General features: G+C 50.7%; 59 protein-coding genes, 1 tRNA gene and 1 pseudogene (2 of these 61 running past the window's edge). 19 read left to right on the top strand and 42 right to left on the bottom strand.

What is annotated here, in order from left to right; translation table 11 throughout:
• Positions 1–44, bottom strand: the 5' portion of a protein-coding gene (locus NQF64_RS06905) for an ATP-binding protein (protein ID WP_266106907.1). Its footprint begins 2743 nt before the window's first position; the window shows 44 of its 2787 coding nt (coding positions 1–44); it begins with the start codon at positions 42–44; the stop codon falls past the left edge of the window.
• Positions 45–114: 70 nt separating this feature from the next.
• On the bottom strand, positions 115–357 hold the full coding sequence (locus tag NQF64_RS06900; RefSeq protein WP_143813643.1) for a hypothetical protein: 243 nt from the start codon (positions 355–357) through the stop codon (positions 115–117).
• Positions 358–591: 234 nt separating this feature from the next.
• Here NQF64_RS06900 and NQF64_RS06895 point away from each other — a divergent pair, with 234 nt between their 5' ends.
• The 5 genes from NQF64_RS06895 (at position 592) to NQF64_RS06875 (ending at position 5114) form a co-directional block, all read left to right on the top strand.
• Positions 592–948, top strand: a complete 357-nt coding sequence (locus tag NQF64_RS06895) for a flagellar hook-basal body complex protein FliE (protein ID WP_266106906.1) — start codon at positions 592–594, stop codon at positions 946–948.
• Positions 949–990: 42 nt separating this feature from the next.
• Positions 991–1266 carry an EscS/YscS/HrcS family type III secretion system export apparatus protein gene (locus NQF64_RS06890; protein ID WP_099026900.1) on the top strand — a complete coding sequence of 92 codons (276 nt, stop codon included), beginning with the start codon at positions 991–993 and terminating at the stop codon, positions 1264–1266.
• On the top strand, positions 1267–2103 hold the full coding sequence (locus tag NQF64_RS06885) for a flagellar biosynthetic protein FliR (RefSeq protein ID WP_257875146.1): 837 nt from the start codon (positions 1267–1269) through the stop codon (positions 2101–2103).
• A 6-nt stretch (positions 2104–2109) separates the two neighbouring features.
• Positions 2110–3219 (top strand): EscU/YscU/HrcU family type III secretion system export apparatus switch protein, encoded by a 1110-nt coding sequence (locus NQF64_RS06880; protein WP_099026901.1) that lies wholly within the window; start codon positions 2110–2112, stop codon positions 3217–3219.
• Positions 3220–3341: 122 nt separating this feature from the next.
• Positions 3342–5114 (top strand): flagellar hook-basal body complex protein, encoded by a 1773-nt coding sequence (locus NQF64_RS06875; protein ID WP_099026902.1) that lies wholly within the window; start codon positions 3342–3344, stop codon positions 5112–5114.
• Positions 5115–5240: 126 nt separating this feature from the next.
• Here NQF64_RS06875 and NQF64_RS06870 read toward each other — a convergent pair whose 3' ends face one another.
• Both NQF64_RS06870 and NQF64_RS06865 read right to left on the bottom strand, forming a co-directional pair.
• Positions 5241–5945, bottom strand: coding sequence for a MucR family transcriptional regulator (locus tag NQF64_RS06870; RefSeq protein ID WP_266106905.1), 705 nt, complete (start codon positions 5943–5945; stop codon positions 5241–5243).
• A gap of 294 nt (positions 5946–6239) precedes the next feature.
• Positions 6240–6491, bottom strand: coding sequence for a hypothetical protein (locus tag NQF64_RS06865; RefSeq protein ID WP_099026904.1), 252 nt, complete (start codon positions 6489–6491; stop codon positions 6240–6242).
• 368 nt (positions 6492–6859) lie between these two features.
• Between NQF64_RS06865 and NQF64_RS06860 the strand changes: the two genes are divergently transcribed.
• Positions 6860–7270 (top strand): hypothetical protein, encoded by a 411-nt coding sequence (locus NQF64_RS06860; RefSeq protein WP_180794223.1) that lies wholly within the window; start codon positions 6860–6862, stop codon positions 7268–7270.
• Between the two features lie 46 nt (positions 7271–7316).
• Here NQF64_RS06860 and NQF64_RS06855 read toward each other — a convergent pair whose 3' ends face one another.
• From NQF64_RS06855 to NQF64_RS06815, 9 genes are all read right to left on the bottom strand, one after another.
• Entirely contained in the window at positions 7317–7691 is a 375-nt protein-coding gene (locus NQF64_RS06855) for a flagellar biosynthesis regulator FlaF (RefSeq protein ID WP_257875147.1), read from the bottom strand.
• A gap of 84 nt (positions 7692–7775) precedes the next feature.
• Positions 7776–8498 (bottom strand): flagellar hook assembly protein FlgD, encoded by a 723-nt coding sequence (locus NQF64_RS06850; RefSeq protein WP_266106904.1) that lies wholly within the window; start codon positions 8496–8498, stop codon positions 7776–7778.
• Positions 8499–8525: 27 nt separating this feature from the next.
• On the bottom strand, positions 8526–10652 hold the full coding sequence (locus tag NQF64_RS06845; protein WP_266106903.1) for a hypothetical protein: 2127 nt from the start codon (positions 10650–10652) through the stop codon (positions 8526–8528).
• Positions 10652–11512 (bottom strand): flagellar motor stator protein MotA, encoded by an 861-nt coding sequence (motA, locus tag NQF64_RS06840; protein WP_099026907.1) that lies wholly within the window; start codon positions 11510–11512, stop codon positions 10652–10654. The genes NQF64_RS06845 and motA overlap by 1 nt, the downstream gene beginning before the upstream one ends.
• 51 nt (positions 11513–11563) lie before the next feature.
• On the bottom strand, positions 11564–12763 hold the full coding sequence (locus NQF64_RS06835; RefSeq protein ID WP_266106902.1) for a flagellar motor protein MotB: 1200 nt from the start codon (positions 12761–12763) through the stop codon (positions 11564–11566).
• A gap of 39 nt (positions 12764–12802) precedes the next feature.
• Entirely contained in the window at positions 12803–13570 is a 768-nt protein-coding gene (locus tag NQF64_RS06830; RefSeq protein WP_266106901.1) for a hypothetical protein, read from the bottom strand.
• A 198-nt stretch (positions 13571–13768) separates the two neighbouring features.
• Positions 13769–14209 (bottom strand): flagellar FliJ family protein, encoded by a 441-nt coding sequence (locus NQF64_RS06825; protein WP_180794224.1) that lies wholly within the window; start codon positions 14207–14209, stop codon positions 13769–13771.
• A gap of 11 nt (positions 14210–14220) precedes the next feature.
• Positions 14221–15717: a flagellar protein export ATPase FliI gene (gene fliI, locus NQF64_RS06820; RefSeq protein WP_266106900.1), complete on the bottom strand. Its 1497-nt coding sequence runs from the start codon at positions 15715–15717 to the stop codon at positions 14221–14223.
• Positions 15717–16550: a DUF1217 domain-containing protein gene (locus tag NQF64_RS06815; protein ID WP_099026911.1), complete on the bottom strand. Its 834-nt coding sequence runs from the start codon at positions 16548–16550 to the stop codon at positions 15717–15719. The genes fliI and NQF64_RS06815 overlap by 1 nt, the downstream gene beginning before the upstream one ends.
• Before the next feature lie 206 nt (positions 16551–16756).
• Here NQF64_RS06815 and NQF64_RS06810 point away from each other — a divergent pair, with 206 nt between their 5' ends.
• Together NQF64_RS06810 and NQF64_RS06805 are read left to right on the top strand one after the other, a co-directional pair.
• Positions 16757–17482 (top strand): glycosyltransferase family 25 protein, encoded by a 726-nt coding sequence (locus tag NQF64_RS06810; protein WP_266106899.1) that lies wholly within the window; start codon positions 16757–16759, stop codon positions 17480–17482.
• A 13-nt stretch (positions 17483–17495) separates the two neighbouring features.
• Complete coding sequence (locus NQF64_RS06805; protein WP_099026913.1) at positions 17496–17990, top strand: hypothetical protein; 495 nt, start codon at positions 17496–17498, stop codon at positions 17988–17990.
• 11 nt (positions 17991–18001) lie between these two features.
• Here NQF64_RS06805 and NQF64_RS06800 read toward each other — a convergent pair whose 3' ends face one another.
• From NQF64_RS06800 to NQF64_RS06790, 3 genes are read right to left on the bottom strand one after another with little or no spacing between them, the layout of a single operon-like run.
• Positions 18002–18481: a hypothetical protein gene (locus NQF64_RS06800; RefSeq protein ID WP_266106898.1), complete on the bottom strand. Its 480-nt coding sequence runs from the start codon at positions 18479–18481 to the stop codon at positions 18002–18004.
• A complete protein-coding gene (locus NQF64_RS06795; RefSeq protein ID WP_099026915.1) occupies positions 18478–18849 on the bottom strand; it encodes a rod-binding protein in 372 nt (123 codons plus the stop codon). The genes NQF64_RS06800 and NQF64_RS06795 overlap by 4 nt, the downstream gene beginning before the upstream one ends.
• Before the next feature lie 18 nt (positions 18850–18867).
• Positions 18868–19968, bottom strand: coding sequence for a flagellar basal body P-ring protein FlgI (locus tag NQF64_RS06790; protein ID WP_099026916.1), 1101 nt, complete (start codon positions 19966–19968; stop codon positions 18868–18870).
• Positions 19969–20286: 318 nt separating this feature from the next.
• On the opposite strand from NQF64_RS06790, the gene NQF64_RS06785 reads away from it, so the two are divergent.
• Entirely contained in the window at positions 20287–21207 is a 921-nt protein-coding gene (locus NQF64_RS06785; RefSeq protein ID WP_266106897.1) for a lysozyme family protein, read from the top strand.
• A gap of 13 nt (positions 21208–21220) precedes the next feature.
• Here NQF64_RS06785 and NQF64_RS06780 read toward each other — a convergent pair whose 3' ends face one another.
• Both NQF64_RS06780 and NQF64_RS06775 read right to left on the bottom strand, forming a co-directional pair.
• Positions 21221–22138, bottom strand: a complete 918-nt coding sequence (locus tag NQF64_RS06780) for a glycosyltransferase family 2 protein (protein WP_266106896.1) — start codon at positions 22136–22138, stop codon at positions 21221–21223.
• Positions 22139–22141: 3 nt separating this feature from the next.
• Positions 22142–23824, bottom strand: coding sequence for a tetratricopeptide repeat protein (locus NQF64_RS06775; protein ID WP_143813648.1), 1683 nt, complete (start codon positions 23822–23824; stop codon positions 22142–22144).
• 152 nt (positions 23825–23976) lie between these two features.
• On the opposite strand from NQF64_RS06775, the gene flhA reads away from it, so the two are divergent.
• The gene (gene flhA, locus NQF64_RS06770; RefSeq protein ID WP_266106895.1) at positions 23977–26199 is read left to right on the top strand and encodes a flagellar biosynthesis protein FlhA; all 2223 of its coding nucleotides are present in this window, start codon (positions 23977–23979) and stop codon (positions 26197–26199) included.
• A gap of 50 nt (positions 26200–26249) precedes the next feature.
• A complete protein-coding gene (locus NQF64_RS06765; RefSeq protein ID WP_099026920.1) occupies positions 26250–27038 on the top strand; it encodes a hypothetical protein in 789 nt (262 codons plus the stop codon).
• A gap of 15 nt (positions 27039–27053) precedes the next feature.
• Here NQF64_RS06765 and fliP read toward each other — a convergent pair whose 3' ends face one another.
• The 12 genes from fliP to flgG all read right to left on the bottom strand — a co-directional run bounded on the left by fliP (position 27054) and on the right by flgG (position 36722).
• Positions 27054–27836 carry a flagellar type III secretion system pore protein FliP gene (gene fliP, locus NQF64_RS06760; RefSeq protein ID WP_266107011.1) on the bottom strand — a complete coding sequence of 261 codons (783 nt, stop codon included), beginning with the start codon at positions 27834–27836 and terminating at the stop codon, positions 27054–27056.
• A gap of 113 nt (positions 27837–27949) precedes the next feature.
• Complete coding sequence (locus NQF64_RS06755) at positions 27950–28348, bottom strand: hypothetical protein (RefSeq protein ID WP_099026921.1); 399 nt, start codon at positions 28346–28348, stop codon at positions 27950–27952.
• 14 nt (positions 28349–28362) lie between these two features.
• Complete coding sequence (gene fliN / locus NQF64_RS06750) at positions 28363–28767, bottom strand: flagellar motor switch protein FliN (RefSeq protein ID WP_266106894.1); 405 nt, start codon at positions 28765–28767, stop codon at positions 28363–28365.
• Between the two features lie 2 nt (positions 28768–28769).
• On the bottom strand, positions 28770–29492 hold the full coding sequence (locus NQF64_RS06745; protein ID WP_099026923.1) for a FliH/SctL family protein: 723 nt from the start codon (positions 29490–29492) through the stop codon (positions 28770–28772).
• Positions 29493–29497: 5 nt separating this feature from the next.
• On the bottom strand, positions 29498–30583 hold the full coding sequence (locus NQF64_RS06740; RefSeq protein WP_180794225.1) for a flagellar motor switch protein FliG: 1086 nt from the start codon (positions 30581–30583) through the stop codon (positions 29498–29500).
• Positions 30584–30594: 11 nt separating this feature from the next.
• Positions 30595–32253, bottom strand: coding sequence for a flagellar basal-body MS-ring/collar protein FliF (gene fliF / locus NQF64_RS06735; RefSeq protein ID WP_257875150.1), 1659 nt, complete (start codon positions 32251–32253; stop codon positions 30595–30597).
• Between the two features lie 177 nt (positions 32254–32430).
• Positions 32431–32814, bottom strand: coding sequence for a hypothetical protein (locus tag NQF64_RS06730; RefSeq protein ID WP_257875151.1), 384 nt, complete (start codon positions 32812–32814; stop codon positions 32431–32433).
• 10 nt (positions 32815–32824) lie between these two features.
• Positions 32825–33436, bottom strand: coding sequence for a MotE family protein (locus NQF64_RS06725; protein WP_266106893.1), 612 nt, complete (start codon positions 33434–33436; stop codon positions 32825–32827).
• Positions 33436–33954: a bactofilin family protein gene (locus NQF64_RS06720; RefSeq protein ID WP_099026925.1), complete on the bottom strand. Its 519-nt coding sequence runs from the start codon at positions 33952–33954 to the stop codon at positions 33436–33438. Before NQF64_RS06720 ends, NQF64_RS06725 begins: the two co-directional genes overlap by 1 nt.
• A 168-nt stretch (positions 33955–34122) precedes the next feature.
• Positions 34123–34875 carry a flagellar basal body L-ring protein FlgH gene (gene flgH / locus NQF64_RS06715; protein ID WP_099026926.1) on the bottom strand — a complete coding sequence of 251 codons (753 nt, stop codon included), beginning with the start codon at positions 34873–34875 and terminating at the stop codon, positions 34123–34125.
• The gene (gene flgA, locus NQF64_RS06710) at positions 34872–35888 is read right to left on the bottom strand and encodes a flagellar basal body P-ring formation chaperone FlgA (protein WP_266106892.1); all 1017 of its coding nucleotides are present in this window, start codon (positions 35886–35888) and stop codon (positions 34872–34874) included. Before flgA ends, flgH begins: the two co-directional genes overlap by 4 nt.
• Before the next feature lie 45 nt (positions 35889–35933).
• Positions 35934–36722 (bottom strand): flagellar basal-body rod protein FlgG, encoded by a 789-nt coding sequence (gene flgG, locus NQF64_RS06705; RefSeq protein WP_099026928.1) that lies wholly within the window; start codon positions 36720–36722, stop codon positions 35934–35936.
• Between the two features lie 282 nt (positions 36723–37004).
• On the opposite strand from flgG, the gene flgF reads away from it, so the two are divergent.
• From flgF to NQF64_RS06690, 3 genes are all read left to right on the top strand, one after another.
• Positions 37005–37754, top strand: a complete 750-nt coding sequence (gene flgF, locus NQF64_RS06700) for a flagellar basal-body rod protein FlgF (protein WP_099026929.1) — start codon at positions 37005–37007, stop codon at positions 37752–37754.
• Between the two features lie 159 nt (positions 37755–37913).
• Positions 37914–39461 carry a flagellar hook-associated protein FlgK gene (gene flgK / locus NQF64_RS06695; protein WP_266106891.1) on the top strand — a complete coding sequence of 516 codons (1548 nt, stop codon included), beginning with the start codon at positions 37914–37916 and terminating at the stop codon, positions 39459–39461.
• Positions 39462–39513: 52 nt separating this feature from the next.
• Complete coding sequence (locus NQF64_RS06690; protein ID WP_099026931.1) at positions 39514–40599, top strand: flagellar biosynthesis protein FlgL; 1086 nt, start codon at positions 39514–39516, stop codon at positions 40597–40599.
• A gap of 84 nt (positions 40600–40683) precedes the next feature.
• On the opposite strand, the pseudogene NQF64_RS08985 reads toward NQF64_RS06690, so the two are convergent.
• The 10 genes and pseudogenes from NQF64_RS08985 to NQF64_RS06640 form a co-directional block, all read right to left on the bottom strand.
• Positions 40684–41114 (bottom strand): annotated as a pseudogene (locus tag NQF64_RS08985) (GlcG/HbpS family heme-binding protein).
• Positions 41115–41127: 13 nt separating this feature from the next.
• The gene (locus NQF64_RS06675) at positions 41128–41991 is read right to left on the bottom strand and encodes an alpha-ketoacid dehydrogenase subunit beta (protein WP_457851391.1); all 864 of its coding nucleotides are present in this window, start codon (positions 41989–41991) and stop codon (positions 41128–41130) included.
• 339 nt (positions 41992–42330) lie between these two features.
• Positions 42331–42519, bottom strand: a complete 189-nt coding sequence (locus NQF64_RS09045; protein ID WP_457851390.1) for a thiamine pyrophosphate-dependent enzyme — start codon at positions 42517–42519, stop codon at positions 42331–42333.
• Positions 42520–42521: 2 nt separating this feature from the next.
• Positions 42522–42800, bottom strand: coding sequence for a thiamine pyrophosphate-dependent enzyme (locus tag NQF64_RS09040; RefSeq protein WP_457851389.1), 279 nt, complete (start codon positions 42798–42800; stop codon positions 42522–42524).
• Between the two features lie 216 nt (positions 42801–43016).
• Positions 43017–43988, bottom strand: coding sequence for a flagellin (locus NQF64_RS06665; protein ID WP_099026934.1), 972 nt, complete (start codon positions 43986–43988; stop codon positions 43017–43019).
• Positions 43989–44250: 262 nt separating this feature from the next.
• Positions 44251–45219 (bottom strand): flagellin, encoded by a 969-nt coding sequence (locus tag NQF64_RS06660; protein WP_266106889.1) that lies wholly within the window; start codon positions 45217–45219, stop codon positions 44251–44253.
• A gap of 114 nt (positions 45220–45333) precedes the next feature.
• Positions 45334–45927: a hypothetical protein gene (locus NQF64_RS06655; RefSeq protein ID WP_099026936.1), complete on the bottom strand. Its 594-nt coding sequence runs from the start codon at positions 45925–45927 to the stop codon at positions 45334–45336.
• Entirely contained in the window at positions 45911–47071 is a 1161-nt protein-coding gene (gene fliM / locus NQF64_RS06650) for a flagellar motor switch protein FliM (protein WP_099026937.1), read from the bottom strand. Before fliM ends, NQF64_RS06655 begins: the two co-directional genes overlap by 17 nt.
• A 16-nt stretch (positions 47072–47087) precedes the next feature.
• Positions 47088–47627 carry a flagellar basal body-associated FliL family protein gene (locus tag NQF64_RS06645; protein WP_099026938.1) on the bottom strand — a complete coding sequence of 180 codons (540 nt, stop codon included), beginning with the start codon at positions 47625–47627 and terminating at the stop codon, positions 47088–47090.
• Between the two features lie 15 nt (positions 47628–47642).
• A complete protein-coding gene (locus NQF64_RS06640; RefSeq protein ID WP_180794226.1) occupies positions 47643–48473 on the bottom strand; it encodes a response regulator transcription factor in 831 nt (276 codons plus the stop codon).
• 229 nt (positions 48474–48702) lie between these two features.
• Here NQF64_RS06640 and NQF64_RS06635 point away from each other — a divergent pair, with 229 nt between their 5' ends.
• From NQF64_RS06635 to NQF64_RS06625, 3 genes are all read left to right on the top strand, one after another.
• Positions 48703–49290 (top strand): NAD(P)H-dependent oxidoreductase, encoded by a 588-nt coding sequence (locus NQF64_RS06635; RefSeq protein WP_266106888.1) that lies wholly within the window; start codon positions 48703–48705, stop codon positions 49288–49290.
• A complete protein-coding gene (locus tag NQF64_RS06630; RefSeq protein ID WP_323670701.1) occupies positions 49287–50258 on the top strand; it encodes an AraC family transcriptional regulator in 972 nt (323 codons plus the stop codon). Before NQF64_RS06635 ends, NQF64_RS06630 begins: the two co-directional genes overlap by 4 nt.
• Positions 50259–50370: 112 nt before the next feature.
• Positions 50371–51438 (top strand): NAD(P)-dependent alcohol dehydrogenase, encoded by a 1068-nt coding sequence (locus NQF64_RS06625; RefSeq protein ID WP_266106887.1) that lies wholly within the window; start codon positions 50371–50373, stop codon positions 51436–51438.
• Between the two features lie 46 nt (positions 51439–51484).
• Here the strand turns inward: NQF64_RS06625 and NQF64_RS06620 are convergent, their stop codons facing one another.
• Positions 51485–54034 carry an excinuclease ABC subunit UvrA gene (locus tag NQF64_RS06620; protein ID WP_407651828.1) on the bottom strand — a complete coding sequence of 850 codons (2550 nt, stop codon included), beginning with the start codon at positions 54032–54034 and terminating at the stop codon, positions 51485–51487.
• Between the two features lie 170 nt (positions 54035–54204).
• Between NQF64_RS06620 and NQF64_RS06615 the strand changes: the two genes are divergently transcribed.
• Positions 54205–56091: a P-loop NTPase fold protein gene (locus NQF64_RS06615; protein WP_266106886.1), complete on the top strand. Its 1887-nt coding sequence runs from the start codon at positions 54205–54207 to the stop codon at positions 56089–56091.
• Between the two features lie 51 nt (positions 56092–56142).
• Here the strand turns inward: NQF64_RS06615 and NQF64_RS06610 are convergent.
• Positions 56143–56228: transfer RNA gene (locus NQF64_RS06610), tRNA-Tyr, on the bottom strand.
• A gap of 75 nt (positions 56229–56303) precedes the next feature.
• On the opposite strand from NQF64_RS06610, the gene rlmB reads away from it, so the two are divergent.
• A protein-coding gene (gene rlmB / locus NQF64_RS06605) for a 23S rRNA (guanosine(2251)-2'-O)-methyltransferase RlmB (RefSeq protein ID WP_266106885.1) crosses the window boundary here: on the top strand, positions 56304–57098 show its 5' portion. Its footprint extends 9 nt past the window's final position; only the first 795 of its 804 coding nucleotides appear in the window; the start codon lies at positions 56304–56306; its stop codon lies beyond the right edge, outside the window.

The following is a 57098-nucleotide window of genomic DNA, read 5'->3' as shown; positions in this document are numbered from 1 at the left end:
ACAGCCTGATGAACAGCGCGCAGAATCGTGCTGCAATCTCTCATAGTTTCAATCCGCTTGCGCATCCCTCTCCCCGCCAAGACCCCAATCGTCCCGCATGGGCCTTACAAGCCATTAACCTAGAAGGCTGGCAAAGCTGGCCGTGGCAGAATTTTTACGCACGCCCTTCGCGCTCGGCACCACTTGGCCTGTAGCATCAATCTGCATCGAGGCTTCTGCCCCATTACTCCGTTGGGAAGAAAGCTGCACACGCCCTGCATTTTGCGGCCGTACCGCCTTACGCGCATCACGGGCTTGTTGGACAGTATGCATCTTCATAGATGACGCAAGCTGGGAGGCTAGTGAGGCTTCCGACATAATTTTATCCTTAAAAACAAACCTATCCATACTGATAGTGCCCTTTTGATAGCGAATAAAACACCAAAAACAAAGCCAATTTGTCATATATCTTTTAACAAGCCATAAATTTGCCTTATTTTGTGAGAAAATCATGGAATTATTTTTGTTCAGCTATTACAAGCACGAAGAAAGCCATCGCACCTTCCACGCTGCGATCGTCCCTGGATTATAGTAAGGAGTGTTACAAAGGCCATGTCCCTTTCCAGCATTGCCAGCACCTCAGCACAAAGCTTTGATGCCGGGCAGGCTTATGGCCGTGCCCAACAGCTTAGCCAAGCCACCCGCCTAGAAAATGCCGCCCCCATAACGGACAACGAAACAACCGATGCCGTCTCTAGTTTTAGCTCTGTTCTCAGCAATGCTATCAAGGGGGCGATAAACACAGGCAAAGTAGCGGAGAGCCAAACAGCCCTCGCCCTCTCTGGCAAAGGCAATATGTCCGATGTTGTGGCCTCTGTTGAGGAAGCAAAACTCACCTTGCAAACCGTCACAACATTACGGGATCGCTTTGTCAGCGCCTATCAAGATGTTATGCGGATGTCCATTTAAGCCTTATTAGGCAATAACAGCCAATTATGAGGGGAGCACCCAATGGGGCACGCGGTTGATGTGCAGGAAATACTGCGTCAAACACTTCTTGTCGCCGTCAAACTTGGTGCCCCCTCTCTATTGGCATCCCTATTAGCGGGGCTTTGTGTCTCACTCTTCCAGGCGATGACACAAATTAGCGAAGCCACACTCTCTTTCGTACCAAAATTTATTGCTGCAACAGCAACGCTAATACTCACAGCCTCTTTTATGCACGCCACCATCCATGCTTATGCAGAGCTGATTTTTGATCAACTCATCAAGGCTGGGGGCATCTAAATGAACAGCCTAGCCGATTTCTTTGGCTCGCCTGATCTCGCCGCTGCCAACGGCTCTATGGCCATCCTAACAGGTATGTTTGTCATTATCCTCTGCCGGGTTAGTGCCGTAGTCATGCTCGCCCCAGGCCTTGGGGAAATGGGAGCGCCAGCCCGTATCCGTGCGGGGCTTTGCTTAGGGATCACTGTCGCTCTTTTACCGGTTCTCCAACAACGTCTTATTGCTGTCTCAGGCGAGGCGTTGCGTATGCCTGCCATGATGCTCAAACTCATTGCAGGGGAGCTTCTTTGTGGGTTTTTCCTCGGTATGATGGCACGGCTCCTTAGCCTCTCCCTCGCCATTGCTGGGCAAATTATCGCCGTCTTTACAGGGATGGCAAGCGTCATCCAAACTGATAGTCAATTAGGGGCCTCCAGCACAGCAGTGAGCCATATGGCCAGCACCTTAGCCCCGATTATTCTTTTTGCAACAGGGCTTTATGCCCTTCCGCTTCTCGCTATTTCTGGCTCTTATACACTCTTCCCAGCAGGGCATATTACCTCCCTCATCATCGGAGATATGACCGCTGATATGACACGCGCTGTCAGCACTAGCTTTCTCATCGCTATGCAGCTTGCTGCCCCTTATATTCTACTCGGCACCTTATGGCCTGCTATGTTGGGGGTGCTTAACCGGCTGATGCCCTCCATACAGGTCTATTCCCTTGCTATCCCTGCCCAAATTCTAGGAGGGATTTTGCTCATGGCCTTACTGATACAAATCCTTACCAGCACATGGGCAGAGAAAATGCAGCTCTATCTCTCCACCCTGCCCGGCCTTGGGCTAAGCAGCCCCTAACATCACATGGCAGAAGAAAACGGCAGCGGCGGGGGTGAAAAGACCCAAGACCCAACAGAAAAACGCCTCCAAAAAGCACGTGAAGATGGTAATATTGCTCAATCTAAAGAGCTACTCATTCTCGTTGCATTAGGAACATTTCTACTTGTTTTTGCTCTGACGATTCCCAATTCGGCACGGCAATTTGTCCGAGAGATGAATGGCATTTTCATTCATTTTGGCCTTGTCGCCAATGATCCCGCTGCCCTGTACGGCTTTACCCTCCATGCACTCACAGCCGGCCTCCATCTCATAGGGCCACTCATGGGCACCGGGGCCTGTGCTATTTTAATCGGCGGTCTTTTACAAACCGGCTTCTTATTCCGCCCCAAAAGCTTACAACCTGATATAAGCCGCTTGTCCCCGCTAAAGGGCATTAAGCGAATCATCAGTGTGAATAATTTAATTGAGCTTATAAAGACCATTGCTAAATTCGCCGTCTTTAGCTTGATCCTTTATCAAGTCGCCTTGCAGACTGTAGACCTCGCGCCCCAAACAGAACGCTGGACCCCTTATCAACTCATTGATGCCATGAAGTCTTGGTTCGTCTACGCTGGCTTTATGGTACTGGCCATCCAATGCGTTATCACCGGGCTTGATGAAGTCTGGACGCGCTACCATCGCTTCGCCAAATTACGCATGAGTTTGCAAGATATTAAAGACGAAATGAAACAAAGCGAAGGTGACCCGCAAATTAAGGCCCGCCTTAGGCAACTACGCCAAAGCCGCTCCCGCCGCCAAATGATGAAAGCTGTGAAAGAGGCCACCGTTATTGTCGTCAACCCAACCCATTATGCCGTGGCGATTCTTTACGACCAAAACAGCAACACCGCCCCCCATATCGTCGCTAAGGGTATGGATGAGCTAGCTTTTCGCATCCGCGATATTGCCCGCAAAGCGCGAATCCCTGTTATCTCGAACCCACCTTTAGCGCGGTCCCTACATAGCTTGCCGCTTGATAGTGAAATCCCAGAAGAATTTTGGAAGCCCGTTGCAACAATTATTGCCTATGTTATGCGGCTTAAAACGCCTGGCTCACGCGCTGTTCACACTACGGACCCTTCTTCCACACCTTAAAAAGGCATCTGTAACGGCTTGTTCATGAAATAAGCATGATATATTTGCCTTCAATAAAAAGACATGTCTAATTTATACCATAGAATAACCTTAATCTCTGCGTCAGGAACAAGGATAAAATTATGTCGGGTGTATTTAATGCACTAACCACGGCTGTCAGCGGCATCAATGCTCAGTCTGATGCCTTCACCAACCTTAGTAATAACATCGCCAACAGCCAGACTGTTGGTTATAAGGCTGATACAACCTCATTTGCGGATTTTGTGGCTGGGAGCATCACAGGCAATTCCGCCTCTCAGGCGCAGTCCAACACGGTGCAAGCCATCACCGTACAGCATGTTGACAATGCTGGTACAGCCACGAACAGCACCAATAGTCTTGCATTAGATGTCTCTGGTAAAGGGATGTTTGTCACCTCTAAACCCACAGGGGCCGGCACAGCCAATGCCGGTGTGACAAATTTCTCTGAGCAGAAATTCTATACCCGCAATGGTGATTTCCAACAGGATAAAAAAGGCTATCTCGTCAACCCTGCCGGGTATTATCTGGATGGCTATATGACCGATTCTACCGGTGCATTGACCAATCAATTAACCCAGCTCAATGTAAGCAATGTTGCTTTTAAACCAACAACGACCACCACTATGACCCTCAATGCTGCTGTCGGTAAACTTCCCACCGACCCAGCAAATTATACCCCACAAAGCTATACTACCGCCCCTACCACAACCTACGATGCAAGCTCTAACCCGCATAAAATAGCCGTACAATGGCAGCAGAGCGACACTAACCCACTGGTTTGGAATGTCTCCGCTTATGATGCGGATGGCACAGGCACAATCGCGCAAAATAATTATCAAGTCACATTTGATCATTCCGGCTCTCTTGCCTCCATCACGGATATGCAAACCGGTAAGGAAGTCGGCTCACCGACTGTGGGCTCAAAAGCAGAAATCCCCGTTACCGCTCATTATGGCAATAATGAAGAGCAGACCATTAATCTGTCTTTAGGGACGATTGGCGGTAATAGCGGGACAACTATGGTCACAGCCAATAACTCGGCTTCTCCCAATCAGGCTAATCCACTTACCCTCTCCGGTACGCAGCTTTCCATGAGCCCAACCACCCTTGGGACAACAACTGATAGCATGCAAAGCTACATGACCTCCCCCATCACCGTAACAACTGGCAGTACGACGGGGCAAAATAGCACAAGCACAACAACGCAAACGCCTGTTGCTGTCCAATGGACACAAACATCCGCCTCTCCACAAACTTGGTCTGTCCAAGCTGTGGACCCTTATGATAGCTCCACCTCCTCCCCTGTTAAGATGGACAAAGCACATTCTGTCATCTTTAACAAAGATGGCAGCATCCAAAGCTTTGATGGCCAAGCTGTCAGCAAGGGCAGCCCCGTTACGGCTAACCTGACGATTAACGGCACAAATTACAGCCTTGATCTCAGCAATGCCTCCCTTACAACAGGGACCACAACAGGAGGCGATACCACAGCCCTCACTAATGATAGCATCACCTCTGGTACCTATACCGGTGCTGCAATTGAGAGTGACGGGTCTGTCATGGCGCAATTTGATAATGGCTACACACAATTGATCGGCAAAGTCGCCCTGACAAACTTTAACAACGTCAACGGACTGCAAGCCGTAGATGGACAAGCCTATCTTGCCACATCACGCTCCGGCACCCCTCAAACGGGTCTTGTGGGTGAAAACGGTACTGGCTCATTAGCTGTTGGCTTTGTGGAAGCCTCCACCACCAACCTGACAGGCGATCTCTCTGCCCTCATTGTGGCCCAAGAAGCTTACAGTGCAAACACGAAAATCGTCACAACAGCCGATACATTGCTCCAGCAAACAATCGCGATGAAGCAATAAGACTTTCTCAAATAGTCTCTTCGTCAATAAAAAGGCGCGGCAGCATAAAGCTCCGCGCCTTTTTTAGTGTTGCTCACTCCCCAAACAACACACATCACACCCAAGGCAAAGACATAAGCGCGGCCATCATGCCTTAATGCGAGAAGGGCCCTTTTTCTTTCGGTCATAATGACCTAACCCCGTGCGCGAAGCCTCTAACTTCTTCATGGTGGAATAACTCTCACATGCCATTGGGTAATCTGGTGCTAACCCCCAATAAACACGATACCCTTCAGGGCTTTGCCGATGTTGTCGCTCAATATGGCGTTTCAACATGCTAAATGCACCACCGCAATGCAGGCAAATAATCTCATCATGGAAAACAGATTCCTGAGGGGAACAATAAGGCTCATCCCGGTTTGCAATCCACTGCCCAGGCTTTTCTTTAACCTCTGGCGACATGCCTTGCACAAAATGACTACCCACCCCAGCAACCTTACTATGCTGCCCCGTGGCTAAAGCGGCAAAACCCGCAAAAGCATCGTCTACTCCCCCTTGCTCAGCAGGAAGGACCGTCGTCATCTTTTGGGCAAGACGTGTAATCTCACCTGATGCGCTATTCATATCGTGAATAACACCAAGATCAACCAACCCGAAAAGGACATTCAATACCGTGCTAGCTCGCTCTGGATATTGCCGCGAGAGATTCAATAATATCTCTGTCATCCCCCGCAACTGCTCTGCTTGTCCGACAATATCATTCAACGTCTGAGAAGGAAGGAACTCCTGCTGAAGGCGCGACAAAAGCCGTCCAATCCCCTTCTCAATAAAACTGCCTTTTGCTTGTGTCATATGTCCCGCCTCCTTCAACCGACTCTGCCTCAACCTACCCTATTTGTCTTATTAAAAGATTGTTACACGTTTGACCACAAGACCTTTTAACAGCTTCCTCTCGGGTGAGAGTGGTAAAACCCTTCTTAAGAGAACGTATAACAATCCTTTCTGAGAAGGACCATACAAAGTGAAAAAGACAAAAAAATGGCTATCTTTGTCTTTTTCATGAAACTAGCCTTTTAAACAAAAAGCCTGCTGAAAACACTCAGCAGGCTTATAAACAGCTACCATCATACTATGAGCGCATGGCTATTACGTAATACAATCAATACTAAAAGCCACCATACCAGCCATTCCTAACCCCATCCCACGGGCACGATGGTACATAAGGCGGTCCTGCCCAGACGAATCGGAGGAAGACTCAATCACCTCGCTTTGGTCATCATCATGATGCAACGACGACCCCGCCGTAACATTGGCTGCTAACCCACGCATATCTGTCAGAAAATCCTCCAACCGATCTTCCACCTCCCCAGAGTAAGACGAAACAACAGCACGCCGCATCTAAAGCAATCCTTCTAAAACTTATCTCTGGCCGGCTGTCTCATTCATATCGCCTCACATAACCTTAATATATGCGCGCCAGTTGCGATATAAACTCTCCAAAGGAATAATCGGTCCGCTCTTGAGGAACCATGGTAAGGAGATATAGCTTTTTACATCTTAAAAAATCATTAAAAAAATATATCACGAATACGTTTTTACATTATAAAAACCTATAATCTTCATAAGATTACCTTATTTATGCCTCATATTTCTTCAAAAATAATCCCCATTTCCTGACAGTTAATTTTTTATGTCTTATTATACCTTAACTATATAGCAGATAGGGCTTATTGCGCTCATTCTATGCATTATTAAGGGGGACGATAATGGCGATATATAAACATATTTTCTTATTATTTTTAATCTGCTTAAGCTACATGACGGGTTTATCATCCCCAGCTGTGGCGCAACGCTTTTACGGCGGAAATGCTTATTTACTCCGCCCGCCATTGCCACCGCCGCCGCCAATGAGAGAATTTACCCATCTACAACCGCCCCCACCACCCCCCGGATCCCTTGCTGGGACATGGCAACGCGACCGTTACCGCCCTGGGGAGCGTCCGGCACCATGGGCTGGCCCGCTTTGGGGGTCTTATCAAGACCCGCGGCCCTCTCCTCAATATGGATGGGATGCACCAGCTTTTACACCGTGGGGAAACTACATCACATCCCAAGCCCCGTATCTTCCCTCTCCCCCAAGCCGGAGCTGTGTGGACCAAAACTGCACTAGCCCATAACCGGCTTTACCTAAAACGGGCTCCTTTAAAAGGAGCCCGTTTTTTATTAGCCTTCTTCCTCAGCAAAAGAACTTAAGCCTTCCAACACATTAGAGGCCGCTTCGATAAGAGGGGCAAGGCTCAATGTGGGGTCCAACATCGCCCGAATACCATATCGCTGCGCTTGGTCAGCCATCCGAGCAAAAAGCAACCTATCCTCTGTCTCCACCATCCCTGCTTCCACAGCATTAGCCCGTTGGATCAATGACCAAAGCCGTTGATTCTTTGCGATAGCCTGGTTGCGTTTAACAACATCGCCCTCATAAGCAACACTCTCTAATACAGCTATCAAACGGCGAAAACATTCTGCATCAGCTTCCCTATCAGAGAGAGACTGACTAACAGCACTACGATAAGCATTCATGGCATTATGTTGATACATAGACTAGCAACTGCCTCCCCTTCATCTAACAAAGGGGCTTCTCCTCATAGGAAAAGCCCCCCATAATCCCATCACTTAATCACATTAGCTCGCTGCTTGAATATCAGTCATCGGGACCTCTGCATCCCCCATCATGACATTCATCCCAGAGCTACCTTTCTTCACTGCTGTGACCGTGCCTTTTACTGTGAAGGGAACGTCAGCCGTATTACCGCGGCTATCAACTGTCTTAACGGCAACGCTATAAGCCCCATCGCTCAAGCTCGTGCCGTTATCATCCTTACCATCCCAACTCCAGGACGTTTGGCCACTATTTGCTTGCATAACAGCATGACGTACCACCTGCCCCGCAGCATTCGCAATGGAAATCCCAACCACTTGGCCAGCACCTGCTTTAAAGGACAAGCTCCCCGAGCCAGATTGCAACGGCAAGGTAGAGCCAGATACACTCACCTGACGACCCACAAGGCCTTTATCCTGCGTAAGCTGCCCTGTCTCATTAAGGGAGATAAGCGTGTTAAGGTTGTTATTCGTCTGGACCTGCTGCTCCACGGCGGAGAATTGAGCCAACTGAGAGGCCATATTCTCGGTATTCATCGGGCTGCTAGGGTCCTGATGTTTAAGCTGTGTTGTCAGCAATGTGAGAAAGTTATTCTCATTCTTGGCCATAGAGGCAAAAGCCCCGGCCGTATTGGTGCTAGAGCTCCCACTCTGCCCCGCTCCGGACAAAGAGGATGCTCCACTACGAGCAGCACTATCCGCTGCTTGTTGCAAGGCTAAAAGATTATTAGACGTTGCGCTAACCATGACGTTTTCCCTCCACTCTAAAACTGATTAGACTGAAATATTCAGCCGGCCCATCCCACCAGATGCGCCCCCTGCCGTCCCGGTAGGGTTATAAAATGTGTCATCTTGCTGTGACGTCTCACCTTGCCCAAGGCGCATAGCCGTCTTGGGCTGCTGTGCCGTTTGATGATGGCTTGCCCCGCCATCACCACCTGCCAAAAAGCCACCCGCCTGTTGGAACGTCGCTTGACCCTGCTGATTTTGCCCCTGATGCTGGCCTTGGTTAGGGCTTTGCTGCTGGGGCATGTTCTGCTCTCCCCCATGCGCACCTTGGCCCGCCTCAGTAGGAAGAATATCAATCTTCATCATCCCGGCATGTAGCCCAGCATCATCAAGCTGACGGGCAAGGATATGATGCGTTTTTTGCAACGCATCTGTCGTGCCATCATCTTGACCTTGCAACGCGAGGGAAGAAAGCCCTTCCACCGAGCGGTTTAGCTGAACATGCACGGGCATATTATCCGATGTCATAACCGTCATATTCAACGTCCCCGCTTGCCCGTTTTGAGAACGAGACGGCAGCACGTTCAATGTGGAGATATCACGGGGCATAAGCGCAACTTTTGCCTCGTCACTTCCCTGCTGCGTTTGGTGCTGTGAGAGATTATTACCTGTGGACGTCTCTGCTCCTGTAGGTTGTGTCGTACTCGCCCCGGTATTGGACGAGACAAGCCCTAAAAAGGACGGACTCTCCACATTCAAACCACTCTGGCCCGTTTCATCCTCCCGAGTGGAAAGAGCTAAGTCCGTTTGCGAGGCATGGCCTGATGCAGCATGATCATTCGCTGCTCCGCCTTGCTCTCCTCCCGATGATAAAGACTGCCCCCCCGTCTGAGAGGCTCCCTTTACAAGGAGGCTAAACAGACTATCAGATGCTCCCTGCGGTTGTGCATCACTCTGTGTACCAACAAATGATGCCGTCTGCGGCTTTATGACAGAAGGTGCCGCAGCCGCAGCTATGGTAGGTTGGAAGCTCATCGCCTTTACAGAGGCATCCATGCCTTGCCCTATAGACTGCACTGTAGCAGAGGAGTGCATTGCATGAGACGATGGCTCACCTTGTAAAGACGTCAATGAAGCTATGAGGGCCTGTCCGCCTTCATGCGGGGCATTAGCAACGGTGCTCGCCGTGATCGCCTGCGCAAAAGCTGTTCCCGTTATTTGCGTTGCATGACTCGTAGGCTGCGCCGTGGCTGAAGCAACGGGCTGCTGCTTTGTGACGGCCATCTCAGCCAAAGCTTGCAAAGCAGGCCCCATGCTCTGCCCCATAGGAGCAGCCATACGAGACGCAAGCGTCTGCTCCTGCCCTATAGGCATAGATGCTAAGCTAGAGAGCGTCTGTGTTACAGCTTGCGTAAGAGAATGAGTTTCACTCCCCCCCATGACAGCTGTAGATGCACTAAAGGTTGGTGTTGCGGACATGGACGAAGCCGTCCCCATCACCTCATCCATTTGCTGGGACGCAGACGATGTCCCCGCCGTTGGTGCCTGCGCTGGCTGTGTTGTTGGCATCAACGATATAAAAGACAACGCCGCCTGAAGTTCAGAGACAATATGTGTTGAGGACGACGCATCATCGTGAGGCTGTTCACGCTCAGTTTTCTGCTCATCCTCCTGAGCATCAACAGTGTTCATTACAGCATGAGGTGCTATCTGCTCAGCACTGGCAGGCAATGTCTCAGCCTCTAATATCTTCTCACCGCTGGCCTCACGGGTCTGCACAACCCCTTGTGCCGCGCCGTCTTTCTGCCCCTGCTTCGCTTGAGCCTGCCCTTGCACCGGGGCAGACGTAGATTGTGCCGTATGCCCCGCACCCCCTTGATCTTGTTGCTGGCTTTGAGCATCTTGCGCGTTGCGCTGCCCGTCCTCTGTGGAATTATGGACCGGCTCTTGTGTTGTATCCTGCGCCTTTTGATCATGTTGATCATGACCGGACAACATCGCAGCAAATTGCTTACGCCCTGCCACAGCCGATGCCCCACGCGGGCTTGCCTTCGTCATGCCTGCCTGTGGCAAAGCCGCTTTCGGCGCAACAGTAGATGAGCCCCCCCGCACTGTCGCAGAGGCCCGCCCTGTATCGGCTAAATCCATAATAGTGAGGGAAGGAAGAGACATTATACCAACTCTGTCAGCATAGTATCGACTTCTGCAAAGCCGGGCATGAGTTCTTCAGGGATGGCCTTCCGGCCAATCTCAATGCAGACTTGTGGCGGCTGGCCTTGTACAAAGGCCACTAACACCGTGCGGATAATATCGTAATAATGATTATCCATTTTCACGACTGATTGCATCCGTGATGCCAGAGGGCTGACCACACCATAAGCCAACAACACACCAAGGAAGGTCCCAACCAAGGCCCCAGCAATCATCTCCCCCAAAACGGCAGGGGGCTTACTAATCGCCGCCATTGTTTTCACCACCCCCAACACCGCTGCCACAATCCCCAAAGCCGGCAAGGCATCAGAAATAGAGGTAAAGGACTCAGCAATATGGAGGTCCTCATGCAGGTTTTTCTTCAACTCCCTGCCCATAATTTCATCAAGTTGATGGCTTTCATCGAGGTTCATACTAATCAGCCGCAAATAATCGCAAATCAAATCACACGTTTTTTCATCTGCTTTAATTGACGGTGCCGTAGCAAAGATGCTGCTTTCCTCTGGGCTTTCAAAGTCATTTTCCAGAGAGGCAATACCTTTCATATTCGCCTGCTTTAACAAACGATAGAGCAAAGCCAGAAGGTCCAGATAATTCTGCCTGCCATAACGTGGTCCTTTAATGACGAGCATCAAATAACCAAAAACAGACTTCATCGCCGCCATACTGTTGCTCATAATGAACACACCAATGGCCGCACCAAGGATCGTCAAAAGCTCAAAAGGCATAGAAGCCAGCAAAGGAGCCAAAGCCCCCCCTGAGGCCGCAAAAGAGCCAAACACGCATAAGAGTGCAAAAATCAGCCCACCTATATATAGCATCTTACCCGTTCTCCCTTAGCTTTGTTTGGTCTGCTCGATAGTGATACAAAGTCATCGCCCTGCTGCTCCCTGTGCTGGAGCCTGCGTCGGAGAAGGCGGCGCATGGCCTGCCTCACCTTCTGCAAAGGACGCTGGCAGCGGATGAAGGCGGTGGATCAACAAGACAATACGTCTATTTTCTGGGGCTTCAGGATGGGCAGGGTTTGCCAAACTACGATCAGCTCTCCCCTCCACACTCCTAATTCGCCTATCTGGATAACCAGACCGTACGAGCAACTCCCGCACGCGGTCTGCCCTCATTTCCGATAAGGTCCAATTCGACAAACCTTGTGTATTGATCTGCTTTAAATGATAGGGCACGCCATCTGTCTCCCCGATGATAGAAACATCCTCTGGCAATGTCCCAAGCCATGCGGCTACCTGCTCTAATAAAGCCTGACCATCCTTATTTGGCGCAACAGCCCCATTATCAAACATGGGTTTATGCGCTGTATCCTGCACCTCAATACGGATTTCATCTGTCCCCATCTTAAAGCCAAGATTAGCTTTAAGCTCATTAAGACCAGAATCACGCGCAAGGTTTGTTTTTAACCCCTCTACCATATGGCGTAGGTGATCATCTTCCTGCATCGCTGGGGAGGCACCATCTGCGGCCGCACTTGCTGCGACCCCTGTGCCAGCGCTCCCTACATCAGCAGCATTACCTTGGCCTATTTGACCAATATTCTCCGCAGCCCCTGTTTTTGGCCCCCCTAGGGGAATAATCTCAGGCCGGCCTGTATTACTGTCATCTTCATCAGGATGTGTATCTTCCCCCGGTGGAAGGATGCTGACACCATTATTGGTCAAAATACCTTCCTGACCCTTACCATCATGCCCTTTACCATCGCCTTGACCATCATGCGCATGCTCTTCTGGATCACTCTCCAGCGCATCAGGCTTTGGCGGTGGCTCTTGATCAGAATTCTGCACCGTCCGCAATGATGAGGGGGCTGCAAGAGGTGATGTCTCTAACAACGCTTGATTAGACGTAGCCAAGCCTGTTCTATCGGCCATCGGGTTAAAGAATAAAGCGATTCCGCGCTTCTGCTCATCTGTCGTGATATTCAACAACCACATTAACAAAAAGAAGGCCATCATCGCCGTCATGAAGTCAGCATAGGCAACCTTCCAAGCGCCGCCATGATGACCACCACCGACAATCTCTTCTTTTTTAATGATAATGGTTGGCGTGTTCTTGCCTTCAGCCATGACACACCCACCATGAAGTTAGCTGAATATCACCACCCATCACACAGGCCTTCTATTATGCGCAATCCCCACACGAACAGACGGCACACCGGAGAAGGAGGCTGCCCCCGTATGTGTTAGCTCAATAGCGGTATCAACCCACACCTCACCGCCAATCTCCCGCCAACGTTTACAGAAGGTATAATCCTCACTGAGATACGTGCCGGTTTCAGCATCAATGCTTCCTTCAAAAAGGGCAAAACGCCGGCCATCCTCACCTGCGGGAGCATCAATGCGTTTATATTCCAACTCTGGATAAGCTTTGAGCATACGACTTACCGCATGACGGCTAATCATCATAAAACCCGTACCAGCATAAGCGGTTTTTAAGAGCGGGCCATGCTCGTAGGTTTCATGCATTGCTGCAGTCTCACCGACATAACGCAGTGAAGCTGTCTGCTGCCGCTCCCCAGCAAGAATGTTATGTTTTGTTTGATCATCCCAAAAACGATCCCGCAGCGGATACAACCCTGCAATAACATCCTTCCCCGCCTCAAAAAGACGTGTTGGCGCATTAGCAGGGAAGCTAATATCCGCATCCACAAACAAAAGATGCGTGCAATCGGAGCGGAAATAGAAGTTCGATAACAGCGTGTTGCGTGCCCGCGTAATCATGGCATCGTCACCAACATGCATAACCGTCATGGGGATGCTCTGCCCGCTTGAGGCATAGCCAATAACAGAGAGCATATAGCCCGTTGTCACCATGCCACCAAAACAGGGTGTTGCGAGCATAATCTTCCCTGAAGGTGTATTCCCCGTCTGCATTATCGTGATCCTTCTGTAACTCGCCATGATTAGTTAGGACATGACATAGCCTTATTATGCCTTGTTTTTTACAATTCTAACCTCGTCTCCTCAAGGTATTTTATTATATATATTCCTTGTATAAGGCTAAAAATAGATTCTTTTAAAATCTCATTATGCGCCCTGTAGAATTTTAGTCATAATAAATTAATATTTTGGTCATATGTCCCAACGCACTATAGCGCGATATTGGGCTTGCTCATCTATCACGGCTTGCTCTTGGCGTTCCGCCTCTTGAAGCTGAGCTTGCTGTTGGCGGTGCAACACTGTTTTGGTCCCTTCTTCCTCACGGACTCGTGCCATGACAACAGCGCGTGCGTGTTCACTCTCACGCTCCGCTTGCTGCAAAGCTTCACCCAGTTTTTCTAACTCATCCTGGGCAAGGGGCAGCCAATGGCGATAGCCATTCCATAAAGCAGGGTCTTGTGCGACATCTTCACGCATGGTCGTCACAAGGGCGCGGTTTTCCTCCATCTGCTTTTTTAAGGCCGCGATTTTGGCCTCATATTGTTTTTCTTCAGCAAGACAAGCTGCAAGCCATGTTCGCGCGGCATCAGTATCGCGCTTCTGCACTTTAGCTAAGGCTGTAAGAGCCTTCACACGCGCTGGTTTTATAACGCTCTCTCCTCATCATAACTCTCCTCCGCTAGTAGAATCCCCGCTAACCCCGCAAAAGATTCCTCTAGGGACACACGCTCTGTCTTTTTCTGCGTTAAAAACCGCTCCAATTGCGGACCAATCTGTACAGCTTGGTCCGTCTCAACGTCATTTCCTGGTTTATAAGCCCCTAAGCGAACAAGATCGCGCACATCCTCCCATTGCGCTAAGATACGCCGTGCCTGCGTTGTTAACGCATTTTCTTGCTCACTATTACAGCCCGGCACCGCACGCGAGAGAGAGCGTAGTATATTCATCGCGGGATAACGCCCCGACTCCGCAATTGCGCGTTCTAAAACAATATGGCCATCCAAAATCCCACGCACTGTATCAGCCACAGGCTCGTTTTGGTCATCACCTTCCACTAAAACGGAGAATATAGCCGTCATCTGCCCAGCGTCTCGTTCACCCTGCGGTGTTCCAGGTCCTGCCCGCTCTAACAGCCGCGGCAAGGTCGCAAACACACTCGGCGGATAACCCCGCGTTGCGGGGACTTCCCCGGCGGAAAGGCCAATCTCTCGCAAGGCTTGGCAAAAACGCGTCACGCTATCCATCAAGAATAAAACGGACTTGCCTTGGTCGCGAAAATACTCCGCTACAGCCATCGCACTATACGCCGCCTCACGCCGCATTAAGGCCGAGCTATCTGAGGTTGCAATGACCAAAACAGACTTTGCTAAACCTTCCGGGCCAAGGTCATCCTCTAAAAACTCGCGTACCTCACGCCCGCGCTCCCCTACGAGGGAGATCACCGCGACATCACACGCAGTCTCCCGCGCTAGCATCCCCATCAGGGTGGATTTCCCTACGCCAGAGCCTGCAAACAAGCCTAGACGTTGCCCCTCCCGGCATGTTGTGAACAGATTCATCGCCTTAATGCCAAGGTCAATCCGCGGCCCTAAACGGGCACGCTCTGCCGCATTAGGAGGAATAGCACGCCGCTTCTGCCGATGGCTGGAAGGTAAAAGCGCACCTTTACCATCAAGGGGCGTGCCCATTGGGTCCACCACACGCCCAATCCAAGACTCATTAACCGCCAAACCCGCCGAAGGAGCCTGCTGGCGTTGCCCCTTGCCGTACAAAGCAAAAAAGACAGGACAGCCAGCGCCAATCCCCTCAATCGCTTCATAGCTCATCGCTAAAGCTTGCTTCTGACGAAAGGCAATAATCTCGGCAAGAATATCGCGCCCATCAAGGGTACGAATCCGGATATGATCTCCCACAGCGGTAAAGGCCGCCAGCCCGGCTACGGTCACACATAGGCCAGACACATCCACAACCCGCCCAGCAAGCTCCCCTAAAGGCACCCCAGCCGCTGCAGGGCGAAGCAAGTCGGGCAGAGTATGAATAATCCCTTCCTGGCTCGCCAGCGGCGTTGCTAACGCTTCACTCTTTGCGCGTACAGCCTGACATCGTGCCGCAATATCCGGCTTAGCCAGAGTAACCGCCATTAAAACAACCCAGAGCTAGATGACCCGCTATCACTCCCCCCAAAGAGGGCTAGGATCCCATCGCCACCATCATCACCACCAAAAAGGTCAATCATGCTGGCAGGCTTATCATCGCTATTATAATTAGGATGCATTTGGATCTGCGCCAAATATTGCTCCGCATAACGCTGCACACTATCAGGCTTGGAGAAGGTACTCATATCAACCTTCTTACCCAAAATACGTTGTTGCTGGTCAAAATCCAACGCACCGAACTGGTCAGGATCATACCCGCTTACAACCTCAACCACCCGCAATAATGTGGAATCGGACATCAAATCATTAAGCGTTTTCACCTGCCCGGATTGCATCCGCCGGGTGAAATACAGTGCATCCCCCACGCCATTTTGCTTAAGCGCATCACTCGTCTCGTAACGGCGTTGCTCATATGAGCTCACCGTCGAGGCGATCAAATCCGAGGTAAACGGTGTTGCTTCTGCCGTTCCTTTCCCCGCTCCTAAGCTAGCGAACGCATCAGCAAAGGCCAGCCAGCTCGCATTCTGCGATGTACGTGCGAGAGAGGAGGAGGATGTAGGGTCTTGCGTTAATAATTTTCGTTCTACTGCTTGCTGCCCACTTAAAGAGCTTAGGTTATACGCCCCCAATACCACTTGGTTGACGGAGTAATTCTTCATCAGCGCATCAGTCGTAGTGATGGAGGATGCCTTTTGTTGGAAGTCCGCCACCATGCGTTTGGCTTCGTTATCGCCCTTAATGTTATTGGCTGCTGCCTGAACTTCATCCTTACGGGCTGTTAGAAACTGAGCCACAGGGGAAATACCGCTAAGTCCCATCTGCCACCTTCCTCCATCAAACACATAATGGGCGAGCCTCTAGAAAGGCTACATACTCTCTTAGAAAGGCCAACATAAAACAGAGATGTTTAACAAAAGACTTCACCTTGCTGTTTTTCAGCTCAATATGTCTAATTTTTTCTGCAATCATATCATAGCTTTTATATAATCCATGGAATAACCTTATAATCTTTTAAAGGGCCTTCATGAAACATTATGTTATTAGCCTTGCTCGCACCCCAGAGCGGCTAGAACGCTTCCGCCGGGTCAATAGCCATATGCCCGACATCATCCACGCACCGGGCATTGATGGCCAACAGATCAACCGACCGGATATTGTCGAAGCTGGAATGCTTACCGCCGACTGCCAATTTACCGCTGGGGCGGTAGGTTCTGGCCTTACACATATTGCCCTTTGGGGGACCATCGCTCAAAGCCAAGAGCCTGCCCATATCTTTGAGGATGATGCCTTCCTCTGCAAAAACTTTGCCTCCAAAAGCCAAGAGATCATCCAAAAACTCCCTGAAGATTGGGAGATTATCCTCTGGGGGCAGAACTCCGATGCCCCACTACATTATGAGGTTCTCCCCGGCCAGACGGATTGCTTTGCCCAGTTTAATCAAGATGATGTACGCCGTGGGATTGAAGGCTTCCGCTTCCAGCAGGTAGAAACACTTCCCTTCCGGCTCAAACAAACCTTCGGCATTTGCGGTTATGCCCTCTCTCCTCGTGGGGCTGTATCGCTCATGAAACGCTGCCTCCCTATGGCGTCCCTCCCCATCAACTACCCCTCCTTAGGCAATAGGACACTCATTAGCAGCAGCATCGACCATCTTATGAACCGCCATTACGCGGAGATGAAGGCTTATTGCTGTGTGCCCCCCCTTGTTCTGACCGATAACCTAACCGCCCAAAGCCTCAACCGCGCTTAAGAAAGTGAATATAATGACACACCGCGCGTTCCGCTCTCTCCTTACCACGATGCTTGGCAGTGCTGCCTTGTTCGGCCTTGCCTCTTTAGGGGGCTGTGTGCGGCCTGCCGCACCCTATCTTGCCCAAGGGCAGCTCCTCAGTCAGGCAGGCTTTGTCGCACACCCCGCTAATACAACAGCCCGCTATGGGCTGATGAATAGCCTCCCCGATGGCAGCATCACCTACCGTATGGCCCCTGATGGCCAACGAATCTACCTGTATGCAGACCCTCTAGCCTGTGGTTGTGTCTATATGGGGGATGAACAAGCTTATGGGGCTCTTCAGGCCCATATCAAACAAACAATGAGCCACAAAAAGCACGCTCATCTCACTCCCTCACAGGAGCTTATCACTGCCATGACGGCAGAAAATCACCGCGATACAACACCGTGGGATTGGACCATCTGGAGCCCCGCTGCGGACCCTGATAGCAACCAACCCCGTCATATGATTGGTGATTACTGGTAAAGGGTAATCTATTAAACGCGGTTATTAAGGGAGATGGTCGCGCGGGATGTATCCGCCCCGGCCTCTCCTGTCCGCCCATAGCCATGGCGGCTTTCTTCCATTGCACTCTCTATCAAAAACTGCATTACCGCCTCTTGCGTCACTACAGCCCGTTGGAGAAGGGTACGATTTTGGGCTGCAATATCCGCAAATCGACTCTGCACTTGCCGGAAGCTCGCCGGCAAATTCTCAGCCCCTACCCCCGCTCGCCGCGCTTGCTCTACCAGAGTGGACAATTTTTCGATCCGTGCGGTTTTCTCTGGCAGTAAAGCCGTTGCTTCTGTCACATTCTCCGCTTCCAGCAGGCGATTTTCCTTCACCATAATTTCCGTTGCCTCGGTAAAAGCACGAATGAGAGCCGTGAAAGAAAATGTCTCTTTTGCCGTAAGGTCGCGCCCTGAGAAATGCCCTGCAACTTTACGAAGGGCTTGACCAAGCCTTAGCCTCTTCATCCTTTACGCCCCTTCATACTATGCCCTACCTGGGGAGAATGAGCCGCTTTTTCCTGCATCTCTTTCATCCGACCATAGACTTGATGAGCAATCCCAACCCCACCACTTCGGGCAACTTCCTTGCCGAGCTCCAACACTTGCATAGAGCGAAATTGCTTCTCTGCATTACCACCACCAAAAGGTGCGGCAGAATTATCCACCGTATCGAACATCGGCTGTAACATCTCACCAAGAGCCATCGCCTCGAAATCCTGGGCGGTTTTACGCGTCTTATCCTCCATAGCGGATGAACCAGCCGGAGAGGGCTGCGCTTTAGCTGTATGAGCTGTAACAGCAAAGCGCGCCGCCATTGTTGATGAAACATCCATATAATGCGTCCCTTCTCCTTAGCGGACCTCAAGCTCGGCCTGCAAAGCTCCATCAGCCTTAATTGCCTGTAGGATGCTAATCATATCGCGCGGGCCAACACCAAGGGCATTAAGCCCCGTCACCAAATTGGATAAAGACGGCCCATCAGAGAGAATCCCCATCTTATGCTCACGGTCTGTTGTCGCGTTAATCTGTGTTCGTGGCACAACAGCTGTCTGCCCCCCACCAAAGGCATTGGGTTGGACAACCTCTGGCGTGTTCGTCACCTGCACGGTGAGGTTACCTTGTGCGATAGCAACAGTCGTGATGCGGACATTCTCACCAATCACAATCGTACCGGCAGCCTCATCGACAATCACTTTCGCCATTGTGTCAGGTGTGACGGTTAAATCCCCAATCTCATACAACGCTTCTGACACATTCCGCCCTGCGAGATTCACTGCAACGGTCCGTGGGTCATCCACTCTGGCCGTTCCGCGCCCCATATGGCGGTTAATGACATCCGCAATTCGCACCGCAGTCGTGTAGTTGGAGTTCTTCAACGCTAAATGGATAATACCACCCGCCCCTAAAAGAACGGGTACTTCACGCTCCACAACCGCACCATTAGCGATATGACCACTTGTTGGGACGTTACGCGTTGCCGTTGCACCGGGGCCTTGTGCGGTAAAGGCATTTGTCACCAAAGAGCCTTGCGCAACAGCATAAACCTCACCATCAGCCGCTTGTAGAGGCGTTACAATCAACGTCCCGCCTGTCAGGCTTTGGGCATCCCCCACGGCAGAGACTGTTACGTCAATCCGGCTACCACCATGAGCAAAGGGGGGCAATGTTGCCGTGACCATCACCGCAGCCGTGTTATGTGTCTGTAACTGGATGGCTTTGTCGCGGATATTCACGCCAAGGCGGTTGAGCATGCCAATCAACGTCTCACGCGTAAACAGCGTATTGGTCAGGCGGTCGCCCGTGCCATTAAGACCGGCAACAAGACCATACCCGACAAGTTGGTTGTCGCGTACGCCTTCATAATCCACAATATCCTTAATGCGTACAACAGAAGCATGCGCCGTACGGTCCCAACATGAACCGAACAACACACTCCCTATAGCAATCATCATAGCATAGCGACGGATAGGCCAGCGTCTCCATGTCCACTGGGACAGCCCCCCGCAACGGCTTTTCAAAAACATCAGGCATAGTCTCCTACACCCCTAATCTAACCTTGCAGAAAGAATATACAAGGAAAATATTGGATTATAAGCCTTAAAATGCCCTATAATTTTCTTTATATAAAGACATAAGAGAGGATCGTTTCATCCAGCGGGTGGTGAGAGACCATTCCGCCATTGTTTATGCGGCTGGCTATGATGTTTATTCCCTTACAGTTCCGTTATATCTGCGCCTTTCTGTTAGGGCTAAGTCCCTGCCCCAGCCTCATGGCACAAAGCATCTACCCTCCCATTGATCGCAGCCAATCCCGTTTATGCAGCGATGCTACAGCACAGGTCGAACGTGCATTACGTTTACCAGATGGGTTCCTCTCGGCCATCAGCCGTGTTGAAACAGGCCGCCCCGATAATAAGGGGGCACTCCTCCCCTGGCCATGGAGCATTAACGCAGCAGGGAGCGGGCATTTTTACGCCAGCCGGGAGGAAGCCATCGCCGCGGTGAAAGCCTTTCAACAACAAGGGATAACCTCTATTGATGTCGGGTGCATGCAGGTTAATCTCCTCCATCACCCTACGGCTTTCCCTTCCTTAGAGATTGCCTTCGACCCCTATAATAATGCCCGTTATGCGGGCATGTTCCTCCAAAGAATGCGCGATCAAACAGGCAGTTGGCCACGGGCTGTAGCAGCATATCACTCCCAGATTGCCAGCAATGGCACACCTTATCTTGAGCATGTCCTCCAGCAATGGGCCATCCCCCAAGGTGACCCCGCCCCCAATATCAGCCCCGCACCACATAGTATGCCACATATGGGACCAAAACCGCCCATAGCGCCTAAACCCGCTACCGCCCCGTATCGCCCTTTCATCATTCGCCAAGCTGGGGATATGCCTGTAGGAAGTGGCATTAATCATGCAGGGACCGGGGCAAATGCCTTCCTCGCCCAACGCCACGCCCATCCACCCCAGGCGATGGCACCTCAAACAACCGAGACGACAAACCCAGCACCTGCTAATAACCTAAACACACATCGCCCCTTCCGGCCTTTCCGAGGGCTTTTCCGCCCGACAATGCCGCCACCGCCCCATCAAAGGCTTAAAACCTCCCAAAATGGGCGCAATCTAGCCGCTTATCGGGCGATGGCTGTCCATAGCACGGCGGCTATGCCTTATATTCCCGCTTACTAAACTAACTATTTTCTCAACGCCCTAAACGGCCCAATACCTCCCCTAAAAGCTGAGTAAGGCTTCCAAAACCCTCTTGTAATTGGGCCACTTGCTGCGACAACTGCCCTAACAAAAAACGCTCTTGATGGCTGCTCTGCATTACATAAGCTTGCATCTCTTTAAAACGGCTTCCACCTCGTATGGCCTTGCGTATCGTCTCATTTTTATAAGCAAGAACATAATCATACGCGACCTCATATCGGCTCGCATCACTCGCGTTACCGACCTCTTGACGATGATGGTAAGAACATAAACTTTCTTGAATAATGCCAATTTCCCCTGCCAACATAATCCGTATAAACAGGTCATGGTCCTCAACGTAATTTAGCTCCGCATCTACTCCACCCGCTTCCGCCAAAGCGGTCCGACGGAAGAGGAAAGCTATCGGCATCACAACAGAAAGATACGAAAGATACAAACTGTAATCCACAATAGAGCCGCACCTTTTACCATATTGGTCCGTCTTATTATCAACGACGATATGTTCACCCTCCACATGCTCATACACATCGTAATTGCTCGTTACCACACCAGCAAAAAACCGGGCTTGATCACGCTCTAAATACGCTACTGTCTCCTCTAAAAACGCTGGCTCTAACGTATCGTCATCATCATGAATAAGAATATAAGGCTCATCAGAAGCTGCAAAGGCTAAAGCCAAGGCTTTACCACGCCCCACAGAATAAGGCAGATCCACACAAGAGAGCCGCTCCCCCCACCATGAGCCCTGCGCTGCAACGCAATCGCGCACTGCCGCAGGGTCTCCTCCATCATTGATGAGATGAATACGGAAATCCTGAAAACTCTGCCTCTGCAACCCCTCTAAGGCACGCTGTAAAAATAACGGGCGGTTTTTTGTCCTAACGACAACAGCCACTTTATAAGCAGACATCGCTCATCCCTCCGCAACACGTTGATGCAAAGCCATGCCCACCTCTTGTAGAACAGGAACAAAGGATAGTTCTTGAGCACGGAAAATACGCATTGTCGGGTACCATGGGGTCCGTTCCCCTTCATCACCCCAACGCCAACACGCATCCCAACGGCTCACAAGCCAGACCTCTCGTCCTAACGCCCCTGCCAGATGCAACGGTGCAGTATCGACAGAAATCACAAGGTCCAGAGCCTCCATCAACGCTACCGTATCAGCCATATCCTGCACTTCATCCATCACGTCATAAACAGGTTGAGGCGTCTCTACCCCCACAAGCTCACCACGGCGCGGACCATATTGTAAGCTGAAAAAATCTGCCTCAACGGTGCCAAAAGCCGCCATCATCTCTGCAAAGCTGCTCGACCGCCGCTTATCAGAAGCCACATCTTGCGCGCTCGTCCGCGCTTCGCCTGCCCATACTAAGCCTATACGCAAACGCCGCTGCGTAGCCTCTTGCCCCTGCGCACCCCTATATTGGGCAATAGCGTTCTCTACAATCTGTGCAAAATGTGCCCGCCGCTCTGGCGGTACAGCAAGATAAGGCTTAAAGGGTGGCAACTCCGCAGGAGATTTGAGGTCACATAGATAAGGTAGGTCAGGAATAGGGCAGGAGAAATCATACTCTTTGGCTCGTTCTGGCGTCTTTAAAATGTCCGAAACGAGGCACACCTCAACCATTGGGTAAGTCTCGGCCAACAAACGTGCCAAAGGAGGCAGGGAGGCTATGGTAATATGCCCCGCTTGACGGGCAATCTCTGGCAAAAACCGAATAAACTGAACCGTATCCCCCAAACCCTGCTCTTGATAAAAAAGAATACGCTTACCCGCTAAGGGTACATCCTTCGTTAAACGTGGTAAGTCTTTATAAAACCAGCATGAAAGGTTAGGAATACGCGGCACACGCCGCACATAACGGGCAAAGCCTTCCTCATATTCACCAGCCTTCAACAAAGCCATAGAATAGCCAAATGATACAGCCTCATCACGGGAGGCAAGATCAATCCCTTTTTGATAATATACCATGGCCTCGCGCGAACGGTTCAAACGCTCTAAGGCACAACCCATATTATTATAAAGCGCTGCGGAAGGCGTACCGTCCTTTAACCATGCTGCTAGGACACGTTCAGCCTGATCCGGCAGACCTGCCTCTAACAACCCCATTGAAATATGCTCCCCCGCAAATAAGCGATGTTCGGGGTGATGTTGAGCAATCTCCATAAAAAGACTTATGGATTCCTCACGCGCTCCTGCGGCCATCAAAGCCCCTGCAAGACATAATTTCAATTCCCCCCGCAATGATGCCACAGCCCCATCGCCTGGCGGCATAAGCAGCAACGCTTTACGGAAGATTGCCACAGCAACCTCATGCCGTGCTGTGTGATGTGTAAAAAATAGCCCCGCTGCTAACAATAAAGGCACATCGCTGCTCGCTTGTGCAGCCTGTAATGCAAGGCTAACCGCTTGCTCCTCTTGCCCGCAAGCACAAAGCTGTTGACAACATACGGTAAGAGCCTCTGGTGTTAAACCTTCCTTATTAGCTCCCTGCTGCATAGGCGATGCACCATCAGCCACATTGCTTTGTTCCACCATCGCCATAACATCCCTCCCTGCATGGTCTATGACACATCCAGCCTTATTAAACATGATTCCTAGACCATAATCATGCCATAATTGAACTTGCCGTGTAAGGCCTTAATGGCTATCCTATAACAAGAACAAGATTTAACTCAAAAAGGCCTTTAAAAGAGTTTTCTACCCCCTTCGGGGGATCGTTCATCGTCGTATAGTCAGCCAGGATGACAATGCCCACTTCCTCTCCTCCTTCCCAACCCTCGCAGACACTCGCTGCTGATACATCCGCTAAGAGTGCCTCTCAGAGTGGCGGAGTATCACGTGGTTTGGGCGGGCAATTAGCAACCTTACTGCGTAATCCCTTCATATTATTTAAAACAGGAGGGCCAGCTTCCTCCCTAACAGCACGCCTACCGGGGACGGATATTCTGCTCGCTTTAGGGGTGATTTTGCTCATCTCTATCCTCATCGTCCCCTTACCGACGATGATTCTCGACCTCGGCTTATCGCTCTCCATTACATCTTCTGTCCTCATCCTGATGGTGGCGTTGTTTTTAGAGCGACCTTTGGATTTTACATCCTTCCCCACCCTCTTGCTGCTCACCACCATGTTCCGCCTCTCCTTAGAGGTCGCAACGACACGGCTTATCCTTAGCCATGGCAATGAAGGGGCCTATGCCGCAGGCCATGTTGTGGCCTCCTTCGGCGGCTTCCTCATGGGTAATGATGTGGTGATTGGCGGGATTGTTTTCTGCATCCTGCTCGTTGTCAATTTTATGGTCATTACCAAAGGGTCGGGCCGTATTGCGGAAGTTTCTGCCCGCTTCTTCCTCGATGCCATGCCCGGTAAACAAATGGCCATTGATGCCGACTTAGCCTCCGGAGCTATTAATGAGCGCGTTGCGCGTGGCAAAAGAAAAGAGTTGGAAGAAGAGAGCTCCTTTTACGGGGCTATGGATGGCGCGGCCAAATTCGTCCGCAATGATGCGATTGCGGGGATTCTCATCACCGCCATCAATATTCTAGGAGGGCTGACCATTGGTGTGCTGCGTCATAATATGCCCATCAGCGAAGCAGCGCAGACCTTCACCACCCTCACGATTGGTGATGGGTTAGTCTCTCAAATCCCAGCTTTGCTTGTCTCCCTTGCTGCGGGTATTGTCGTCACCAAAGGCGGGACGGATGGCTCTGCCGATGTCACCTTGTTCCGTCAATTAGGCGGCAATGCAAAACCTCTGGCGATTGCAGCAACACTCTCCGCTGTTTTTGCGCTCATGCCGGGCCTGCCTGCCTTTCCCTTCCTCATGATTTCTATCGCGGCAGGGGTTGGGGCATGGGTCCGCTATAAAACGCCCAAACGTAATGAGGACGAGCCTGACCTGACCCAACCAGCAGCCCCCACCACACAACCCATTACCGAACTCCTCAAAATCGACCTTTTACGGTTGGAGATTGGCTTTGGCTTGCTCCCCCTTGCCAGCGGAGATGACGCCCAAATTACGCGACAAATCAAAGCATTACGGCGCAAAATGGCAACGGATATGGGGTTTATTACCCCTTCAGTCCGCATCCAAGATAATATCCAACTGCCAACGGATCGCTACGTCATTAAGCTAAAAGAGATTGATATTGCCTCGGGGGAAGTACGGCCTAATCACCTATTGGCGATCTGCCCTACCCATAAAGACGGCCAACCAACATTACCCGGTGAAAAAACCACCGAGCCATCTTTTCATCTCCCCGCGATATGGATTGACCCAAATTTAAAAAAACAAGCAACAGACCAAGGCTATACAGTTGTGGACCCGGTGACGGTCATCATCACCCATCTCACCGAATCCATAAGCCAAAATCTAGGCGATTTGCTCACCTATACCGCTACGCAAGCCTTGCTGGATGACCTCCCCGCAGAGGAGCAAAAACTGGTCAATGACCTCATCCCCTCGCAAGTCTCACTCAGCACTGTACAACGGGTCCTGCAATCCTTGTTGCAAGAGCGCATCTCCATCCGTGACTTGCCCACAATTTTGGAAAGCATTCAAGAAGGCCACGCTCTCGCTGCAAAAGGCATTAAGGCCCTCACAGCCCATGTCCGTATTCGCCTCTCCCGGCAAATCTGCAATAGCTATGTTGGGCCTTCAGGCTGCATCTCTATGATTACACTCTCCCCAGATTGGGAGAATAACATCCTCAATAACACTGTTGGCAAAGGCGATGACCGCACCTTAGCCATGCCACCTGCCATGCTAGACCGCTTTGTCACTGCTCTACGCCAAACCTTCGACCAAACGGCGACTTTGGGAGAGATGCCCGTCATCGTAACCACCTCTGCAACACGTGATTCTGTCCGAATGATTGTGGACCGTATCCGTCCCTCAGTGGCTGTTATGGCGCAAGCGGAAATCTACCCCCGTACCCGCATCCGTACTGTTGCAACAGTGAGCTAACCTTACTGATACCCTTATAGGCCATCCCCTCCTTTAACTGGATCACGCTCATGACTCGTTCTTCAACCGATCAGCACACCACACAGCCAGTAGAGACGGGCGATGTTGTTCTCCCCTCTAATGCGCTAAGTGTCCCAGAGATTCTCGCTTGGCATTCCATCCCCCAAGAGCTTATCACCGCGATGGCCGGTAGCAGCCTTGCTGAAGGGTTAGAGCGTGTCATTCATTTTGCCCCACTGCCTTTAAAACCTGGCATCCCAATGGCGTTGGGCGGGGCATCTGGCTCTGGCAAATCACTCACCCTTGCTAAATTAGCCGCACGCTATGCCCGCCAAGCGCGGCAATCAAAAGGTAAACTCCGCCAGCCTCTCGTTTTAGCCTGCGATAGCACCCCTGGTAGTTACATCAAGCTTGCTTCGATTCTACGTGGTTGTGACCTAGAGTTGGTCAAAGCCTATGGCGGCATGGACCCAGAGGAAATTGACGGCCAAGACCGCATCATTCTGGTAGATTTACCGGGGCTTTGTGTCTATTCCCCCACAGCCATGACGGAAATGCGTGAGGTGATAGACCGTACAAAAGCACGCCTCTCATTAGTCGTCCCAGCGGGGATGGACCCAGAAGAAAGCACTGATATTGCTGCGGCCTTCCATCATTGTGGGGCGGATTCACTCATTGCCAGCCGTATGGAGCAAGCCGGGCGTATTGGTAGCATCATTACCGCGGCGGCTTGTGGTTTATCTTTAACCTATGGGAGTTATTCTGGCTCTATCAATGAGGGCTTTACACAACTCACCCCGGCTATCCTTGCCCGTAGGCTGCTCGTCTTACCGGGGTGATATAAAAGGGGGGCGTTACCCCCCACCAAAACTACGGACCAAACCACCAGAGACCATCTGGAAGCCATCCACCAATACAAAGAAAATCAATTTAAACGGCAAAGAGATGGTCGGCGGGGGAAGCATCATCATCCCCAAGCTCATCAACACACTAGATGTCACAAGGTCTATCACCAAGAAGGGCAAATAGAGCAAAAAGCCCATCTCAAAACCACGGCTTAGCTCCCCTACCATAAAGGCTGGGACAATCACCCGCCAAGGCGGCCGCACTGTGGTGGTATGGGTACCACCTTTCCCCTCCACCGGCGTTGCCTCTGGCTTAACACCAGCGAGATGATAGAAAATAGCCACATCATTAGGCCGCGCGTTGCGGATCATAAAATCGCGGAACGGCTCTGCCGCCGCTTGCAAGCCTGCAATTTCATCAACGCGACCATCCATCAGCGGCTCTATCCCTTGCTCCCAAGAGCGTTCCAATGTGGGTTGCATCACAAAAAAGGAGAGAATGAGGGCCAGCGCAATCAGCACCATATTAGGCGGTGTCCCCTGCGCACCAATGGCACTACGTAAAAGCGACAGCGTAATAATAATCCGCGTAAAAGCCGTCATCATCACAAGCAAACTCGGTGCGAGGGAGAGAAACCCCACAATCGCCGTAAGCTGGACAAGGCGGCTTGTCGTCCCCGCCTCGCCAATGCCGCCGCCTTTACCCATATCGAAAGTAATGGATTGTGCAAAAGCTGGATGCGCTGCCACACATAACAACACGCCACCTATCACCACGCCACACAAAGCCATGATGCCACATATCACGCTCCGTTTTATCGGCTTATGCTTCTTGGCAGCCTTCATCATGGCAAAGCGACCTTTATCACTCTGGCTCATACGCTTATGCCTCTCATCCCTTGCCATTATGTTCTCTCTGATGGGCTCTCTTTAAGGGGAACTACGTCTTTTAAAGGCTGGGTTGGGCCATCGCCTAACCAGCCAATACAGAGGTCTGTTGGGCCACCTGTAAGAATCACCGCTGTGGCCTGCTGCCCTTCCGGGCCTTTTACAGCGACAGAAAAAAGCGTCCGTTTTGCTCCCAAAGGTACGGCATCTTGTACTTTTAAGGCACGCTCCGGGGCCGCCTCAGTTACCTGCAATAAGCGAGGCATACGGTGGCGCATACGGCGTAAGAACCATGGCGTTATGAAGATAAGCCCCACAACAAGCACCAATGCCAATATGGGATTCATGTGAAACCCCATAACAGCCTGCATCATCGCCCCAGAACCATGCCCCCCACTAACTGATGCTTGTGCCATAGCAGGACGCAACCTTACACACTGGCTGATGACGACATAATCTCCGTCATCGTCACAGCAATATTATCATCCTCAATGATGGTGATCTCCCCACGGGCAATCAGCCGATCATTGGCGTAAATATCAATCGAGGCCCCCAATTTACGATTCAATGGCACAACAGCCCCTCGACCAAGGCGCACCAAGTCCCGCACGGGCATTTTAACATCACCCACCACGGCTGTAATTTTGACGGGAACATCAAGAATCGCCTCACGATCACGGGCTTGTCCTTGCTCGCTATCGTGCAATTTCCCAAGCCGTTCTGCCCCCTCTTCTGACACTTCAGAAGAAAAATCAGAAAGGTCAACGCCACCAGAAGCCTGGCTCTCATCCGGCTGGGGTGTGGTCGCTGGGTTGGTCTCTGTCTCATCTGCCATGCTTATTCTCCTTCTTTTTGTACTATGTGCGGCTCTACATCCTGCACTGCTTCTTGCTCACCTGTAGGGGCTAGCCTAATTAAAGCCTCCACCGCTTCTGCGACACGATGCCGCACGGCCTCTGCCCATTGGGTTTCATCCAAAGTAATGCGCGATTGAGCAGCAGAAATTGTAAGGCTGCCAGCTTGCCGTCCCGGCTCTGCCGTGATCGCAACATCCTTCACCCCAGCCAAAGCCGTACGAAGAGCAGATTCATCAGCCGTCGCGCATGCAAGCTCAATCGCCCCCTCACATTGAGCAACCAACATAGCGGCATCCTCCGCAAGCTGATGGCGCAAGCCTGTTTGAGCAAGATCACCAGCAAAAATCTGCTCAACAACGTGGCAAACCCCTGCAACAAACTGCTCCGAAAGCCGCATCATCCTATCATTGCGACGGGCTTCCTCCTCCTCCATAAACGCCAGAACCTGCTGAACAGACTCCGCCATCTGGCTCCCCAAGGCTTGTTCTGCATCCCCTTCACCTTGCTTATAACCCTGCTGATAGGCTTCAGCTTTAAGGCGTTCCAACTCCTCGGGATGAAGAGTTATGCTCGGGTCTGGCTCTGGCTCCTCTTCATCGAGCAACTCACCCACAACATCTTTTGCATGGTGGGAGAAGTCCTCTAAACTCTCGCTAAAGCTCCACCGCTCTGGCGTAGCAGCCTGTTTTAATGCCTCCTTCATCGCCCTTACTCGATGATCTCATCTTCAGAGGAAGATGGCGAAATATCAATTTCACCATCATTCGCTAGGGCTTTGATAAGAGCAATCAACTCCATCTGTGCAGCCTCGGCATCACGCAAACGCACAGCCCCCATGCCGCGGATCTCATCCTCTAAAAGCCCAGCAGCACGCTTGGACATACATTTAAAGAACAGCTCGCGTACAGCCTGATTAGCCGCTTTAAGGGCCAGGGGTAGCCGGCTCTTTGCCTCGCCATCGCGGTTGATCGCCGCCATGACGCGCATCATGTCATCAGGGGTGAGGCGTTTGATATCATCAAAGGTGAATTTCAATTTATTCACCTTCTCCATATCTTCTTCACTACGCAAGCCAAGCTTCTCTGTGAGAGAGGCCTCCGTCTTACGGTCGAAGTTGTTATACACCTCCGCCACAAAAGCATAGCTATCGCGCTTGGTGGACCGCCCAAAGGCCATAATCAGCTCTTTACGGAGGGTCATCTCCAAGCTCTCCAGCACATCTTTGCTCACAGGGCTCATATGGAGGATGCGTACAATCACATCGGTAGCGAACTCTTCAGGGAAGAGCGTCAATACACGAGCCACATGCGCTGGGGCGATATAGCTAAGGATAACAGCCACTGTCTGTGGTTGTTCATTCCGCAGATAATTCGCCAAGGTGGCCTCGGGCATGTTACCCATTTTAGCCCAAACGCTCCGCCCTGATGGCCCGCGTATATCCTCCATGATCTTCTCGACCACTTCAGCGGGGAGGGCACGTTTGAGATAATCCTCTGTCGTTTCATAACTACCGACAAAGCCATCTGCACTTGCATATTTCTCTGAGAATTCATTACAGACCGCTTCCACACGGTCAGCCCGCACGATCCCTAAAGCAGCCATTGCTTTGGAGATGTCCCGGACCTCATCCTCCTGCAACGAGCGGAAAATACGTGCTGAACGCTCTTGGCCTAATGCCAGCATCAAAATGGCTGCTTTCTCGCTGCCTTTCATCTCCGCTATTAGCCCAGGGCGCACACTCTCAGACTGAATAGCCGTGGCATCCATCCCGCCATGATTCATTTGCTCTACCATGGTAGCCCTCCTTAGCTTTCAGCCGCTGGTTTGGCCGGCTCTGGCTCGGCCAACCAATTACGGATCACAGCCACTGCATCATCGGGGTTATCTTCAACACGCCGCAGGACACGAGCCAGCGATTCGCGACGCATCTCCCCTTCCACGCCATCAACGCTAATACGGTCACTACGGCTAGCGGCATCCTGTGTCGTACTGCTCGCCTCTGCGTTATCAGCACTGACTTCAGCAGCTCCAACACCAGCACTGCCTGTCTGGCCTTCTGTCTCGGTCCCTTTACGTGCTTTACGTAAAATAGGACCAAGCAACATCGCCGCCGCCCCCAGAAGTAGGAGAATCGGAACAATCCACTCCGCCAGATAAATCATCATCTCTCTGGTAAAGAATGGTGTTGCCTCATGCGGTAGGTCCATCCCGCCATCCACACGGAATGGCATAGACACGACATTAACCTCATCACCGCGTGTCTTGTCATACCCAATGGTTGTTTGCACCAATTGAGTCAGGCGTTTAACCTCAGCTTCATCCAAGGGCTTCCAGGATGATTTACCATTTTTATCAGCCGTGACAGTCCCATCCACCAGCACAGCAAGACTAATCCGCGACACACGTGGGCGTGTCTGATTGATAACGCGCGTCCGCTTGCCAATTTCGTAATTATTCGTCTCATCCGTCCGCTCCTCGCTGGAGCCTGTCCGGTTATTCTGCCCTGCATTTGCATTAGGGAGGTTATTGCCAACGCTGGTGTTCTGATTCGCCTCCGTATTGGCACTCTTATCCGTACTCGTGCTTTGGGAGCGTAACACTTGCTCATTAGGATCGTACGATTCATCGGTCTCATGGATGAGGTCCGTATTCATCGTCACAGCCGCACGTGCCCGCACATGGCCCATACCTAATGTAGGGGTAAGAATATCCTCCACAGCTTGAGCAAGCCGCTGCTCTTCAGCATGGCGTTGCTTCTCTAAAGACGATTCTTGCCCTGCAAGACTATCTGGGTCCCCAGGGCGCGCTAGAACATCCCCCCGCGTATCCACGATGGAAATACCATGCGCCTTCAACCCCGGCACTGCTGCAGAGACAAGATTTTGGATCGCAGAGATGGCATCTTCCGACACCGCTCCAGTACGTCCAACATCCAAAATCACACTCGCTTGCGATGGGTTGGTCTCTGTAGAGAACAGATCACGATGAGGCAGAACAAGATGCACACGCACATTCCGCACACCATGAATAAGACGAATAGAACGCTCTAACTCACCTTCTAAAGCGCGTGTCTCGTCGATCCCTTGCTCGAATTGTGTGCTCGTTAACGTGCCGCTTTTATCAAACAGCTCATAACCAACAATCCCTCCACCGGGCAGCCCCGCCTTTGCTAATAAAAGACGCGCTTCTGCAACTTTATCGGTGGGGACATACAAGGTACGGCCATCCGGCCCCGTATTAGTAGGGATATGCGCTTTGGCAAGATCATCCACCATTTCGGCAGCTTCATTAAGCTCTAGGTCCCCATAAAGAAGGGACATAGGGGCCGTACGATTATGAAAAGCGATGACTCCTAAAGACAAAAGCAAAAGCGTACCAACAATACCCAGAGCAATAAGCCTTACCCGGCCAAGGCTCTTCAACCCTTCTATAATCTGCGGCAAACGAAGCTTATTCAACTGCATATAATGGGTATCTACCTGCTTCTCTCATGCCGGAAGCAGCAATCCCGCCACCGGATTTACCATATAGGCCATCACAATCATGGCAAAACATGCCTTGAACCTCATAAATAGCCTTCATGAAGACCACATGTAAAGCCTATATAAGGTTAATGATTGGTGCTTCTTTTATCCCAAATATCATGGGGTAAAATATTGATTGCTCGGCGGCACTTTCTTTACCGGCATCATAAGACGGTTCGCGTTCTGTTCCGGTGTTAAACCACGTGGGCCTTCATAGGCTTCATGAGCCATATTCGGGGTTAATTCTGGCCGTGCCCAACAATCCACGCCATTCCAACTTTGTGTGCAATAAGGCTGCGGAGGGGGCGTACGCTCTGGTGGGGCGCACCAATCTTCACCCTCCTCTAAATAACCTGCCTGACATTGCCGGCCTGTCACCTTACTGGCCAGATAATCGGGCGCACATGCACTAAGCCCAGTTAAAAGGGGCATAAGCAACCACACTGCCTGCCACGAGCGTGATAATGAACAAGACCGCCCCATGATTCGCTTCTCTATCATTATCCCCTCATTATTGCCGCGATGGTAAAAGCGGCCCACGTTGCGGCACAGCTTCATAATGCACTCGTTCTAACGATTCTGCTCCCACAGCCCCTTCTTGGCCGGGCGGTGATGCCCCCTCCGCCACAGCAGGAATGTTAAGAGCAGGGTGATGAAAATGCCGCACACCTACTAAATATTGAGACACAAGATTCACGCGGTCTGGCGTCATATGCGCCATAATCGCTGAAAGCTTACGTGTGTTCATAGACGCTGCGATGGCTATAAGCACATGTGGGTCCATCACATTAAATACTGCTGCAGCTTCCCCAGGGCGCATCACCTCATAAATACCCACTAAACGCGCCGCTGCCTCTTTAGGGACGAGCTTATGATTATCCACCGTCTCAGAAAAAGCAGCCTTAGACTGGCTCAACACATGCAAGCGCAGCTCTAGCGCCTTACGGGCTGCAGCAAAAATACGCTGCTGCTCCTGCATTTGTTGCTCGGCATCATTACTGGGCAGCCCGTCGTCCTCTGCCTGAACAGGAGAGACCCATAAAACGCCTACACACCATAGCAGCGCAATAACGCCACTATAGTAACGCAGCCACCGGGATTGCTTAAAGCATGCACCCGCCATTAGCCCCCCAACGGTATCTCGGCGTCTTGTTCCGCCTCGGTAATATCAGGCGTTTTAGCCGCCCAATGAGGATCAAGCTCATCATCACCAGGGATCACAATATGTGCATCTTCATGCGGCACACTCCGTGATGTCTCCTCTGCATTTTTCTGACGTGCCTTCCCGTTACGGGACACAGAGATCCTTACATCCCCCTCAAAACTTGCATCTTCATGGATGGCACAACCCGTTGGATTACCCATCTCAATCACACAATCTGAGATACGCGCCCCTGCACCCGCTGTCAGCCGAGGCGTTGTAAAGGTCACCCCTGTTACGTAACCATCAATCGCAACAGAACGCGCCTCAATATGCCCATCTTTGAGAGTGCCTTCCTCCGTGATGCACAAATGGCCAGCCTCTAATTCTGCTTGCTCCACATCACCAGCAATATACAGGCTGCCTTCCACCACACCCTGCACATTCTTTACAACAAGCCCTGCGGGAATAAATCCTTCATGTTGCTTTGTTTCAGACATTCACTCTCTCCCCTTACCCACATCCCACTCTACATGGTGACAGAATGGTCAAAAATTCCTAAACCCTATGCCACCCGCCTAACAAAGGCATATTTATGACATGAAAGCCAATACCACAATATTTAAGCCTTATATAAGGAATAAATCTTAAAAATATCCTTTTAACCCTTAAAATGGCAGAACATTCTCTAGGACTTTCTGCCCATAGCGCGGCTGTTGATATTGCGAGAGCTGACCACGCCCGCCGTAAGAGATGCGCGCCTCGGCAATGCGATCATGCGTGACGACATTATCTTCAGAGATATCCTGTGGTCGGACAACGCCGCTCACCATAATCTGCCTTAGCTCACCATTCACGCGGACTTCTTGGCGAGCTACAACGACAAAATTACCATTCGGCAGAACCTGCGTGATAACACCCGCTAAGGTGATGGTCACAGTATCAATACGCCGGATGGTCCCCGCCCCAGTATTCGCGCTAGAGCTGCTCGTATCCAGCGCATCAGCACTCGTCAGATGAGATAACGCCTTGCCTTTAAAGCCAAATAAGCTCGGGATCCCAAAAACCTCTGATGCACTGCCTGAAGCCGTCGTGTTGTTCGTCACATTAGCTGTATCAGCTACTTGAATCTTGATCGTCAGCAAATCACCCGCTTGGGCAGCACGTTGATCTTTAAAGAAGGCACGGCTCCCCGGCCGCCATAAACTGCCTACCTCCGTCGGCGGGGCCTGAAGCGGCGGGCTAGGCATGGTAATCGGCCGATAATCGGGGGCTTGCGTGGGGTCAGCTGTCCGCGTCATACGGGGGAGATGACCCATCTCGCTCATCCCACTGACCCCTAAACACCCACTCAGCCCCACTAAAAGGCCGGGTACCACACCCACGCGCAGCCATGCCCGCTTTGACCATAAGGACATCATGGGCGGCTTCCTCCATCAAGCATCATGGTGTTGATCCCCAGCCTACGCGCTTCTTCCGAATCAGGAGGAATCGCTGTAGAGGACGCATCAACACGAATCTCGCCCGAGGCACTGACCCGGCCAATCAGAATCATGCGACTACCCAGATTAAGCGCATGGACAAATTGCCCACTCCCCCCGTCTTCTAACGCACGGCCTGTCGCGGTGAGACGAATGCCCGTGCTGTTGTAGCTCAACAAGACAGGGTCTCCGCGATGGACAAGGATGGCACGTCGCAAGTCTGTAGCTTCGACAGGTTGGCCCGCAGCAACTGTCCGCACCAGCGCCATACCAACCATCTTCTCTGGCTCTGGCAAAGAGCGTGCTAACGGCGGTATAGTCCCAGTAAAAGCTGGGTCTATTCGCATATCATCTTGCTGAATGATATGACCTGCTGCCAAAGCATGATCATACACCATAACAGGTTGCACAGGGCGGATGGTTCCACGCAGCGTAAAGCTATCTGCCCCTGCTGTACCAGAAGGATGAGTTGGCTGGACAAGGGCTGTAAAGCGGCCTGTTTTATGGTCCCATTCCAAATTAGAAAGAATAACAGGGTCGGCCTGCCCTTCCTCTACAATAACAGGGGTGAAGCTGGTGATCTCCACCACCACACTGCTTGCCCCCTCATCCTGAGCGACCATCTTGCGCACTAACGCTACAAAATCATCACGCCCTAACACATGCCCAGCACGTGTGAGGGTCAAGCTAGCAGAAGAGGATTGATCATCCCAATCCACACCATATTGATCAGCCAAGGCGATGAGCTGGCTTCCACCAATCGTAACAGCCTTACCAGGCGCAGGAGCTGGACCAAGAAGGCGATCTTGCCCGCTTTCTAGCCCCTCAAAAACATCAGAAAGATAAACCGATGCCCCATGCACAACCCCAGAAGGGCGCAATGTTGCCGCAACCACGTGCTGCGACCATAACAAGCCAACACTCACGCACGCACAAACGCTAAACGCCTTCACTCTACCCATTGTCAGCTTACAAAGAGCTTGCATATGCCCCCGCTCTTAGCGCAGGTTTGTTAGGGTCTGGAGCATCTCATCAGAGGCGGTAATGCTCTTACTATTCATCTCGTAAGCGCGTTGTGCTGTGATTAGGTCCGTAATTTCCGTCACAGCATTCACAGCAGATTCCTCAACGAACCCCTGCCGAATCGTTCCAAAACCGGTCGTCTCTGGGTTACCGATGATCGGATCCCCCGAGGATGTTGTCTCGGTAAAGAGGTTCTGCCCCATAGCGGCTAGACCATTCTCATTTTGGAAGGTCGTAAGCTGAATCTGCCCTGCCACCTGGGAATTCGCCTGACCAGAGAGCGTGTATTGCACCTGCCCTGTCTGGTCGATGGTAATGTTTTCCGCGTTATTAGGGATCGAAATATTCGGTGTGAGAGGATACCCATCCGCCGTCACAATCGCCCCATCTTGCGAGAGGGAAAATGTCCCGTCGCGCGTATAGGCATATTCCCCATTAGGCAATAGGATGCGGAAGTAACCACGCCCTTCCACCGCAAGGTCTAGCGCATTACCAGTTTGAGCCAAGCTACCTTGCTCGTTAATCCGGTAAATAGCAGCAGTACGCACACCCAAACCGACCTGTGCCCCAGCTGGCACACGGTAACCAGTGTCAGAACTCATCGTCCCGACCCGGCGCAAGTCCTGATAAATAAGGTCCTGAAACTCCGCCCGGCGTCTTTTATAGCCTGTGGTCGTCATATTGGCGATGTTGTGAGAGATGGTCTCCACATTGGTGGACTGAGCCTGCATCCCTGTTGCAGCAACATCGAGTGATCTTAACATAAACGGGCATCCTTAGGATTCTGCCACCATCCATATGGCAGGCACAACAAACGCATTACTACGCCTTTCATAAACCGCCACAACATCACTTATCAAGGTTATTTGTATGAATAATTTACAAAAAACCTTATATTGACCTTATTTTATAAGATTAAATTTCCCAAAATCACGTCAATCCAAACCATTTTTAAGGCGTTTTTGATATATAAGCTTTACAAAATCCTCCATTTAATGCCATTACTTCCCCCATATGGCGCAAATGGCCTTTAAGGACCCTTAAATATGGACATAACCGGCTACCTTGCACTAGCCCGCATTGATGCCCTTACGCGCGGGCTTGAAGTCACAACCAATAACTTAGCCAATAGCAGCACGGATGGCTTTAAGGAGCATCGTGTCCTCTTCTCCGACTATCTTTCCCGCCAACATGGGTCTGATTTGGTCAATGGGGAAAAAGTCCTCACTTATAGCCAAGATCGCTCCACCTATTTAGATACCCTCCAAGGCGAACTCCGCCAAACAGGCAACCCATTGGACCTTGCAATTAATGGGCCAGGTTATTTTGTGGTCCGTACACAGCAAGGCCTCCGCCTTACCCGCAATGGCCAGCTGCATCGTAGTGAGGACGGTACGATTGTCGATTCGTCAGGCAATCCCGTATTAGATGACCAACGCCGCCCTATCACGCTCAACGCTGATGACCAGATTCTCCCCCTCGGCGTTGGGGCTGATGGCACCATCTCTACCGAAAAAGGCATTGTCTCTAAGCTTGGCCTCGCAACAGTGGAGAATCCTAATACGCTCCATGCAGAAGGTAATCATCTTTTCCGCCCCACAACGGAGCTTCAAAAGGTCCCAACGCAAGAAATTCGTCAAGGGATGTTGGAATCCAGCAACGTCAATGCGGTGGAAGAAACCACGGCTATGATTAAAACCCAGCGGGAATATGACCTGAATTTTCAACTCTTACAGACAGAATTTACACGCCGCCTTAACGCGATTGATAAAATCCCTGCCGAACCCACAACATAAGACTCTATACAAGGTTAATAGATTATGAAGCAAAATATATTCCTTACGTTTAACTTCATGTAACCCTCAAAGCGTATGTTATGCCTTGATGAAGCAATCTGATAAGCTTCTTATGGTTATTGGCCTTTGGCCGGCCTTAATTAAGCTGGGAGAAAGAACATGAGTCTCGGTCTGTCCCTCAATATCGCTTCCAGTGGCCTTAAAACCATTGAAAACGAACTCGCTACAACATCTAACAATGTCACGAATGCCTCTACCCCTGGCTACGTGGCAGCCTCTCCTACCCCGACTTCCACAGTTGTCTCAGGCATGGGCGTTGGTGTGACCACTGGTAATAATCGTCTTGTTGTCTCTCAAGCGTTGCAGGATGCGCTTTATCGCCAAAATGCACAGGTCGCAGCGCTCACAACTACGAGCAACTCTTTAGCGGCTGTGTCCTCCGTGCAAGGGACAACAACAAGCTCGGACGGCTCCACCGCTATTGGCACGCTCACCAGCAATCTTCAAAATGTTAAGAACGCGTTTGTATCGCTCACTAGCACTCCGCAAGATAGCGCGTCACAAAACACGGTAATCTCTGCTGCCCAAACATTAGTCAGCAACATCCATACGCTCTCCTCCGTTTATCAAGCACAACGCCAAGGTGCGCAGGATGCGGTGACGGATAGCGTCTCAGGCATTAATACCGACCTGACAACGATCGGCCAGCTCTCCCAGCAAATCATGTTGGCACGCTCTTCCCATGCCGATACATCAGACCTTGCAAATAAACGCTATGAGGCTATGCAAAGTCTCTCAAGCAAATTGGGCGTCACCTTTACCGAAAAACCCAATGGAGACATGCTCGTCTCCACACAAGACGGTACACGTCTGCCTACACGGCCTGACCAGCTTGGCTTACCCAATGGGACATTAACTGGCCCTACCTCCACATGGCCACTCTCCACGCAAAGCGCTACGCTAAGCCCCAGCATGTATCACGCCACAGATGGTAGTGATAAAGGTGTACCGGGCATTATGCTCGCTGGGAAAGACATCACCAGCCATCTAACCGGGGGAACGTTAGGGGCGAATCTTACACTGCGTGACCAAACCTATCCGCAAATGCAAGCGCAGCTGGATTCCTTCTCCTACACCTTAATCAACCGCTTTAATGCCGCTGGCGTATCACTCTTTAGCAATGGGACGACACAAAACCTCTCCTCTGACCCGACCCAAACAACACCAAACGGTCTTGTTGGGCTCTCCTCCAAGATCGCAGTGTCTGACGGCTACCTCCAAGCCCCTGCACGCCTAACAGAGGACCTTACCGGCCTTCAGCATTTCAATTTCAAGCCTAATGCTGTTCTCAGCCAAGCCTTTGGGAGCGGGCCTTCCTCTGTGACCAACGGGCTTATTGCCCCTACATCTGGCCTAGGACCTGATGGACAACAATCCACAGGGTATGAAGGCGCACAAAGCCTTACCCAGCTCGCCACAGCTTTAACAGCTAATCAGGCACAAACCATCAGTCAGGCCAATAGCGACCTCACCACGGCGACATCTATTCAAACCTCGCTCTCCACCAAAGTGGCTAGTGTCTCTGGTGTGGATGTTAATAGCCAGATGGCCGCTGTTGTTGCCTTAAAGAGCTCTTATTCTGCCAATGCTAAGGTCGTCTCCATGGTGCAAACCATGTTCGACACACTCCTTAACGCGGTGCATTAAACGCACCGCCCCTCTCTTCACGCCCTTTAATGATAAATAGGAATTCCCCCTCATGAGCATGAGCGTTGGCCAATATGGTGCCTCTGGGACAGGCTTGATCCTCAATGCAGGGATCAAACAAATTGAAGCCGCACAAAGCGATGTCGCTTGGCAAAGTTCACAAGGGACAATCTCTTCCAGTATTGCTGGCCTTGGGAGCAACCGCCAAGCCGCTTTGACCCTCAGCCCTCAAATCTCAGAGTTAAGCGGCTATCAAAGCAACATCTCTACTGTACAAAACCGGCTCTCCCTTGCCTCTACCGGTTTTACACAGATTACCGACCTCGCACAGTCACTCAACACTATGCTGTTGAACATGACCTCCTCCGAGGGAGGCTCCACCACAGCGACAAACGCCGCTGCCGATTCAGCCCAAAAAGGCCTCAACACCTTAGGGACAATCCTAAATACATCTGATGGCTCAAGCTTTCTCTTTGCCGGGAATGATACAGCCGCTGCCCCTGTTCTCTCCCCTTCTGGCCTTTCCAGCAGCACGCTTGCTCAAACAATATCCAAGCAGCTCTCTGGCCTAACTGACACAAATAGCGATGAGATCTTCCAACAAGCCACAACAGCCAGTGCTAATAACGATGCTGGTATGAGTGTGTTCTCATCCATTCTTTCTGTCTCTGCTACAAAAGCAACAGGGTTACGTGCTACAGCCGTCATCGGCCCGAACGATAATGTCATCACAACCGCTCCCGTTGCGACAGAAGGTGTGCAAGCCTCTGAGACCTCCACAGGCTCACCTATACGCGACCTTATGCGCGATATGATGCTGATGTCCGGTATGAAGGGCATGAGCACAACAACACCCGGCTTTACAAAGCTTGTCACCCAAATGCACAGCTCACTAAGCCAGACCATCAATCAGCTTATTGACATGAATACAAGCATGGGGGTGACACAAAACACACTCTCCCGTCAGAAAGGCATCTTCTCCAGCGTTACATTGATGGTAAAGACCCAACTCTCCAACAACTTGGATGTAAATCTTGCTGAGGTCGCCACACGCTCATCCGACCTTAGCCTTCAGCTCAAAGCGTCTTTCTCGCTTATTGCTGATACGAAGAACATGTCCCTCGCTGATTATATCTAAATATCTAACACCCATCCTCTCCTCCCCAAAAAGGCCGCTCTCCCCATAGGAGGCGGCCTTTTTTATAGGATTTGGGCTATAAGATTACAGCTTATCAAACCCCGTAAGAGATAAAGCCTTTACAGCGGCCTCTTGGTCTTGCTCATACGTCCCACCAGAGACCCCAAGGCCACCTATAAGACGGCCTTGATAAAAAATAGGATACCCACCCCCAACAGCCATCAAACGCGGATGACTAGCAAGGGGAGCCATGTGAGACTCTTGCATCAGGCTGTTCCATATATGGGTTGGTTGCCCAAAAGAACAGGCCGTCCATGCTTTATCACAGGCTATTTCCGCTGTCAGAAAGGCCGCTTCGTCAGCTCCCCAAAAGCGCGTAAATGTCCCCCCGCATCCATCACCGCGATGGAAAAAGCAATCTTTTGGGCCGCACCTTCTTTTAGAACCGCCTCGATAAGAGCCTGTGCAGCCTCCCATGTAATCTGCGCTGTTTCCTGCTGGTGTTTTACGGGCATGATAAACCTCCTCTTATGCTTTATGGCCCATTGCACGCTTTACTGCCGCAACAATCTGCGTCGCACCGGGGATATAGGCTTCCTCCAATAATGGGGAGCACGGCACCGGCGTGTGAGGCGCGCTCACCATTTGCGGGGCTGATTTAAGAGAGGAGAACCGCTTCTCGACCACCTGCGCCATAATATCCGTCGCTATATTACAACATGGGTACGCCTCATCCACCGCAACAAGCCGCCCTGTTTTCTCAACCGACTGCAAAACAGCCCCAAGATCAAGCGGAGAGAGTGTACGGAGGTCGATAATCTCCGCCTCGACACCCGCCTTAGCAAGCTGCGTAGCGGCCTCCAGAGCGCGAGGCACCATCGGCCCATAAGTGATGATCGACACATCACGGCCCTCCCGCACATGCTGTGCTGTCCCAAAAGGCACCGTATAAGGGGCTTCTGGCACTGGGCCTGTCATCTCATAAAACGCTTTAGGCTCGCAGAAAATGACGGGGTCTTTATCGCGGATAGCCTCAATCATCAGCCCCTTTGCATCATAAGGCGTGCTCGGGCAGACGACCTTTAACCCCAGAATATGCGTAAAAAGGGATGTCAGCATTTGCGAATGTTGGGCTGCACCATTAATCCCCGCCCCAACCATCGTGCGGATGACCAACGGAATTTCTGCCATGCCACCAAACATATAACGAATCTTCGCCGCTTGGTTTAAAAGCTGATCAAAGCATACGCCCATAAAGTCGATAAACGGCACTTCTGCAACAACGGGCACACCAGAGAGTGCCGCCCCTACGGCAGCCCCAACATAGGCCATTTCCGTTGGTGGGGCATCAATAACGCGGTCGCCATATTTACTATACAGCCCCTTTGTCACGCCAAGGACACCCCCCAGCAATCGACATCCCCACCAGCATCCACACCGCCAGCCGTATCTTGCCCAAAGAGCAAGAGTTTCGGCTCGCGTGCCATTTCTTAGTCCAATGCCTCATTAATAGCGGCTTTTAACGTAAGTTCTCTTGTCATCACTTATCTCCTGTTAATCTGCTTTTTAGTAAGAAACGTACACACCCTCATGCAGGGCACTTAATGCTGGGAACGGGGCTTTAACGGCCTCTTGCACGGCTGCCTCTACAAGCGATTCGACCTCACGATCCACCACCTCAAGCTCTGATGAGCTAAGCCCTTCTTGTACGGCTTGATGGCTAAACCGCTTTCAACAATCCTGATTCGCCCGTGCCTTGGCCACTTCTCCAGTGGGGCGATAAACCTGCGTATCCCCTTCAAAATGACCATAAAAACGTACAGTCTTACATTCCAACAACACAGGCCCATGCCCTGCGCGCATCTGGGCAATCAACTCCCCTGCGGTGCGATAAACCGCAAAGAAATCCAGCCCATCCACCGTTACGGCGGCATACCAAAACCTTTGGCGATGCAGTGACCATGCCCGCGATGTGTACTAGCGATTTGATCCTCGTCTGTTAAATGGCTGCAAATCCCTACTGCCGTAGCCTCTTGCCCTGCATAAAGATGGGCAAAGCCGGGGACGCTGCCCGTTTTATAATCCTCATGCAGACGGTCCTCAAAAACACGAATAGTCTTCATCCGCCGATAAGCTGCCAATAAGACATCATGAGGGATGGGCGTATTTTTGTCGTATTTTCTCTCGTCTTTAGCGTTCATTCTTTCCTCCTAGGCAAAGTATCTGGCACTATCTCAATGCCTGCTGTTATCTCTATGCCTGTTAGAGGAGCAAACGGTAGAAAGATCCTGCGTAAAACTTGCCTTATTTTCCAAATAACGCAGTAGATAAAACAAAACGCCACCGTGAGATCACGATGGCGTTCTGCATTATCAAACCCAAAAGAAGCCAGCCCCGTAGGGCTAGGCCTCCCCCTCTTACTGGAAGAGGGACAGAATGTTCTGGGACTGACCGTTAGCAATGGAGAGGGACTTAATGCCCAAGGATTGCTTGGTCTGCAAGGATGTCAGCTTAGCGGACTCAGCGGACATATCCGCATCAGTCAACGCACCAGAAGCCGCTGTCAGGGAGTCGGCAGATTTCTGACCATAATCGCTCATGGAATCAATAAGCTTCTGCGTAGAGCCAAGGTCAGAAGTGACATTTGTCATTGCCTCAATGGCTTTCTGCGTCTGAGAGATCATTTTGATGAAGCCCTGCTTCGGATCCCCGGCATAAGTATCACTGATACGAGCACCATTCGCTGTTGCCGTGAGGAAGCTATTTACATCAGGGTCCACACCTGGTGTAGCGCTACCGGGTGTTAAACCCAGCATTTCTGTCAAAATATGCCCAACGCCAAAGCCCGTAGTTGCACCAATCATGCTGCCATAGCTGGTCAAGGTTTGCGTATCCCCTTGCAGCCCCGTTACAAAAGTAAGGCTATTAGAGGTAATACCGAGACCATCGGTCGTACCACTCAATGTCCCGCCAGAAAGGAGATTAATCCCCTTGGTTGTCGCATTACGAGCGATTGTATCGATGGACTTCATGTAGCCCGTAATTTCTTTATTCAGCTGGCCCAAAGATGTTTCGTTACCAAAATTATTACCAACACTGGTAACAGCGTTCTGAACATCTTGCAGAATCTTAATAATGCTATTCGCCGCAGAATTCGTGGAACTGACGATCTGAGATGCATAGCTCAGCCCGTCATTAACAGCGTTCTGACCGGAAATATCACCACCAATTTGGGAAGAAATACCAAAAGCAGCCGGGTTATCAGACGCATTAGCGACCTTCTTACCCGTGGAAACAGCGTTCTCCGTCTTAGCGAGATCACTTTGTGTCGTGTTTAATGTCTCCAGAGCGACCATGGAAGACTTGTTCGTATTAATGGAAAGACTCACGGTCTTTTCTCCCTGCTCATCCTACGTCAAGAGCAACGACATGTCGTTGATGGAAGGATAAAAGCACAGAAGCCTTACAGGATTCTTACATTCCCTACAAAAGACACTTTTTATTAAGCCTTAAAAATAAGCTTTTTTGCCCAGCCTATAAAAGCCATCATAAACTTTACCTAAAAAACAAAACGCCACCGTGAGATCACGATGGCGTTCTGCATTATCAAACCCAAAAGAAGCCAGCCCCGTAGGGCTAGGCCTCCCCCTCTTACTGGAAGAGGGACAGAATGTTCTGGGACTGACCGTTAGCAATGGAGAGGGACTTAATGCCCAGGGATTGCTTGGTCTGCAAGGATGTCAGCTTAGCGGACTCAGCGGACATATCCGCATCAGTCAACGCACCAGAAGCCGCTGTCAGGGAGTCAGCAGATTTCTGACCATAATCGCTCATGGAATCGATGAGCTTCTGGTTAGAACCAAGGTCAGAAGTGACGTTTGTCATTGCCTCAATGGCTTTCTGAACCTGGGAGATCATCTTGATGATGCCCTGCTTCGGATCAGCAGCATAGGAACCAGCAAAGCTAGCACCTGTAGCGCTGGCCGTCAGGAAGACGTTGCTTGTCGGATCAGCACCAGCAGAACCACCAGCTGTCAGACCCAGAGCTTCTGTCAGAGTTGCACCCTGAGAAACACCTGTTGTTGCAGCAATCATGCTACCATAGCCGCTGAGTGTCTGTGTATCACCCTGCAAGCCGCTGACGAATGTCAGGCTGTTTGCTGTAATACCAAGACCATCGGTCGTGCCACCAGTAACACCGCCGGAAAGAAGGTTAATCCCCTTCGTTGTTGCGTTACGAGCGATTGTGTCGATGGACTTCATGTAGCCTGTCAGCTCTTTATCAAGCTGGCCGAGGGATGTAGCGTTACCAAGGTTGTTACCAACAGTCGTAACAGCATTCTGCACATCCTGCAGCACCTTGATGATGCTGTTTGCAGCAGAGTTTGTGGAGCTGACGATCTGAGATGCGTAGCTCAGCCCGTCGTTAACAGCGTTCTGACCAGAGATGTCACCACCGATCTGTGCGGAGATACCAAAAGCAGCTGGGTTGTCAGATGCATTAGCGACTTTCTTACCGGTGGAGACAGCGTTCTCTGTCTTAGCAAGATCGCTCTGTGTTGTGTTCAATGTCTCCAAGGCGACCATGGAGGATGTATTGGTGTTAATGGAAAGACTCATGGCCTTTTCTCCCTAGTTCATCTACGTCAAGGCAACGACATTTCGTTGACAAGGAGAATAGACCACAGAACTTTTACAAGATTCTTACAAAGCTTCCCTAAAAATAACCTTATCTCATCCAAGCTGTGTTTGCGGCTGCGACTCACGGGCACGCATATAAGGGCGTGGCCCACGCAACCCACCTGGAGCCGGTACCGTCAAAGAATCGGAAAAATGCGGTGCGACGCCGTCCTCTTTACCAGCATTACCCTCAATTGCCCCATTATCTGTAGGCGTAGAAACCGTTTTCACTTGCTCTGAGAGACGCTGTTGCTTTTCCAATTTCTCTAAAATATCACGCGCCGCTACGATTTGCTCTTTCAAGCCAGTTTCTTGGCTTTCTAGCTTTTCCAGAAGAGCTGTTAATGAATCGGTCGATTCCTGAGCCATTTTATGATGGTCCATCAGGTCTTCCTCAGCATTACGTACACGCTCTAATAAGATAGAAAGACGTTTATCCCCTTGATTAACCTCATGACGCACACGCTCAAACATATGCGTCACTTGCTCTGTTGAGGAATCCAACGTGGAAACCATCTCATTAAGAGCCGTATACGATTCGCGAATCACGCCTAACCGCCGTACAATCAAACGAGAACTGATAATCCCCGCTATAAGGACGATCATCAGGAGGACTTCAATAACGAGCTGACTATTTTCCAGAAACATGATGAGACCCTTCCTGCTCTACCGTATGACGGGCCGCTGGGATCGCCCCAAGAGACGCTAGAAGCTCCGGCGTTAATTCTTCCTCTGGTGGGATAAGCCGCTGATCAATCCGTACAGCTTGCATATTATGCAATCGCCCTAATGTTCCCTCAAAAAGGGGTGTCCCATCACATTCCATACGAACACCATGAGGCGCATCGGCTTTGCACCGTAAGTGAAGAACACTTCCCTTCTTCAACTCTAAAATTTGCGACAACGGGAAGAAGGTCGATTCAAATACGGTAGAAACCGTTACACTTGTCTCCATAATCTCGGAGATGAGGTGATTCTCCCAAATAGAATCGCTACCAAAATTTTCTCCCATAAATTGCTGCGCCAATTTCTCTCGTACAGGCTCAAAAGTGGCATAAGGGATAACAATCTCCATATTGCCACTTCTATCCCCCATATCGATATGAAATTTCGCCGCAATCGCTGCATTAGAGGGGCGAGCAATTACCGCTAAGCTAGAGCTAACCTCCAAACGCTCAAAGGTAAGATCAACCTTACCAACTGGTGCAAATGCCTCAGAAAGATCCGAAAGCGTAATGACTACCAATTTTTCAATCAATGCCCGCTCTAATGCGGTATGAGGGCGATTCTCAATAGCCTTTGCACCACTACCACGTATCGCCCCCATCAAAATATCGACGATAGCGTAAGAGAGGTCCGAATCTAAAATAACAAGGCCATAATTACGCCATTGCTCTGCACGAAACACCGAGAAAAGGGACGATGTCGGCACACCAGACATATAATCCCCAAACCGCAGAGAGCGCATATCCTCCATGGTAATATCGACATTATCATTGGTAAAACCACGTAATGTCGAGGAGAGAAAACGCACAAGCCTATCAAAGACATTCTCCAGCATGGGCATGCGCTCATAGGCCACAAAACCAGCCTTAATGATGCGCTCCATCCCACTTTCCTCCCGCAAAGCGGAATTAGAAAATGTATCGCCCAACATCGCATCAATAGCTGATTGATCTAACGCGCGATCCCCGTTCTGCTCCTCGTCATCCCCATAGCCCGCCGTAGCGCCGGCTCCAACCTCATCCGTCTCTGGTTGATCGGCCTGTACCTGCTCGTCTTCATCCGCCATTGGGTCTTGGTCCACCTTACTGGGTTAGAAGTTCTGTAATGTAGATATTGCTAACATTCACTGGGGCAAACGCAACCCGCAATCGCCGCAATAAAGATTCTCTCAAGCGATAAAAACCACTACCGTGGAGGTCCTGTGGGCGGCTCTCATGCAAGTAAGTTTGGAAAATATCCTCTATCTCCGGCAGGCGCGCCTTCAAAGCGGCTTCACTCTCCGCCCCTTCAAACTCAATACTCGCTGTCATTTTCACATAGACAGTCCGTCCTGCCCCATTGTCCAAATTAGCCGTAGCGGGAGGCACTGCCAGCAAAATACGATTAGCAGGGGCTGCCCCCTCTCCTTTAGCCTCAGCTTTGCCATGCGCTGCAGCCTTCTCCCCCCCTTTACCAAAGGGAAGGAGATGTGCCTGCCATGCACCAACACCACCAGCTATCAAGAGCAAGGGTACCCCTGCCAATAAGATCAGCTTCTTTTTAGAGGTCCCTTTCTGCTCCTCAGCGGCGGGTCCATCCGTCTCAGTTTCAGCAGCTACAGGGGCTTCTGTCTCATCACTCATACAGCCTGCCTACCCTTAACCTTGAGGAACCGGCTGCATGCTCACGCCTTCACCAGCCATAGCGGTCACACCAAAACCTGCTGAAACCGGCATGCTAGACTCCCGCAGCCCTTGGCGATGAGCAGGATCACAAGCATCCTCAGCCCGCGCACCCAACGGAAGAAAAGCCTCCTCATTAAGGCGATACCCCATCCCCCAACTGGTGATAAAAGGCTTTTGAATCCCACGGGAGCGCAATTTCTGCCGGATACGGCACACCATGACATCAATTGTCTTGCTGATGGGCTTCTCCCGCCCTGCATAAAGGGTGGACAAAATCGCAGCCTTGTTAAGCAGGCTCCCCCGACGACGCACCATGAGGGACATAATATCATATTCCCCCTGCGTTAAAGGCAGGATCTCTTCATCCACCAAGACCTCACGCATATCTTCTTTAACAGTCAGACGACCAACATTGATGATCTGACTTGTCACCCCATGGTCCATCACACGCCGCACAATGGCCTTAAGACGGGCTAAAAGCTCAATCGGCCCAACAGTAATTGGCACGCAATCATCCGCACCTGCTGCAAGGGCATCTGCCACATTCTCAGCTGTTAAATTACGCGCGATAATCAAAATCGGCAGGCTAAAACGGTTGTTACGGATCGTTCTGATCAACAACGGGTCTGGGCTTGTCTGCTGGATCACCGCCACATCGGACTGATCATTACGCAAAGCACTCAGGACACCCTCACGGCCAGAGATACGTAAGAAAATACCCCCCTCTGACACCGCTTCTGAAAGAGTAGAACAGGGGCGACCATCCATATTCTTCGGGCTATCACCGACACAGATCAACCGCATGGCAGTTTTCCTTTTTGTCATCGTTTTAACATTTCCCTGCTATCAAGACTTAACGCTAACACGACATTAAAATAACCTTGTAAAATTTAAATGCAATAAGAATATTCCTTTAATTTAAGGCCATTTTATCGCTTTTTAATGGACGTCTTGAGGTTTTCTGCCCTCTTGACGGGGGCGTAGCCATCTATAAAACAAGGCATTAACAAAGCCATAACGAAACGACTCCATCATGACACACTGTCACCTCATCAATGGGGCAAAAGCTTTTGCCCATTCCGCTGGGAAACTAAACCAAACATTACAAGAGCATGCCGCTGCCCTGCTCGTAAAAACTGGTTTTACGATCAGCCAAACCATCATTGAGCAAGGCTATAATCTTGATGATGAGATAAAAGCCTTCCAAAACGCAGATATTATCCTTTACCAATTCCCTGGCTGGTGGATGGGTACGCCATGGCCTCTCAAAAAATATATGGATGATGTTTTCACCGAGGCGCATGGTATTTTTTATAAAAATGATGGGCGTAGCCGCCATGACCCAACCAAGCTCTATGGCTCTGGGGGGCTCCTCCATGGCAAACGCTTTATGGTCTCTACGACATGGAACGCCCCTCTTGAGGCGTTTGAGGAGCCTAACCAGTTCTTCAACGGTGGTGGGATTGATGCGGTTTTATTCCCTTTTTACCGCGCTCATGCCTTCCTTGGGATGGAGCGTTTGCCGACTTTCCTTGCCACTGATGTGATGAAGAACCCTAATCTCCCCGCTCTAAAAGAAGCTTATCAGAAACATATTGAACGTGTCATCTTACCCCTATAGTCTCTAGGGGCTATGCCACACCCCCCTCTTGCTGCCCTGCAAGCGGCTATTACCCCCATTGTACGGGCCCGGTTACCCATACGATATGTGATTTTCTCACATTATATCGTACTGAGACCATAACCGACCCTGTCCTTGTCGTATATGAACCACGCATTTACATCGTCGTGCAGGGGGAGAAGGTCCTCTATTTACATGATCGCCCTATTCTTTACGATGAGAGCCAATATCTCATCTCCACGTTAGACCTCCCCGTCTCTGGGCAAATTACGCGTGCTTCTGCAGCCGCACCGCATCTTGCAGTTTGCATTAGCTTTTCCCCCTCCGAGATAAACGAGATTATACGAGAGAGCCAAACCACCCACACAAACATCCCCTCACCGCACTCTCTTCATAACACCGTTACAACGGCCTATCCTGCTATGGGCCTTAGCAACATCACAGATAACATCCTCCATGCGCTCCTTCGCCTTGTTAACCTCCTAGACCCAGATAAAAATTCTCATTTTTTAGCCCAACTTTATAAAAAAGAGCTTCTTTATTATTTTCTACATGGCCAACAAGGCCATGTTTTGCGCGATATTGCCCAAAGCCATAGTGATCTTTCACGCATTAACCGAGCGCTCAATTACCTTCGCCACCATTTCCACGAACATTTTGAGATGAATACGCTCGTCACCATCGCAGGAATGGGACAATCCACCTTCTATAAACGTTTTAGCGAGCTTACCGGCATGACGCCCGTCCAATATCGGACGAAACTCCGCCTCCAAGAAGCACGCCGTCTTATGGTGCATGAAGGCACTAAAGCCGCTCATGCTGGTTTTTTAGTAGGGTATGACAGCCCTTCCCAATTCAGCCGCGATTATAAACATATCTTTGGTCGCCCTCCCCATGCGGACCTCCAACATATCCGCACAATCGGTATTGAGGCGTATAAACGCCAGCATGAGGATGTCTGGTTCTAACGCAGGGCTGCCATTAACTCTACTGCGTTGAACATACAGCCATTCCTCCATAAGCTGCTAAAAGCTTACAGGCTCAAAATTATAACACTGCCTTTGATGAAGGATCGTGGCTATGCGTACTGTCGGTTTTGCCTGCACCTCCGCTGAGGATACACTCAACCCCTTCCATTTTGACCGCCGCAACCCTCGCCCCAACGATGTTGTGATGGAAATTCTCTATTGCGGTGTTTGTCATTCCGACCTGCATTGGGTCCGCAATGACTGGGGCCATACACCCTACCCTGCTATACCAGGCCATGAGATTATTGGCCGTGTCATCGAGACAGGCCCGGATGTAACCCGCCATAAGATTGGCGATATTGTAGCCGTCGGCTGCATGGTCGATAGCTGCCAAAATTGTGACCAATGCCGCAAAGGGGAGGAGCAATATTGCCGCGAGGGGCAAAAGCATCCCATCGGCATGAATGGTGTTTATGGCGGTATTGATGTAGTGGACAACACCCCCAATATGGGCGGTTATTCCAAACATCTTGTTGTCCGGCAGGAATTCGCCCTTAAAGTCCCCAAAGGGTTGGACATCTCCAAGGCAGCACCGCTCCTTTGTGCGGGCATCACCACATGGTCGCCCCTACGCACCTGCCAAGTAGGGCCGGGTACGCGCGTTGCTGTTATCGGCCTTGGCGGGCTAGGCCAAATGGCTGTAAAACTAGCCGTAGCACTCGGTGCGGAAGTTACTGTCATTTCCCGCAGTGATAAAAAACAACAAGACGCCCTCGCCATTGGCGCTGACAAGCTTTTAGCATCCAGCAATGACAAGGCCATGCAGGCAGCCGTCAATAGCTTCGACCTCATTATTGATACCATCCCTGTCGAGCATGACATCACCCCCTACCTCCCCTTATTGGATGTAGATGGGACATTCTCCATGGTGGGGCAGATTGGCCCATTACCTACCACCACCACCCTACCGCTCGTCTATGGTCGTCGTCGTATTACTGGTTCCCTCGTTGGCGGCATCCGTGAAACGCAAGAATTGCTGAATTTCTGTGCCCGTAAAAACATCCTGCCCGACACCAAAACCGTTGCCATGCAGGATATTAATGACGTTTTTAAAGAACTCGAAAAAGGCGATACGCATTATCGCTTTGTCATTGATATGAGCACGTTAAAGGCTGACTAAACGACTTCACCTGCCCCGCCATATTGGTTGGCGGGGCAGTACCTTTTTAGACGCCTTCTAAAATTGCCCGCACATAAGGCCCAGTGCGGCTAGCAGGGTCCTGCGCTACATCCTCTGGTGGACCAGCAGCAATAATCTGCCCGCCTTTCTCCCCACTGCCGGGGCCAATATCAATCACCCAATCACTCGCCGCAGCAACACGCATATTATGCTCGGTCACAACCACGCTATGGCCTTGCTCCACAAGCGTTTGCAGCTGCCCTAAAAGCCGGTCTGTATCTGAGGGATGCAACCCTGTTGTGGGCTCATCCAAAATATACAGCATAGGGGCTGACCGCCGCTTTTGCAGCTCTGTCGCCAATTTGAGACGCTGCGCTTCCCCACCAGATAGTTCCGGCGCGGGCTGACCAAGGCGAAGATACCCTAACCCAGATTGCACCAATGTATCTAACCCACGGGCCAAGATCCCCTCGCCTGCAAAGAAGCTACAAGCCTCATCCACTGTCATTGCCAACACATCAGCGATGCTTTTATTCCGCAGCGTGATGGCGAGAACCTCATCCTTATACCGTGCCCCATGACAAACCGGGCACGGGGCCTCCACACCGGGCATAAAAAGCAACCCGACCGAGACCGTCCCCAACCCCTCGCAATGCGGGCATCGCCCTTTTGCGACATTGAAGCTAAAGCTACTTTCATCCAACGTTGCCGCGCAGGCAGCATCGGTTGCAGCAAAAAGCTTGCGAATATGGTCGAAAATACCCGTATATGTCGCCAGATTAGAGCGTGACGTCCGCCCAATGGGCTTTTGCGTTATCACAGCCAGACGCTTCACATGCTCCAACCCTGCGATAATCTGCCCTTCCGGCTGCGCCTCCACAGCCTCACCCACTAGCGGTGCGGTCTCATCATCCTCTTGCCGCTCATCCGCTTCCTCAATCGTCTGACCCAGCGCACGGCTGACCAAACTCACAAGGGCCTGACTCACCAAGCTCGACTTACCGGAGCCAGATACACCCGTCACGCTCACCAACACACCCAGCGGCAACTTTAACGAGAGATTCTGCATGTTCCGCCATGTGATGTTCTCTATCTGAAGCCACCGCTCTATAGGCCGCCTAGAGCCACATTCCAAAGGTGGTGGAGCAAATAGATAAGGCCGCGTACGGGAGGCCTCCACCTGCCGTAAACCATCCGGCGGGCCGCTATAAAGCACCTGCCCCCCATGACGGCCCGCACCGGGGCCAATATCCACAAGCCAATCAGCATGACGCATCACCACCGGGTCATGCTCCACAATAAGGAGGGAGTTCCCCGCCTTGGGCAAACGGCCTAACACATTCAAAAGCGATTCAATATCCGCAGGATGCAGCCCTGCGGCAGGCTCATCCAACACATAAGCCACACCGAACAAAGCGGAATGAACCTGCGTACCCAGCCGCAAGCGTTGATACTCACCGGGGGAGAGACTATCCACAGCGCGGTCCGTTTGAAGGTACCCTAGCCCCAGCTCCAACAAAATCTCCAACCGCTTCATTAAAGCCGTGCCAATCTCCTCAATCACACGGCCTTGAGCATCACTCAGTTGATTTTCTGCAAGCTGCTCCTTCAACACATGATAAAGCTGCTCTAAAGGCAGGTGAGACAGGGCCGCAATATCCTGCCCCCCAAAGGTCACAGCGAGAGCCTCAGGCTTTAAACGCGCCCCATGACACACAGGGCAGCGCGTCGCCTGCATGAAGGATGCCGCACGGGTGCGCATTTTTGCACTTTTAGAACCATGGAAGCTCTGCATCACATAGCGGCGCGCACTAGCGAAAGTTCCCTGATAGGTTGCAGGCTCTCCCCGTTTGATAGCCGCTTGGCTCTCAGCATAATTCAACCCCCGATAGATAGGCTCGGTTGGGGTTTCATCCGTATAGAGTATCCACTCCCGGGTAGCTTTGGGCAGGTCTTGCCATGGTGTGTCGAGGTCTATCCCGCGCATCATAAGGATGTCCCGCAAATTCTGCCCCTGCCACGCACCGGGCCAAGCCGCTACGGCTTTTTCCCGCAGGGTCAAGGTCGGATCGGGTACCATCTTTTCTTCCACAACATCATAGAGCCATCCCGTACCTTGGCAACGCGGGCACGCTCCCTGCGGGGTGTTCGCGAAGAAGTCGTCACTCTCCAGCATAGGCGCATCGGCGGGATAGGTACCCGCACGGGAATAGAGCATCCGCAATAAGTTAGAGAGCGTTGTCACACTCCCCACAGAGGACCGGCTGCTTGTCCCCGCCTGCTGCTGAAGCGCAATGACAGGCGGTAGCCCCTCGATATTACGGATTTTTGGCGGGGGCAGCTGATGGAACAAACGCCGCGCATAGGGGGCGACTGTCTCCAAATAACGCCGCTGTGCCTCGGCATACAACGTCCCAAATGCCAGAGAGGACTTCCCCGACCCAGACACCCCCGTAAACACCACCAGACAACCCCGTGGAACCTCCAACGAGACATCCTTTAAATTATGCTCTTGCGCGCCTTCTATACGGATCATACCCGCCGCTCCCCAATGGTCAGAGTGGCCATACGCAGACTGATCCTTTGATGATGACATCTTGGCCATACATCCTCCTAACCATTGACTAAGATTGCGAAGAGATTAACATATCGTTTACCAATGTAGCTCTGCCGCAATCACATGCTAGCTCGTGCCTAGAAGGCTTCACCGCTTTGTATTCAGAGACGGAACGCTACTTTATGTACGTGAGGAAACACATATTCAATATGACTAAAAAATACAACTGGGCCGGTCCAAATAAATATATCGCAACACTCCTTAACCAATATTGTTACGGCACTAATAAGCCCCCTTTTGCTTTAATGATTGATGGTCCACGTGGTTGCGGCAAAACCTGGCTTGTAAAACGCTTTTTCGCCAAACGTAAAAAAGAACATACTACCAATACCGCCCTTAATGTCATCTATGTATCCCTCTCTGGAATTCAGGATGCTAATGACCTTACAAAAGCTATTTACGCCTCAATGCACCCTTTTTGGGGTAAAAAAGTTGGAGAATTAGGTAAAGTCCTCTTTAAAGGTTTACTTAGTAATACATTAAATATCAATCTACACCCCACAAAACAAAATAAAAAAGACCCAGCCATCCTTTTAGGGACCCCTACCCCAAAAGGTCATAAAAAAAATATCTTTAAAGACCGTATCTTAATTTTGGATGATATAGAACATGCAAAAATGCCTATATCCGATATATTGGCCCTCATACATCCTTTAGTAGAATCACGTGAAACCCGTGTGATCCTCATAGCCCATGAGGAAGATATTGCAGCCAATAATGATGAAGAAAAATATCGTTATAGTCGTATAAAAGAAAAAACAATCTACCTTACATTATCCGTCCGCCCAGATGTCCGCAGTACATGGAAGGATACATTATCCCGCACCCCAGAAACAGCTTTCACAAAGTTTTTATTAAAACATGAAGATCAATTCATCACCTTTATAAATGCAACAAGAGTAAGGAACCTTAGAACACTATCCTTCTTCATAACATTTGGGAGTGCTTTATTCACTTTCTTTAAGAAACATTATGATTGCAAGAAATATGAACAACAAATTATTGATATCCTCTATTTACTCTATGGGCTTATCATAGAAAAATGCCTCCATAAAAGAAGTTTAGCCCAGATTTGTGAAATCTTAGACTTTAATATGCATTTTTATCTTGAAGATAATCATCATGAAATTGATCGTTATACGGAGACGGAAAAAGCTTATTTAACAATGGGCAATAAGCCTTATTTCCAGCGTTTTCAAATCTATTATAATGTATATCCCATCCTCTATAATATGCTTGATGATGGCAAACTAGATGAGGCCGCCTTAAAAAATATAGCCTCTTATTTCTTCCAAGATGATGAAACACCCTCATGGCAACAATTATTATTTTATGAACATGAGAACCATCTAAAAGAAAAAGGGAACGCACTCGTTTATAATTTTCTTCATGACTTCCAAAGCACTATGGCACGGGATGATGAAGAGGTTCTCCATATATGCGATCTTTACCTCTTCTTGCACAAATTAGGTGTTACCAACGGAGATCCTATCTCTAAATTACAAGACTATATTATCCGTTATATTGATACCCTCTCTTTAACCGAAAAAGACCTTACTTATCCACCGCATCATCTTTCTGGTCATCAAATTAGCAACTACATTTCCACAGATAACGATACTGACCTACTGTTTGACATTAAAAACTTCTTTCTATCGAAGAAAGAAGAATTCTTTAGGGCAAATATTCCACCTCTTCTTGAGAAAATCATTGCCCATAAAAATGCTGCCTTCTTAATCCATGGTGTACAGAATAAATATCCTTACTTACGTGAAATGCCTTATCTCCATCTTATTAGCCCCACCCTTTTTATAGAAAAACTGGCAGACCAAACGGCTATTTCTCAATATCTCATTTTCTCATCGCTTAATAAGCGATTCCAAAAAACGCTCCTTGCATCCGATCCCCTCTCCCGTGAGAGAGAATGGTTTGAACACCTCACACAATCTCTCGAACGAGCCATGGACAACCCGGATACCGATCCCCTCTCCAAAGAGGTGCTCAGTCGAAATATCGAAACCTTGCAACAGGCTTGAGCGCACAACGCCAAGCCAGCAAATCCAACATAATTTTCCAAGAAAAACACCTGGTGGAGGGGGTTGGATTCGAACCAACGTAGGCGTACGCCAGCGGATTTACAGTCCGCCCCCTTTAGCCACTCGGGCACCCCTCCGTACTCAGGTTGGGCGTGTGATAATATGCATTTCGGGCTATGTCAATGCGTGGTTAAGGGATTATACAGGGGATTATGGCTAAAAAATCATCCTCACGCCGTGTGGCTTTGCCAGAGGCGCAAAATCTCTCCCGCAATCGCTCCCGTCGTCAAACAACGCGGCATGGAGCCCCCGCTGCTGGCAAGGGTTATTGGCTCTATGGTCAACATGCTGTAGAGGCCGCCCTCCTCAACCCTGCGCGCGTTATTTACGCCCTGCTTGCCACCAAGGAGGCCGAGGCTGCCCTTCCCCAAACAGCGCATCAACCGCGCATCGTCAGCCGGGAGGAGCTAGATGCCCTCTGCGGTAAAGAGGCCGTGCATCAAGGGGTGTGCCTCAATGTCGAGCCGTTGGAAAACCCGGCTCTTGTGGATGTGATCGACCGCCCCGGCCCTATCCTTGTATTGGACCAAGTAACAGACCCGCGCAATATCGGGGCCATTCTACGCTCTGCCGCCGCTTTTGGGGCCGCTGCTCTCATCGTGCAAGACCGTCACACACCTGATGAAACCGGGACTATGGCCAAAGCGGCCTCTGGCGGATTGGATATTGTGCCCATCATTCGGGAAACGAATATCTCCCGCACGCTGCAAAGCTTACAAAAAGCGGGCTTCTGGGTCGTGGGGTTAGATGCTGGTGGGACGCGCTTAGACCGCACCCAGCTTGGTCAACGCCGTGTGGCTCTCGTTCTAGGGGCCGAGGGGGCAGGGCTACGCCGCCTAACACGGGAGACATGTGATGAGATTGCCTCCATTTACATGTCTGGCCCGATGGAGAGCCTAAATGTCTCCAACGCTTCTGCGGTAGCCCTATACGAGCTGACCCGCCCC

It is taken from the genome of Bombella saccharophila (assembly GCF_026385475.1).
Lineage (GTDB): Bacteria > Pseudomonadota > Alphaproteobacteria > Acetobacterales > Acetobacteraceae > Bombella > Bombella saccharophila.
Note: the sequence above shows the minus strand (reverse complement) of the source record. Positions and strands in the feature narration are given on the sequence as shown.

What these genes read in the sequence shown, in the direction of transcription:
- NQF64_RS06790 (WP_099026916.1), bottom strand. Translation starts at nt 19,968, where the DNA reads ATGATGATTGCTATAGGGAGTGTGTTGTTCGGTTCATGTTGGGACCGT.
- NQF64_RS06640 (WP_180794226.1), bottom strand. Translation starts at nt 48,473, where the DNA reads ATGCGGTTGATCTGTGTCGGTGATAGCCCGAAGAATATGGATGGTCGC.
- flgF (WP_099026929.1), top strand. Translation starts at nt 37,005, where the DNA reads ATGGACATAACCGGCTACCTTGCACTAGCCCGCATTGATGCCCTTACG.
- NQF64_RS06870 (WP_266106905.1), bottom strand. Translation starts at nt 5,945, where the DNA reads ATGACACAAGCAAAAGGCAGTTTTATTGAGAAGGGGATTGGACGGCTT.
- NQF64_RS06815 (WP_099026911.1), bottom strand. Translation starts at nt 16,550, where the DNA reads ATGGGACTTAGCGGTATTTCCCCTGTGGCTCAGTTTCTAACAGCCCGT.
- NQF64_RS06805 (WP_099026913.1), top strand. Translation starts at nt 17,496, where the DNA reads ATGACACACCGCGCGTTCCGCTCTCTCCTTACCACGATGCTTGGCAGT.
- NQF64_RS06835 (WP_266106902.1), bottom strand. Translation starts at nt 12,763, where the DNA reads ATGGCTGAAGGCAAGAACACGCCAACCATTATCATTAAAAAAGAAGAG.
- NQF64_RS06720 (WP_099026925.1), bottom strand. Translation starts at nt 33,954, where the DNA reads ATGTCTGAAACAAAGCAACATGAAGGATTTATTCCCGCAGGGCTTGTT.
- NQF64_RS06900 (WP_143813643.1), bottom strand. Translation starts at nt 357, where the DNA reads ATGTCGGAAGCCTCACTAGCCTCCCAGCTTGCGTCATCTATGAAGATG.
- flgG (WP_099026928.1), bottom strand. Translation starts at nt 36,722, where the DNA reads ATGTTAAGATCACTCGATGTTGCTGCAACAGGGATGCAGGCTCAGTCC.
- NQF64_RS06645 (WP_099026938.1), bottom strand. Translation starts at nt 47,627, where the DNA reads ATGAGTGATGAGACAGAAGCCCCTGTAGCTGCTGAAACTGAGACGGAT.
- fliN (WP_266106894.1), bottom strand. Translation starts at nt 28,767, where the DNA reads ATGGCAGATGAGACAGAGACCAACCCAGCGACCACACCCCAGCCGGAT.
- fliI (WP_266106900.1), bottom strand. Translation starts at nt 15,717, where the DNA reads ATGGCGGTTACTCTGGCTAAGCCGGATATTGCGGCACGATGTCAGGCT.
- NQF64_RS06690 (WP_099026931.1), top strand. Translation starts at nt 39,514, where the DNA reads ATGAGCATGAGCGTTGGCCAATATGGTGCCTCTGGGACAGGCTTGATC.
- fliP (WP_266107011.1), bottom strand. Translation starts at nt 27,836, where the DNA reads ATGGCTTTGTGTGGCGTGGTGATAGGTGGCGTGTTGTTATGTGTGGCA.
- NQF64_RS06850 (WP_266106904.1), bottom strand. Translation starts at nt 8,498, where the DNA reads ATGGTTAGCGCAACGTCTAATAATCTTTTAGCCTTGCAACAAGCAGCG.
- NQF64_RS06745 (WP_099026923.1), bottom strand. Translation starts at nt 29,492, where the DNA reads ATGAAGGAGGCATTAAAACAGGCTGCTACGCCAGAGCGGTGGAGCTTT.
- NQF64_RS06860 (WP_180794223.1), top strand. Translation starts at nt 6,860, where the DNA reads ATGGCGATATATAAACATATTTTCTTATTATTTTTAATCTGCTTAAGC.
- NQF64_RS06730 (WP_257875151.1), bottom strand. Translation starts at nt 32,814, where the DNA reads ATGATAGAGAAGCGAATCATGGGGCGGTCTTGTTCATTATCACGCTCG.
- NQF64_RS06795 (WP_099026915.1), bottom strand. Translation starts at nt 18,849, where the DNA reads ATGGATGTTTCATCAACAATGGCGGCGCGCTTTGCTGTTACAGCTCAT.
- NQF64_RS06785 (WP_266106897.1), top strand. Translation starts at nt 20,287, where the DNA reads ATGGCACAAAGCATCTACCCTCCCATTGATCGCAGCCAATCCCGTTTA.
- flgK (WP_266106891.1), top strand. Translation starts at nt 37,914, where the DNA reads ATGAGTCTCGGTCTGTCCCTCAATATCGCTTCCAGTGGCCTTAAAACC.
- NQF64_RS06625 (WP_266106887.1), top strand. Translation starts at nt 50,371, where the DNA reads ATGCGTACTGTCGGTTTTGCCTGCACCTCCGCTGAGGATACACTCAAC.
- flhA (WP_266106895.1), top strand. Translation starts at nt 23,977, where the DNA reads ATGACAATGCCCACTTCCTCTCCTCCTTCCCAACCCTCGCAGACACTC.
- NQF64_RS06740 (WP_180794225.1), bottom strand. Translation starts at nt 30,583, where the DNA reads ATGGTAGAGCAAATGAATCATGGCGGGATGGATGCCACGGCTATTCAG.
- NQF64_RS06865 (WP_099026904.1), bottom strand. Translation starts at nt 6,491, where the DNA reads ATGCGGCGTGCTGTTGTTTCGTCTTACTCTGGGGAGGTGGAAGATCGG.
- NQF64_RS06880 (WP_099026901.1), top strand. Translation starts at nt 2,110, where the DNA reads ATGGCAGAAGAAAACGGCAGCGGCGGGGGTGAAAAGACCCAAGACCCA.
- NQF64_RS06830 (WP_266106901.1), bottom strand. Translation starts at nt 13,570, where the DNA reads ATGCAGACGGGGAATACACCTTCAGGGAAGATTATGCTCGCAACACCC.
- NQF64_RS06725 (WP_266106893.1), bottom strand. Translation starts at nt 33,436, where the DNA reads ATGGCGGGTGCATGCTTTAAGCAATCCCGGTGGCTGCGTTACTATAGT.
- NQF64_RS06845 (WP_266106903.1), bottom strand. Translation starts at nt 10,652, where the DNA reads ATGTCTCTTCCTTCCCTCACTATTATGGATTTAGCCGATACAGGGCGG.
- NQF64_RS06895 (WP_266106906.1), top strand. Translation starts at nt 592, where the DNA reads ATGTCCCTTTCCAGCATTGCCAGCACCTCAGCACAAAGCTTTGATGCC.
- NQF64_RS06875 (WP_099026902.1), top strand. Translation starts at nt 3,342, where the DNA reads ATGTCGGGTGTATTTAATGCACTAACCACGGCTGTCAGCGGCATCAAT.
- NQF64_RS06620 (WP_407651828.1), bottom strand. Translation starts at nt 54,034, where the DNA reads ATGTCATCATCAAAGGATCAGTCTGCGTATGGCCACTCTGACCATTGG.
- NQF64_RS06780 (WP_266106896.1), bottom strand. Translation starts at nt 22,138, where the DNA reads ATGTCTGCTTATAAAGTGGCTGTTGTCGTTAGGACAAAAAACCGCCCG.
- NQF64_RS06765 (WP_099026920.1), top strand. Translation starts at nt 26,250, where the DNA reads ATGACTCGTTCTTCAACCGATCAGCACACCACACAGCCAGTAGAGACG.
- fliM (WP_099026937.1), bottom strand. Translation starts at nt 47,071, where the DNA reads ATGGCGGATGAAGACGAGCAGGTACAGGCCGATCAACCAGAGACGGAT.
- NQF64_RS06800 (WP_266106898.1), bottom strand. Translation starts at nt 18,481, where the DNA reads ATGAAGAGGCTAAGGCTTGGTCAAGCCCTTCGTAAAGTTGCAGGGCAT.
- NQF64_RS06810 (WP_266106899.1), top strand. Translation starts at nt 16,757, where the DNA reads ATGAAACATTATGTTATTAGCCTTGCTCGCACCCCAGAGCGGCTAGAA.
- flgH (WP_099026926.1), bottom strand. Translation starts at nt 34,875, where the DNA reads ATGATGTCCTTATGGTCAAAGCGGGCATGGCTGCGCGTGGGTGTGGTA.
- motA (WP_099026907.1), bottom strand. Translation starts at nt 11,512, where the DNA reads ATGCTATATATAGGTGGGCTGATTTTTGCACTCTTATGCGTGTTTGGC.
- NQF64_RS06890 (WP_099026900.1), top strand. Translation starts at nt 991, where the DNA reads ATGGGGCACGCGGTTGATGTGCAGGAAATACTGCGTCAAACACTTCTT.
- NQF64_RS06635 (WP_266106888.1), top strand. Translation starts at nt 48,703, where the DNA reads ATGACACACTGTCACCTCATCAATGGGGCAAAAGCTTTTGCCCATTCC.
- NQF64_RS06855 (WP_257875147.1), bottom strand. Translation starts at nt 7,691, where the DNA reads ATGTATCAACATAATGCCATGAATGCTTATCGTAGTGCTGTTAGTCAG.
- NQF64_RS09040 (WP_457851389.1), bottom strand. Translation starts at nt 42,800, where the DNA reads ATGAACGCTAAAGACGAGAGAAAATACGACAAAAATACGCCCATCCCT.
- NQF64_RS06655 (WP_099026936.1), bottom strand. Translation starts at nt 45,927, where the DNA reads ATGTTTCTGGAAAATAGTCAGCTCGTTATTGAAGTCCTCCTGATGATC.
- NQF64_RS06775 (WP_143813648.1), bottom strand. Translation starts at nt 23,824, where the DNA reads ATGTTTAATAAGGCTGGATGTGTCATAGACCATGCAGGGAGGGATGTT.
- NQF64_RS06885 (WP_257875146.1), top strand. Translation starts at nt 1,267, where the DNA reads ATGAACAGCCTAGCCGATTTCTTTGGCTCGCCTGATCTCGCCGCTGCC.
- NQF64_RS06660 (WP_266106889.1), bottom strand. Translation starts at nt 45,219, where the DNA reads ATGAGTCTTTCCATTAACACCAATACATCCTCCATGGTCGCCTTGGAG.
- fliF (WP_257875150.1), bottom strand. Translation starts at nt 32,253, where the DNA reads ATGCAGTTGAATAAGCTTCGTTTGCCGCAGATTATAGAAGGGTTGAAG.
- NQF64_RS06615 (WP_266106886.1), top strand. Translation starts at nt 54,205, where the DNA reads ATGACTAAAAAATACAACTGGGCCGGTCCAAATAAATATATCGCAACA.
- NQF64_RS06755 (WP_099026921.1), bottom strand. Translation starts at nt 28,348, where the DNA reads ATGGCACAAGCATCAGTTAGTGGGGGGCATGGTTCTGGGGCGATGATG.